The organism is Bacteroidota bacterium (assembly GCA_008933805.1).
Taxonomy (GTDB): Bacteria; Bacteroidota; Bacteroidia; order UBA8524; family UBA8524; genus SB11.
In genome coordinates this window covers 57,672-115,342 of the sequence record WBUH01000014.1, presented here as the reverse complement: position 1 = coordinate 115,342, position 57,671 = coordinate 57,672, and the positions used below count along the sequence as shown (strand labels likewise).

Sequence of the window (57,671 nt, the reverse complement as noted above, 5' to 3'; positions counted from 1 at the left end):
GCCTTTATATAAAGGTTGTTGATGGTTACATAATCTGCACCGTTAAAACGCAGCGTGTGCTGTGCTGTTGAGGTAGTGGATGTAAATTGTAGGATTTGTCCGCCACCGTTAATAGTGATTTTGTTGGATGCACTTGCACCGGGGATGGCGTTGGCCACTACTTGCTCGGTATAAGGACCGTTTAGTACAGTTACGTTTACACTGCCGTTTACTCCTGATGAGGACAACGCGTTGAAAAACGACTGGAAGGTGGTGTAATTGGTTGACGATGCTGCGGCATTTTTGTCAATCGTGTAGCTGCCGTTCAGCTGCCCATAAGCCTTTCCGCCCGATAGGGACATAAAAAGGCATAGAAAAAAACAGGCAATAAGGTGCCCGTAAACTAACTTGTAGAAGTTTACCATGTGTTAAATATTAATTAAGCCAATATCAAATTTCAAAAAAATAATCGACTTATTCACAAAATGTTGCCTGTAGAAACAAATTTTTTAGCATTGATAATCAATAACTTACAATTCGATTAAGTTGACGCAGAAAAACAGCATACTAAAGGGCAACTTTACACGTTGGCGAAAGGGCAAAAAAAAACACCCCGTGAAATCACGGGGTGTTTTTATAGAGTATAGTTAATTACTGCTAATTAGCGAGTAACTGAAACTTTTTTGTTAGCTACTTGACCGTTGCTTTCGATTTGTACAGTGTAGAAACCTGCAGCTACGTCAGTTAGATCAACTGAAAGTTTACCATTTACTACATCGCTACCAGAGAAAGTCCTGATAGTTTGACCAACCATGTTGGTGATAGTAATAGTAGCAGTTTCGTTGATAGCTACTGCAAAGTCAACATCAAACTTACCGCTGGTTGGGTTAGGATAGATATTGATACCGTTTTCAAAAGCTACATCAGCAATACCTGTAGTGTTTTCAACAACGTTTACAAGGCGCAAGTGAGGCTCAGATACGTTACCAGAACCATCTACAGCTTGGTAGATTACTTGGTACAAACCAACTTGCAACATGTTTACGTTAGAGCTGATTACTTCAAGTTTACAGTTGTTAGCAAATGGCAACTGGAAGTTTACAGGAGCGTAGTAGTTATCCCAAGTGCTTACACCTACTGAAGGATCGAAAGTCATCCAACGTTGAATGTTAACAGGAGTGCTTATTACCACTGGGCGAACGCGGTCAACAACTTTGATTGTACGAGTCCATACAGTTACGTTACCAGCACCATCAGTACCAGTGTAAACGATGTCATAAGTACCTAATTTAGAGATATCAAAGTTACCGGCGTTGCGGGTAATTTGTACAGTTGGGAAGTAGTTATCAGTACCGGTTACAGCTGGTTCAACGAAGTTAAGGTCGTTAACATCAGCAACCATGTATTGAGTACCTGAAAGTGAAGTAAGAACTGGCTTGATAACATCAGTAACTACATAAGTACGAGTTTTGTTGGTAGCAGTGTTACCTGAACCGTCTTTAGCAGTGTAAGTTACTTTGTAAGTACCGAATACATTTGAGTTAACTGAACCAGATACAACTTGTACAGGTAGAGTACCTTCGAATGCGTCAGTAGCAAAAGTGTTATCGTTGAAAGGAGTTCCAACTTGGATAGTCAAAGGATCGCCACCAGGAGTTTCAACAACTGGAGCTTTAGTATCTACAACGTTAACTGTACGAGTTTCAGTAGCAGTGTTACCGTAAGCATCAGTTACAGTGTATTCTACAGTGTAAGTACCAAGAGCATTAACGTTAACCATGTTGTTAGTAACAATTAGGTTGTCGATGTTTTTAGCACCAGGATTGTCAGTTGCAGTTGCACCTAGGTCAGTGTAAAGAGTACCAGCTTCGTGAGTAATAGTAGCACCACCATTGATAGTGATAACTGGTTTAGTCATATCAGCCAATACAAATACAAACCTTGTACGTTGAGCAGCAGGAATACCTGAACCGTCTTTTACATTGTAAGTTACAACGTAGATACCAGTTTGGTTAATATCAACTTGGTTGTTAGTAACGATTTTAGAAGTTAAGCTACCTTCCCTGTTATCCATTGCAGTTGCACCGGCATCAGTGTAAGTAGAACCAACTTCAACATATACTGAGTCAGAACCCAACATTGTGATAACTGGAGCTTGGTCGTCAAGTTTCAAGTTAACCATGTAGTCTTCAAATTCACCAGCATCGATAGGACCGCAAGGATCTAAAGGACGGCCAGCAAGAGCTACAGCAACACGCATACGTGAAAGACCAGGAGTTACAGCAGATACATCAGGAATAGTGATGGTAGTTGAAAGTACTTTGTTAGTTGAGTTAGTTTCAGAAGCTACAACTTCGCTAGCAGTAAAGTTACCGTCGCGGTCATAGTCAATCCATACTTTCCTGTCAGCAGGGTCAACGTTTTGAGTACGTTCTACTTCTAGAGCGTAAGGGCTACCTATAAATAGATCAGTTGGAGCTACAGATTTAGTGAAATCATCATAACCGTTGCTACCAATACCTGAAAGGTTTTCAAGGGTGTTGATTTTAACACGGTTGTTAGCCATACTTGCGAATGCGTTAGATACGCTAGGCTCGCAGTATTCAATTACACGGATGAAATCAGTTTTAGAACGAGTAGTAGTACCGTTATCGTTTTCAGCTTCGTACTTAACGGTGTAACGACCAGCAGCAGTGAATTTAACTTCAATGTCTTGATCAGTCAAAGTAGAACCGTTTAATAAGGTATAAGTTGAAGGAGTGATAGTCCACTCACCGCTACACCATGCTACTGATTTGTTGTGCAATTTAGTGCTACCGCCAACAGTAAGGATGTTATCATCAGCAGTAAACTCAACCACAGGGTTCATAGTAGTAGTACCAATGTGGAAAGTTTTGTAGGTAGTATCCCAGCCTTCGCAAGACTCAGCAACCATACGAACTACATAAGTTTTAGCTGAAGAGTAGATGAAAGTTGGGTTAGTGAAGTTACCGTTATCTGGGAAATCTTCGTAACCTGAAGGGTAAGCAATGTTAGGATCATAATCAAAAATCCATTGGTAGTCGCTGATATCGCGTGTACCGCTTGATTTGTTAGTGAAACGAACTTCAGTACCTGACAAGCACTCATAAATAGAGTCGTTACGAGTATTAACAACTTCAAAATCAGCAGTCAAAGGACCGTTGTTAAGAGTTTTAGTTTTCCATTTCAATTCAAAACCTTTACCAGAGTAGTAAGGATAGATGTTACGGAATTCAATAGTAGCATAACCTGATTTTGCAAGATAAATCTTGTTAGGATAGCTTGTTACGATACCTGCACCGGCAACGTCACCAATAGTAGCCAACAAAGTACCGTTGGTGTTTTTACCATCGTAAATGTTAACGTGACCATAGTAGTAGAATTGCATATCACCTTCAAACCACATTTCAATCTCTTCAGCATCACAAGCGTTGATGTTAAAGGTACAAGAAACAGCTTGAGCAGGATAGTTACCATCAGCACCACCTTGGTCATACAAAGTACCTTCTGCAAGGCTGCTAGCAGCATCTATACACATAAGGTTCTCAGTTTTACCTGAAGTAGCTGGGTATTCAATAACTACGTAAGAAGGTTTGCAAAGTTTAGTTGCACCGATGATGTTTTCAGCAGTTAAGCACACATCATATTTAGCAGTATCAGTAAAGAATACTGAAAGTTGTTTTTCGAATTCACTACCTGCAACTACAAACCAGAATTTGGTGCTTGCATCAGGAGTGATTTCCCATAGGAAGCTAGTAGGACCAGAAGTTGAGAAATCTTTGAAATCAACAATTTCATCAACTACATAATCTGTAGGTTCTTGTGGAATATAGTTACGGCTTGCCAAGAAGCGAACAGTAGGAGCTACTGTAGGATCAACAACTACTACGTTTTTAGTAACAGTAGCTGAACCACCGCAGTTGGTAGAAATCAAACGTACTTGGTAGTTACCGGCTGAAGGGAACGCGTAAGAGAAGTTAGTGTTGTTACCAACTACGTTACCCAAACCGCCAACTGAAGTTGACCATTTGTGGTTGATGTAACCTACTTTGTTAGCGTTAAGGAAATCAGCAGGTGAACCAGTGAAGATGGTATCAGGAATGAAGAAGTTTGCAGTAGGATTGTTAGCTGCTGCAATAGTTACTTCATAATCCATGGTTTCACCATAACCGTATGAGGTGTTGTTACAACCCATAGCAGCTGAAAACGCATAGTAGTAGTCAATCCTTACACGCATCCTTGTAGTACCGCTTTTTGCAGAACAAGGAATAGTGAAGTTGTTGGTTGCGCTACCTAATGGGTAAGCAATTTGACCAGTGATGGCAATTGCTTCGCTAGCTTCAAAGTTGTTGTTTTGGTTGTAATCAATCCAAGCACCAGCATAAGTAGGATAGCTGTTTGACGCAGTTGTCATTGTGATGCTGTAGTTAGCACCTGGAGAGAATGTTGTAGTTGGGCCTGAGTTCCAAAACCTGTAAGGACCAGTTGAAGGAGAAGAGCTTGTACAGTTGATCTTGTGATCAATTGTTCCCACCTTGATGCGCGAAAACGCAAAACCGTAGTTGTTGTAGCAACTTCCGTTAGCGCCCATATAGTTATGGACAGCGCCGCAATAGGGCGAGGGGTTGGTAACCTGGGCATTTGAACCTACCTGCACGCCTAGCACCATGGCTAGCAGCAGTAAGGCCCGGCTGATTAGGCCGCCCGTGAGTTTAGATTTGGTAAACATAATATTCATAGGTGTAAAAGTGATTAGTTTCTAATGTTAAGTAATGGTTTACAAACGGTATTATTTTGCTAATTTCTTAAAAAAAATATATCAAACAAACTTTTTGAAAAAATTTGACAATTTGTGACTGTGTGTTGACACTGCCCCATAAACTCTACATTCAAAGTAAAGTAAACAATTTGGTAACAACACTAATGCGATTGTAAGTTTTTGGTAATTATAGGGGTTGAATTTTTAAAAAGGCCTGTTTGTAACTGATTTCGGCTTGCAAAGCATGCAAAATATCACCCCCGATTATCACATCAAACGGTATAAGGCCCATTGTTTCATAGGCTGCATGTACATGGCTAAAGTTGATAATACCACAATAAAAGTTGCTGAGTTTTGCCTTTCCCAAGTACAATTCAGGGAAGAGAGCCATCTTAGCCGATATCTTATCCTCACCAATACCGGCAGCCAGGTTATCGTTTACATCCATCATTTCTAATGAGGGGTACATTTTGATTACCTTATCAGAAAACACTGTTTTGGATGCCCCTGTATCTATTAATGCAAAGAAGGTATCATTAAATACTCTGATCTCTGTAAAAATATGAAACCCATCACCCTCCAGTTGCTGGAAGGTGATGGGTAGCTTTATTGAACGTTTCAAAATGTTATACCTATATTATATATGTATATCTTTTTTGTAATGAAACCTTGCTTACAACCTTACGATTATAAAGCACCGATTTCTTTAAGTACTGCGTTCATGCTGCGCACGGCATCAGCGCTGGCAGCAAACTTAGCTTGCTCATCAGCAGTAAGTTTGTAATCTACAATACTTTCCCATCCGCTGCGGCCTACTACTGTAGGAACACCAATACAAATATCGCTTTGGCCGTATTCTCCTTCAAGGTAAACACAGTTAGGAAGTATGCGTTTTTGGTCGCGAACGATGCTCTCAACCAACAATGCTGCTGCGGCTCCGGGAGCATACCATGCTGAAGTACCTAACAATTTGGTAAGTGTAGCACCGCCAACCATAGTCTCAGCAGCTATTTTTTCTAATTCTTCTGCACTTAGGTATTCTGATACAGGGCGACCGTTGTACGAAGCCAAGCGGGTAAGAGGTATCATGGTGGTATCACCGTGGCCACCAATTACTGTAGCTTGTATATCAGCAGTTGAGCCGTTAAGACCCAACCCTAAGTATCCTTTAAAACGGGCACTATCCAAAATACCACCCATACCTATCACACGGTTTTTAGGCAAACCGGTAGCTTTCAATGCCAAATAGGTCATAGTATCCATTGGATTTGATACTACTATTATAATAGCATTGGGAGAGTGTTTCAATACGTTTTCAGAAACTGATTTTACAATGTTGGCGTTGGTGCCAATCAGTTCTTCACGGGTCATACCGGGTTTGCGGGGAATACCTGAGGTAATTACTACAACATCTGAACCTGCTGTTTTACTGTAATCGTTAGTAGTACCACTGATACGGGTTTTCATACCCAACAATGAGGTGGTTTGATAAATATCAAGCGCCTTACCTTCGGCAAAGCCTTCTTTTACGTCCAACAATACTACTTCATCAGCCAACTCGCGGTAGGCAATCACATCGGCAGCGGTAGCACCTACAGCCCCTGCCCCTATTACTGATACTTTTGTCATTCTGCGTTAACGTTTTATGTTTAAGGTTTTATGTTTTCAGTTATTGAGTACGTCCCTTATATTTCAAGCCGCGAATATCGGATTGATTTAGGTATGTTATTAATCCCGTTATCATCTTTCCCGTCTCTTCTGCTACGGCAAAGGTATTATCAAAAGTTTCTTTTGATATATGATTTCTGTCAAAGGCTCTGTATAGTTGAGACTTTACTTCCCCAAGCGAGCCTCTTGCTATACCTAAAAAATTTATAAACTCGTTCTTCCCCGCTCTTTCAAAACCTTCAGCGATATTATCCATAACAGAACCGCTTGCTCTATCAATTTGGTTCTTCAACGCATAATCTTTACTAAAACTATCTTCGTTTGTAAGTTTATAGATAATTACGCACAATTCTCTCGCCTTTACCCAAGCATTAATTTCTTCGATACGCGAAAAACTTGCCATTACAACTAACTTAAAACTTAACTCTTATAACCGAAAACTAAAACACCATTTCCGGCTCCTCACCCGTCATTACTAAGCGGCCTTCGGTTTTGGCTTTTATTTCTTCGTGACTCACACCCGGTGCGCGTTCAATCAACTTGAACCCTTCGGGAGTTACTTCAAACATACCCAAATCGCTCACCACTTTCTTCACACATCCCAACCCTGTAATGGGCAACGTACATTTGCTTAACAGTTTTGATTCGCCTTCCCTGTTGGTATGCTGCATGGCAACAATTATGTTTTTTGCCGAAGCTACTAAATCCATCGCTCCGCCCATACCTTTCACCATCTTACCGGGTATCTTCCAGTTGGCTATATCGCCGTTATCGGCAACTTCCATTGCGCCTAATACTGTTAAATCCACACGACCGGCACGTATCATCCCAAAACTCATCGCCGAATCAAAAAAGCTTGAACCGGGTATAGTGGTGATGGTTTGTTTGCCTGCGTTTATCAAATCAGGGTCTTCATCTCCTTCAAACGGAAAAGGCCCCATGCCCAGCAAGCCGTTTTCTGATTGCAGGGTTACTTTCATCCCTTGGGGAATATAATTTGCTACCAACGTAGGAATACCGATACCAAGATTCACATAGTATCCGTCTTTCAATTCCCTTGCTATACGTTGCGCTATTTGGTTTTTGTCTAACATATCAAAATTTGAATATTTGAAGATGTGCTTATTTAAAAATTAGTTTCCGTTTTTGGATGAGGAAATAATCTTCGATAAAATCTTCATTATTGTTTCTACTTGTTCTAACAATTCTTCTTTAAACGGATAACTGCCTGATTCTTTACAAAGCCTCAAAAAATAATCTGTTTCATCGGCTTCTTTGGCAGCTATCTTCATTTTATGTATAAAATCGGCCTTACTTTCTGCATTCTGAGCTTCACGAACATTTGCCCCTATGCTTGTACCCGATTTTAAAAGCTGGTTAGCAAATACAAATTTTCGCTCTGCTTCCAACTCCTCAGTGAACTTTACAATGTTAAGGGCAAAATCAAACGTAAGTTTCACTATCAGGTTTTCCTTATCGTTTTGCATTGCACTTCTTCATTTTCAAATTCCCAAATCTTCAAATTATCAAATTACCCCCGTTTCCTAACAGTCCTTTGTTCTATGCGTTTTTCGTAATCAGTGCCTTTGAAGATGCGGTTTACGTAAATGCCCGGAGTATGAATAAAGTTAGGGTCTAACTCACCCGGTTCTACCAATTCTTCAACTTCGGCTATGGTAATTTTACCCGCCATCGCCATCAATGGGTTAAAGTTACGGGCAGTATCTTTAAATATCAGGTTACCGTCGGTATCGCCCTTCCATGCTTTTACTATGGCAAAATCACTGTCAAAAGCATACTCCATCAAGTAGGTTTTACTGTTAAACTCGCGGGTTTCTTTGCCTATGGCTACCTCAGTACCCACACCGGCGGGAGTATAGATAGCAGGCATTCCGTAGCCTGCAGCCATACAACGGGTAGCCAAAGTACCTTGGGGCACCAGCTCCACCTCAAGTTCACCGCTTAGTAGCTGACGCTCGAACTCGGCGTTTTCGCCTACGTACGACGAAATCATCTTTTTGACTTGCTTGGTTTTCAGCATCAGTCCGATACCAAAATCATCTACGCCGGCATTGTTACTAATACAAGTAAGGTTTTTAGTGCCTTTGCGCACCAATGCGGCAATGCAATTTTCGGGAATACCGCACAGCCCGAAACCGCCCAGCATCAGCACGGCACCATCGTGTATATCTTTCACCGCCTCATCAGCGTTGGCTACTACTTTGTTCATACGTTTTTTGGAAATACGGGGGCGAAGTTAGTGGTTAATGTGCTAAACTGCCAATGGGAAGATGTACTGATTATAATTGCCTTTTAGAGACATAAGTTATATTTGTGCAGCATGAAGTATTGGCAAGCTAAAAAAACTGCATTTCCGCGCCTTTTTAAGAAGTTTGCCCTTCTTTCCATTGCATTTTCGATGTGGGTTTGGGCGTTCCTGATATTCCGAAACGATTATTTAGGCAGCAGGGTTAAAGACTTAGAAAAAGGCGTTAAGCGTTGCGATTATCAAATCGACACTTTACCCGGAAATTTATTGCAATCACTATACGACGGAATTAAAAACGACTTTTCAATTCGCTATGCTGAAAATGGTGTAATCCATACCGTTAAAAGGGGAAATAGCCCTGCTTTTTTAGAAAAACACCCAAAAGCAACACCCCTTGATGCTACTTCTAACGGCTATTTTTTGACTGCCCCCTTAAAATTATCTTTTACGGATACCGCTAGTACTACTGGCAGAGAATATATACCGGGAATTTCGTTCGAAAAAAAACCAAAAAATCCTTATAAAATGCAGGCACAGCTTATGCTTCCTAAAGACACCCTAACATTTGTGTACCAAAGCATTTTCCATAAAAATAAAGGCTTTTATAAAAGTGAGAGGGAGTTTAGAGAAGCCATTAAAAGCCAAGAGTACGCGCAGCAAGTTTACGAATGGCTGGTATTGCAGCAACCTCGATTTATTAACAGCACAACGGCAGAGTGGTTATTGGCTCTTGCAGGCCATAAACCTCAAAAACAAAGTAAAGAAATTGATTTTACCGAACTATTTTACAACTATGTTGTAGTGCTGGATTCCGGATATGCAACACAATTTTCGTATTCTGAGTTTTTACGAAATATTAATAATACCGAGTTTATCCAGCAACTATACCGCGATGTTTATAATGCTGATAACAATTTTTTTGGTTTTTTTAATACTGCCGAAGAGTTACAAGCTACCCTCTTGAAAAACAAAGTTGAGGAAGAAACAAAGCGCTATCTGATGCGCAAAATTACTAAGCCTGTTGTATTTAAAAATAGCCGAAAACCCTTTAATGATAGTGTTCCTGTGTTTGAGTTTGTTCCGTTTGAACGGTTTAAGGAATTACTAACCCTGCCTGATTATAAAGATAAATTATACGCAGTTTTTAGCCAACGTTATGACCTTGCAAGCAAGCGTGAGTTTGAATATAACTTAAGCGCTGGCGCAAGATATGAAAAAGATGCAGTGGCAATGTATCCTGTAATACGCAAGCAGAAAGAGGATTTTATTCTTGAAATTGCTGAAACAAATAAGGCAAAACTACGACGCAAAAAAATGTTGGGCATTGTAGGGTATAGCTATCTAATCATACTGGTAGGCTTTTTGTTGCGCGATGTAATTATGTTTTACCTCTTACAAGTTGGCAAAGACGAATAAATAAAATCTCTTTAATTATTTATTAAATCAGCTACAATTTTTGCCGAAGAAAGCACCAACGGGATGCCGCCGCCGGGATGAACGCTGCCCCCCACAAAGTACAACCCTTTGATTTGTTTTGAGAAGTTGGGATGGCGGTAAAATGCAGCCATACGTGTGTTGCTGCTGTTGCCGTATAACGAACCGAGATAGCTTTGGGTAATGCTTTCAATCCCGCGAGGGTCGAGTATTTTTTCGGCCACAATGTGTTGTGAAATATCGGTTTTTAATACCCTGTTTATTTTATCAATAATATGCTGCCGTGCTACGGCAATTAATTCGTCCCAGTTTTGACCGTCGATGTGCGGGGTGTTAATCATCACAAACCAGTTTTCACAGCCTTGCGGGGCATCGTCGGGTTTGTATTTGCTTGTAATGTTTATGTACACTGTAGGGTCGTGGTACACTAATTTTTTGGTGAAAAGAAAATCAAATTCAGCCTCGTAGTTTTCACTGAATAAAATATTGTGCAAATCGAGCTTGGGGAATTGCTTATTAATGCCCCAATAGAAAATAAGTGCCGAGGATGAACGCGGCTGGTTAATTATCTTTTTGGGCACTTTAGCATCGGGTAACAGGTGTTTGTAGGTGAAATAAACATCGCAATTACTGATAACGGCATTATAGTCGACGGTCAACGGTCTACTGTCAACAGACTGTTGACTGTTGACTGTGGATTGTGGACTAATTATAATCCCTTTAACCCTAGCACCACTATGCACTATCCTCTCCACCTTGGTATTTAGATGAATTTTAACGCCTGTTTTATTGCACAGGTACAACAACGCCTCTGTAATGCCGTGTATACCTTTGTTGGGGAAATATGCGCCGATACCATACTCCAAATGTGGAATAATGTTTAGTGTGGCCGGTGCTTGGTATGGGTTTGAACCGTTGTAGGTTGCATACCGTTTAAACAATCGGCGGGTGCGGCTATCTTTGAAATACCCGTCAATAACATCCGCCATGGTTGAGAATACACCAATTTTGTGCAGGTTAGCATATCCCGTAAGCGCATCTTTTGAGAAATAAGTACTCAGTTTGTGCAATGATTGCTCTAAAAACAGTCCTTTAGTAATCTCGTATATTTTTTTTGACTGATTTAAGAACGTTATAATGCTTTCTGCATTGTCGCTCGTCTTTTCTCCAATCTCTACAGCAAATTGTTGAGGCTGTGCATGGGCAGTTAATTCTGTACCATCTTCAAAAAAGTAATTGCAGATACTATTTAAACGTGTGTAGGGGAAATTTTGGGTAATATCTTCACCACAAAGGGTAAATAATTCCTCAATATACTGGGGCATGGTGAATAAGGAGGGGCCTGCATCGAACCGATATCCGTTTATTTCAAACGAGGTAGCTTTGCCGCCTGCATACGGATTGGCTTCAAACACTTCTACATCATGTCCGGCTTTTGCCAATCGTATAGCCACTGCTAAACCGCCCAAACCTGCACCAATTACGGCTACCTTCATATCCCTAAGGGTTCGGTTTCTGCTGTAGTTTCTTCGGGTTCTTCTGCTCGCACAAAACGTTTTTGCAGTCGTTCATAAATGGCCACGTTCATCAACAGCAGCAGCATTTTATATAGCGTATCCTCTATGGGTATTGTACCTAAGCGGATGCCTGTATTTTCGATGTCGTTGTATATTACCACGGGCTTTGCAGTCAGTATTCCGTTGATAATAAAAAAGGGAATTAAACACACCAAGTAGGCCATAAAAAACCTGCCCAACCATTGTGCACGGTTCACCACCAACAGCTGCATTAAATAAGCTCCCAGTAAAATAATAGTACTGGCGGTGTATAACCTTCCGTAATTAAAATACAGTGCCACTGCAAGACCAAGGATTAGAATAATCGTTAGCGGCTTGGCTATGTTTTTAAAGTAATCTTTGGGAATGTATGCTATCAAGCATTCGTACACAAATACACACGAGTAAGGCACAGTGAAGAAAAACAGTATTTCTTCGATAGGTAACCCAAAAAATTTTGTGCCTAAAATGTAATTATCGTTAAAACTCCAAACCCGCCAATCGGTAAAAAAATAATCCCAAATAAGAAAGAAAACCGCAACGCTGACAAGTGCGGGAAACAGGTATTTCCACTTTTTATAAAAAGCTACCTTTTTATCAAACGAGAGCAAAAACGGAAAGATAAATGCCCCAATATTTAACAACAGGTATAACGATTTCATCGGGCTATTGCATTATTGGTTAGCTTCAAGTTTTCTAAACTCAGCCAAACACTCCATATACTCTGATTTTTTGAAATAGATGGGCTTAATCTGTCCCAACCATTTCACTTTAGTACCTATACCTTCAGGAAAACTCACTCCTTCGCTAATGTCTAATCCCAGTTTCTCCCATATCACATAATCCCCTTGTGTTTTTGCTTGCGCCACAATGGTTGTGCAACTCAAGTCAAGGTCTTCGGGGCACATTAATACGGGGGCGAGGGTTGTTTTGCCTTCCTTGGGAAGTATCCTGTCAAGTACCATTTTGTATTCGTCTTCATCAGCAAATACAGGCAGTATTGTTGGTATTAATCCCAAATATTCTTCTTCGGGATAAAACTCATCGATATACACATCCAGTGTTTCATCATTAATGGTAATGGCCAAGTGTTCGTGGGCTGCAAAAATGGTTTTGCGCATCTCGGCTTTTATGGTACTGGTGGTATATTTCATAAACAGGAGTAGCTAAAGTTTGCTCAAAGTTAGGCAATCATTTTTTAGTTATCCGGCCTCTCTTATTGCAAACCTTTACAACCTGTTGAATTTAAACTTAATGTATGAAGTTGCAAACAGCATCAGCTTTTCAGAGTTGTTTACCCGCACACGACTTTCAAGAATGCTTTTGGGCTCCAGTTTGTTTATTTTATTCAACAAACGGTAAAAATAGATGTAGGCAATATACACCCCAAAACGACTACTGATAGGCAATTTACGAATGCCTTGCAGAGCTTCGTTAAAATCGTTTTCGATGTCCAACTCTATCTGCTGTTTTGTGTTCTTATCAAAGCTGCCGTAAAAATCAACGTTGGGGAAATAGATGCGGCCGCGCTCGTTAAAATCCGATTTTAAATCGCGTAAGAAATTGATTTTTTGGAAGGCTGCGCCCAATTTACGGGCAGGTTCCACAAGGCTCTCGTACTTTTGGTTATTGCCTTCACAAAACACTTTCAGGCACATTAAACCCACTACTTCTGCGCTGCCGTATATGTATTTGTTAAAGCTCTCGTGCTGGTAACTGCGATAGTTCAAATCCATTTCCATACTGTCCAAAAAAGCATCTACCAATTCCATATCAATCCCAAACTCGTGGTAGGTTTTCTGAAACGCTTGCAAAACAGGGTTGTAACTCACCTTGTTTTGAATGGCTTCGTATGTATCGCGTCTGAAATTTGCCAGCAATTGAGGCTTATCGTATTCGTGAAAAGTATCTACAATCTCATCTGCATAGCGCACAAAGGCATATACGTTGCGGATGGGTGCCTGCAATTTTTTTCCTAAGGCCAATATGCCCAAACTGAACGAGGTGCTGTATGCCGAGGTAATTTCTTTGGCACAACGCTCGCAAGCTTCGTTAAAAAGCAGCATATCGGTGTTGTTGGTGGTTTTGGTTAGCATACCGTTTAGTTTTTAAAGGTTAATAGGATATTCTTTTTGTATTTGTTCGGCTACTACCTGCCCCGATATGAGGGAAGGCGGTACACCCGGACCCGGCACTGTAAGCTGGCCGGTATAGTACAGGTTGGTAAGGTTTTTATTTTTTAACGATGGTTTTAATATCGCTGTTTGGCGCAATGTATTGGCTAGGCCGTAAGCATTGCCTTTAAATGCATGGTAATCGGCAATAAAATCGCGGTGGGCGTAGCTGCGTTTCACAACCACATGTGAGCGGATAGGCTGCCCCAAACGCTTCTCCAATCGCTCCATCACCATGTCATAATATCGCTCACGTGTTTCTTCGGTATCTTCTAAGCCTGTGGCTACAGGTATCAATATCATCACGTTTTCGCAATCTTTTGGTGCTACACTGTCGTCGGTTTTTGAGGTAACTGACACATAAAACAACGGCTTATCAGGCCATTGAGGATGGTCGTAAATATCCTCAGCATGGCCTGCAAAATCCTCATCAAAAAACAGAGTATGGTGCAATAAACCGTCTATCTTTTTATCTATGCCTAAATAAAATATCAGGCTGCTTGGGGCCATTGTTCTTTCGTCCCAATACTTTTGGCTATAGTTACCGTGACCGTTTAACAAGGCTTTGTCTACGTGGTGGTAATCGGCTCCCGCAACAATTATATCGGCAAAATAATCCCCGTTTGGGGTACTTACTTTTTCTACCTTATTGTTGAGCGTTTTTATTTGGGTTACTTCGTTGTTGAACTTAAAATCAACCCCCAACTCTTTGGCAAGGCTTACCATACCTTCAATTATTTTGTACATGCCACCCATAGGGTACCAAGTGCCCAACTCAATATCAGCATAGTTCATCAGGCTGTATAAGGCAGGTGTTTTTGAAGGTTTTGCCCCCAGAAACAGTACGGGAAACTCTAATAGCTGGCGTATCTCAGGATTTTTGAAATAACTGCCAATATGGCTTTGCATGGAGTTGAATACGTCCAGCTTAAGCATACCTTTCAGCAGGCTTAAATCCATAAACTCAGCCAACGAGCGGCCGGGTTTGTACACCAAACGGTTGATGCCTACATCGTATTTATAAGCCGCCTCGTGTAAAAACTTTTTTAAGTTTTCAGCGGCACCGGGTTCTTTACGTTCAAGTAATTGACCCAACTCATCTGCCCCTGCGGGAATATCCCAGTATTCTTTTTTAAAATATACCCTGTACGATGGTTTTAAACGGGTAAGAGTATAGTAATCTGAGGGTGTTTTGCCAAAATGGGCGAAAAATTTATCAAACACATCGGGCATCCAATACCAGCTGGGTCCCATATCAAAGGTAAACCCGTCTTTTTCCCACACTCGGCATCGTCCGCCTGCTTCGCCGTTTTTCTCAAGCACGGTAACTTTGTACCCGTCTTTGGCTAAAAAACATGCGGCGGCCAATCCTGCAAAACCTGACCCTATTACTACAACTTGTTTGCCCATTGATGATGTGTGTGTTGTTTAAAGCTATTCTGCCGTCATGCCGTATGCTTGGCCGTATGCCCATAATTTTTTGCGCAGCAACCTGCGGGCAACAAAAATGCGGGTCTTAACAGTTCCAATCGGAATATTCAGTATCTCAGCAATCTCGTGGTATTTAAAGCCTTTGTAATTCATGGTAAAGGTTTTTCTGAGGTCGTAGGGCAATGTTTCAATTGCTTCCATCATATCCTTCATCATAAACTTACTTTCGGCCCTGTTATCTACTGCATGATTTGGAGAGTCAAGATAATAGGTATTATCCGTAGTATCAATAAACGTATTACGTTTCATCAACCTGCGGTAGTTGTTGATGAAGCTGTTTTTCATAATGGTATACAACCAACCTTTAAGGTTAGTACCTTCTGAAAACTTATTGTGGTATGTAAATGCCTTTAACATGGTTTCCTGCAAAAGGTCATTAGCATCTTCAACGTTGCGGGTAAGCTGGTAAGCGTAGTTACGCAAGGGATGCGACTCACTTTGAACCATCAGGCTAAATTCAAGTTTTGTCATATTGTTTAATGTTTACATGAAAAACTTAAACAAAGTTAGTGCGTTATAAATTATAAAGCAACTTTTTGTTTAATAAAGTTGTCAAAAAGATAAACAAAAAGCATGCCTCAATGAATCGAACACATACTTTGGCTATGTATTATTGTACGAAATACAGGGGTGTTTGGATTTTGATTTTCACCCTGAAAGGGTCTATCTGGCAGCGATTGCTAAATATTTCAGTAATTTGTATGCAAAAAGCGTGCTATTTGGTAAATTGTATGACAGTAAACTTTTAGCACGGTATTTGTAATCCCGTTACGCCAAAGACCTTGTTTATATTTTTTTTAATACCATTGAACAAAACTGCCTTACGGTGGTTTACATAAAATACCAATGATAGTTTCCGTTTATCGTAAAGGGCATTTTAATGCCGCCCACCGTTTACATGTGCCCGAATGGAGTGATGAAAGGAATAAGGAAGTTTTTGGCCTGTGCAACAACCCTAACTATCACGGACACAACTACGACCTGACTGTGAAAGTTACGGGCGAGGTTGACCCCGTTACAGGGTATGTGATTGACCTGAAAATATTAAAGGATATTATTTATGAGGAGGTTGAAAACCGGTTTGACCACCGCAACCTGAATCTTGATACTGAAGAATTTAAACACTTGAACCCGACCGCTGAGAACATAGCCGTAGTAATATGGAATAAATTGAGGCTTAGGTTAGATAAAAAACTAGAATTAACTGTAACATTGTATGAAACCGAACGAAATTATGTTGAATACTCCGGCCAATAATGGCGAAGGCATAGATATAATTGGCGACGACCATATTACTACATCACACAAAACCCCCTTGCGTGACGATGCTTTTGAGATGGACAATGAGCTGAAAATGGAGTTGATTGAAAAGCATTTTACCGAAATTATGCACGTTTTGGGGCTTGATTTGACCGATGACAGCTTGAAGGGCACCCCTAAGCGTGTAGCTAAAATGTTTGTGCAAGAAATTTTTAGCGGACTTGACCCAAAAAATAAGCCTGCCATTACCCTGTTTGAAAACCGCTATAAATACAAGCAAATGCTTGTTGAAAAGGATATCTCGGTTTTTAGTTATTGTGAACATCATTTTGTGCCTATTGTAGGCAAAGCCCACGTGGCATATATACCCAACGGCAATGTGGTAGGACTAAGCAAAATAAACCGCATTGTGCAGTATTTTGCTAAACGCCCGCAAGTGCAAGAGCGTATGACTAAGCAAATTGCCAACGAACTTCGCGAAGCTTTGCATACGGATGATGTGGCGGTTGTTATTGAGGCCGTGCACTATTGTGTGGCATCACGCGGGGTGCAGGATACCGGAAGCTCTACCATCACTGCTGAATACTGCGGCCGTTTTAACGACCCTTCTACCAGACAGGAGTTTTTAAAGTATCTAGGCAAGTAATACTACTGCCTAACGGCTGTACAACTGCCAACATGGCAAACCTGCTGCTTAGCATTATATTTGCAAAGCGTAGCATAGCTTACGCACCCTTTAATGAAAAACTTTTTTGAACTGCTTAAGTACGGCAAGGCCTACAAACGTTTTGCCTATCTTAATATTTTCTTCAACCTGCTGGGCATTGTCTTCGGGCTGTTCTCGCTTGCCAGCGTGATGCCCTTTTTGGACATCATCTTTAAACCCGAAACCACCGCATTAATAGAACCACAAGCCGGAAGCGATTTTGGTAGCGTAAAAGCTACTTTGATGTATGAAATAGCCCGTATTGTACAAGGAAACCCTAAGGAAGCGCTAATTTATATCTGCGTGGTAATTGTAGTGTTTACCATTCTTAAAAACGTATGTGTGTATCTGGCATTGGTAAACCTTATTTCGTTTCGCCAAAACACTGTGCGCGATTTGCGCGACCGTTTGTATAAGAAAGTACTTCGTTTGCCCCTCTCCCATTTTTCAGACGAACGTAAGGGTGACCTAATCTCACGCATGAGCGGTGATGTAACCGTGATTGAAGCCAATCTGAATGCCTCGTTGGATGCGGTGTTTAAACAACCGTTTAATATATTGGTAAGCCTTATCATGCTTATATACATAAGCCCGATGCTTACGCTTATTGTATTTATTATGCTGCCGCTTGCTGCGTTATTAATTGTTAAAATAGGCAAGGCAGTAAAAGCCCAAACCACCCGCCAACAAAACAAACTGGGCGAGTTAATCAGTAATTTTGAGGAAACACTGGGCGGAATGCGCATTATAAAGGCATTTACCCGCGAACCGTTTTTCCTTCGCCGTTTTTTAAAGCAAAGCCAACTACTTAACCGTATATCCATCGGTATTGCACGTCGTAGTGATATTGCATCACCCCTTACCGAAACAATGGGTATTACCATTGCCGCCATTATCCTGTTTATCGGGGGCAGTTTTGTTCTTAACAAAGACATGGGACTGGACGGCTCGGCGTTTATATTCTACATTGTGCTGTTTGGTATGCTTATAGCTCCTTCAAAATCGTTTTCATCTGCCTTTTACAGCATTCAAAAAGGACTGGCTGCCAAAGGCCGCTTGGAAGAGATTTTTACTTTGGACGAGAAGATTACAGAGAAAAAAGATGCCAAAACCGTTGGCGGATTTAATACCTCAATTATTTATAACAACGTGTCGTTTGCATACGACAAAGAGCCTGTTTTGAGTGATATTTCGCTGGAAATTAAAAAAGGCGAAATGATAGCTTTAGTTGGGCCCTCCGGCGGCGGTAAAAGTACCTTGGCTGATTTGCTGCCCCGTTTCTACGATGTAACAAACGGAAGTATCACCATCGATGGGACGGATATCAGGGATTACAAGATTGCTTCGCTTCGCGGGTCAATGGGTGTGGTTACCCAAGAGTCTATCCTGTTTAATGATACCGTGTATAACAATATTGCGTTTGGCAATTACGATGTTACTGCCGAGGATATTGAAAATGCAGCCCGTGTAGCCAATGCGCATGAGTTTATTGTGGATTTGGAACGCGGCTATCAAACCAATATCGGCGAGCGAGGCAGCAAACTAAGCGGCGGTCAGCGTCAGCGCATAGCCATTGCCCGTGCGGTACTTAAAAACCCTGATATTCTAATTCTTGATGAGGCCACCAGTGCCCTTGATACTACCAGCGAAAAGTTGGTGCAGGAGGCATTGAATAACTTGATGAAAAACCGCACCAGCGTTGTTATTGCCCACCGACTTAGCACCATACAAACCGCTGATAAAATTGTGGTAATACAAAAGGGGCGTATTGTGCAAACAGGCACCCATAACGAGCTATTGAACCGCGAAGGTTTGTACCGCGAATTGTACGAACTGCAAAAACTTGGGGTGAACTAAGTAGAAGAAAAGTAGTCGTTGGTCTGAAGCTAAAAACCTACAACCTTTTTTAGCTATTTTGCGTTACGAATATATTATGCAAAATGTGGCGCGAAATATTGCAATAATTTGTTTGCTGCTGGCGGCTTATTCAGGCTTGCAGGCACAGCATCGGTTGTTGCCCTATCGCTTTTATTTTTCGATGAGCCCAACGGTAAGTACCGGAGCCACTTTTGAAGGCGGAGGCACTGTTGCTGCCACACCCAACATTACCGGAACACATTATTTATACCCGCTGTTTTCGTTTTTATGGGGCAGACCCAACCCACAATATACCCCGTTGCAAAATTTTGCCCGTAAGTTTAATTACTCCCTGTTTTTTGAGTTATCACTCAACCGCCAGCACTCCGTAAGCACCGGGTTTGAGATTGGCGCGCGCGGTTACCGTATACACAGCGACCAAAGCGATGATTTTATCGTGATGTACCGCAACCTAAACATCCCGCTGTTTTATACCTATACCTCCCGAATGGGTAACTATTGGAAATGGCGTGTGAATGCGGGTGGGGCTATTAATCGGGCTACATCAGTGCCTAAACTTACGTTTGAGGTAATTGAGATTAAAAAACACCCCGTTGTTTATCCTACGCTGTTTGTGGGCACTGAGATTGCATACCTGCATTCTAAAGGCCCTTTTACCTACGGGGTTGAGTATCATCAAGGGTTTACAAACGTAATCGATCACCGCTACTACGCTTTGGATTACGTAAAAGGGTTAAAAATCCTCTCAAACGGTTCGCACTTCAGGTTGAACATAAAATGGTTTTTTGCTTCGGGTACTTTTAAGGTGAAGGAAAGAAAACCAAAAGAAGTAGAGTATAAAGTTACGCCCGACCCTTTGGGCAGTATTATTTACCGCACCAAAAAACCACCGGTACAAAAGAAGGTACAGAATACTAAAATACACCTGTGTGTACGTGACGACCAAACCATTGACGGGGATAGTGTGACTTTGGAGCTTAATGGTTTGATTTTGGCTCGCACTGTTTCTTTGGACAAGAATGAACGTTGCTATGAGGTGGAGCTAAATGCCACAGGAACCAATGAACTGGTAATTCATGCGCTTAACTTAGGCCGTATACCTCCCAATACGTATGAAGTGATTTACTACGACGGAGAATACCGCGAGGTGCTGAACCTTAAATCGGATATGACCAACAGCAGCGTCATAAACTTTGAAGTTGACCCTAATTTGAAAAGGGATTAGTTAAAATTTTAACTGTCTAATATGCTGCCGCTAAGGCTCTAAGCCGCAAAGTGGTTTTTGCGTCCTTCACACTAAATCTCATAAAACAATAAACCCCGCCTTGTAGGGCAGGGTTTATAATTATTTGTATCGTCATCCCGAACTTGTTTCGGGATCTCATAGGTATTACAATGAGGTACTGAAACAAGTTCAGCATGACGCTAATTATTAAAGACCGAAAGCGGCTTTAACTTTATCTACGTAGTCAAGTTTTTCCCAAGTAAACAATTCCACTTCCAATTCTTTTTTGGCACCATCAGGTGTGTAGAATGTTTTGGTTACCACTTCGTTTTTGCGGCCCATGTGTCCGTATGCAGCACTTTCGCTGTAAATAGGAGTACGCAATTTCAAACGTTGTTCAATAGCATAAGGACGTAGGTCGAAGATTTGCTCCACTTTGCGAGCCAATTCGCCATCACCCATGTTCACTTTTGAAGTTCCGTAAGTGTTAATGTACAAACCGCAAGGTTTAGCAACACCAATAGCATAAGAAACCTGTACCAAAACTTCGTCGCAAACACCTGCAGCAACCAAGTTCTTAGCAATGTGACGGGTAGCGTAAGCAGCACTACGGTCAACTTTTGAAGGATCTTTACCGCTAAATGCACCACCACCGTGAGCACCTTTACCACCGTAAGTATCTACGATGATTTTACGGCCTGTAAGACCTGTATCTCCGTGAGGACCGCCAATTACAAACTTACCGGTTGGGTTAATGTGGTAAGTAATATTTCCGGTAAACAACGCTTGCAATTCAGGCTTCAAAGAAGCTTTTACACGCGGGATAAGGATGTTCACCATATCATCGTATATCTTTTTAGCCATCTCTTCGTCAGTACCAAACTCATCGTGTTGTGTGCTGATTACAATAGCATCTATACGGGTAGGAACATTATCGTCGCTGTATTCAATAGTTACCTGGCTTTTTGCATCAGGGCGCAAGTAGGTAATATCTTTGTTCTCGCGGCGCAGCGCAGCCAATTCAATCAATAATTTGTGAGCCAAATCCAACGCCAAAGGCATATAGTTTTCAGTTTCGCGGGTTGCGTAACCAAACATCATACCTTGGTCGCCTGCACCTTGTGCATTTGCACGGGCTTCAAAATCTTGCGAAGCAGCACGGTCAACACCACGGTTAATATCATCACTTTGGTCGTGTATAGCACTCAACACGCCGCAGCTGTTAGCCTCAAACATGTACTCGCTTTTGGTATAACCGATTTTAGCAATTACCGAACGGGCGATTTTTTGCACGTCTAAGTAAGTGTTGGTTTTTACCTCACCGGCAAGTACCACCTGTCCAGTAGTAACAAGAGTTTCGCAAGCAACCTTACTGTTAGGGTCAAAAGCAAGGAAGTTATCTATAAGTGCGTCCGAAATTTGGTCGGCTACTTTGTCGGGGTGCCCTTCAGACACTGATTCAGAGGTGAACAGGTATGGCATAGTATTCTTTCAGTTAAATTTTTAAAGGCGCGAAAATAAGGATTTTAAACATAAGGTGGTGATACCTTAAAAATGAAATATATTTTGCACCGCATATATGTTTCTAAATGCAACTCGTTATAGATAAAATGCGGTTTATTACCCTCCTGATTCCGCTGATTTTGTTTGGCTGCAAACAAAAGCAAGCAGATAGAACGCGGGTTGCAGATAGCGTACCCATTGCTGAAAATGTAGATAGTAAAGAAGACAAGTGTAGCCGTTTATACGACAGCCTTAGATTTCTTGCGGATACTCCTGTTTGGAACGATGAAATAGATTTATATAAAACCCTCTATACCAAAACTGAAATACGGGTGGGAAAATCTAACATAACCTATACTCAAATAGCATTTAATACAGGCGATAAGGCTTGGGACAAACAACTAAATGCCAAAATCAACAAAATGGTTGTGAATTATGTAAGGGAAATGGACCTTGACACAACCAAGTTAACCGAAGAAGGTTATGAGTTTCAATTTGATGTTATTCCGCATTTTGTAACCAACAAATGGGTTACTATTGAGCATTTCGGAAGAGGCAACTTAGGCGGCATGCAGCCTTATAACCAAGGCAGCTATAAACACTTTATAAAATCGGCTAATGGTAAAATAAGAGAAGTGCCGCAACCTGAAATTTTTATTTATGATAAGGATTCAAGCGTGACGAACCGCTACTATGATATGATTTTGAAAGGGCTGGACACAGATATAAACTGTGATACTTTTTTTACTATGGCCGGATGCACTGATACAATATATCCCTGCATAGTTTTTGATATGTTTTATAGAGTTAAACTGGAGCACTTTATCACCAATGATTGGTACAGAACATTTTATCTAATACCTACAATAACAGGGCTAAAGACAAAAAATGATTATTATGGTCATAGCCCCTCATTCCCATCAGGGTATATTGCCGATATAATCATTCCCTACAAAAGCCTGAAAAGTATTGTAAAACCACAATACCTTGCTCTTTGGCAAAAAAATAATTAATCCTTCACCGGATTTACCGTGTACCCTGCTTTGCGCAACAGGTTTATCACTCCGTAATCACCGGCAAGGTGGGCAGCTCCCACAGCAAACAAAGTGCTTTTTTCGGCGGTCATTGCTTTTATTTTAGGTATCCAGTTTTCGTTGCGGTTTTTAAGAAATATGTCCCAGTATTCTGTCAATGCACCAAAATTACTGCGGGCAAATATCATTACCTTGTCCATCTCTTTGTTTTTGTAAATTGATACCATTTCGCCAAACAACTGCTTTTCTTTCGTCCATTCACGTACCGAACGTAGCAGTTCTTTGGCTTGTATCGCATAGGGTATTGTATCAAATAAACTCACCTGAAACTGGATGGTTTCCAACTCTTTTACTTCTTTGTTGTTGCTGCGTGCCAGTTGCGTAAGTTCGGTTTCGTACGATTTAATATCCATACAGCCTAATTGCAATGGCATCATGGCAATAATTGAGAAAAAAGGGCTAAACGACGACAGTTGCTCAATGTCGGTTCCCAAACTATCTACAAAAAAGTTGTTCAACTCATTGTACTCCGCTTCGGTGTAAAAGTCTTGCAGGGTCTTGCCTTTCATGGCCATTGCCTGCATCAGTACCATCACATTCATCGGGTTATCGGCATCCACTACCTCAAGCACCAACTGTTCGCTTTTGTTCATCTTTGCCCTCAAGCTATCGCTTATTGTAAAATCATCCGCGCACATCATGTGCATGGTGCCGTACAAATAGCTTTTTTGCTTCAGCCCGTTGCCGCTTATTTCCCACAGCCAAGTATCATTTTTTGAGTCTTTTTGCTTTTTGTTAGATGATTTCTCGCGTTGTGCATTAGCAGTGCTAACAAAAAACAGCAACGTAATTGCCAGTATAATTTTTGAAAACAGTTTCATTTAAAAGAGGTTATTTTTCAAATATAGCAGCTATGCTAAGTTGCTGAATGCACAATTCATCCACACACCCCTGCCCTAAAAAATACTGAGTTGGGCTTCTTTTAGCTTAAAACTCTTGCGGTGGTGGGGAGTAGGGCCGTTGGCAATAAGCAGCTTGCGGTGGGCAAGGGTTGCATAGCCTTTGTTCTGTGCCCAGTTAAACTCAGGATATTCGGCAGCAAGTTTCACCATGCACTCGTCGCGGTGGGTTTTAGCCAATATGGATGCCGCCGCAATGTTCATGTACAAACCGTCGCCTTTAATTACTGTTTGGTGGGGAATGTTCTGATAGCTTTTAAAACGGTTACCATCAACCGCAATCATACCCGGTTGGGGCGTTAGTTGCGCCAATGCTTTGTGCATGGCCTTTATAGAGGCGTTAAGGATATTTATTTCGTCAATCTCTTCAACACTGCAAATGCCCACTGCCCAAGCCAGTGCCTCTTGCTCAATAATAGGGCGCAGGCTATCGCGCTGTGCTTCGGTAAGTTGTTTAGAGTCGGTCAGTAATTTGTTTTTAAACTTTGGCGGAAGAATAACGGCTGCCGCATACACCGGACCTGCAAGGCATCCGCGCCCTGCCTCGTCGCAACCCGCTTCGGGTACCTCAGTTTGCAAGCTTAGTTTTAGTGCCATTGTTTACTACTTGTTCAATGCTTTGCCACAGCAAAGTAGCGGTTTTTTCCCAAGTAAACACCTCGCTGCGCTCAATCGCTTTTTGGGTGAGGTTGTGCCGTAATTCGGCGTTGCTTGCCATTTGCTGCAAGGCATCGGCTATACTTTGCACAGAAAAAGGGTCGACCAACAACCCTGCATCCCCTGCTACTTCAGGCATTGAAGATGTGTTTGAGGTGATAACCGGCACGTGGCATTTAAACGCCTCGGTAATGGGTAAGCCAAACCCTTCAAAAAAGGCTACATACACCATGCTAATGCCGGCGGCAATGGTAGCAGACAGGTCTTCATCGCTAAGGCGGCCGGTAAAAACCACGTCGTTCTTAAACTTCATGGCCTCAAAAACCGTGTCCATTTCCTCGGTTTGCCATGCCTTGCGTCCTACTATTACCAACTGGGTGTTTGGGGTATCGGTTTGCTTAAACGCATCAAACGCCTTTAGCAAATTGCTGATATTTTTGCGGGGCTGCAACGCGCCTACAAACACAAAATAGGGTTTGCCGCCCGTTGTTTTTTGGCGTACTTGGATTTTTTGTTCCTCGCTTAACGGAAAAAACTTGTTACTGACTCCGTTGTACACCGCATCAATTTTTTCGGGGGTTATGCCGTATTGTTTGGCAATGTCTTGTTTCGAATATTCTGAAACTGTGGCTATGCGGGCTGCTTTTTTGGCAAACTTGGGGAAGTAATGGTTGTAATAGTTGCGAACCAACTTACCTATATCATCAGGGCGGTGAATAAAGGCCAAATCGTGCATTACAGGTATTTGAGGTACGCGGGTGCGCAGGCTTAAATATCCATCGGGCGATAAAAATACATCGGGTTTGTATTTTTTAAGTACGAGGGGGATGCTCCACTCAAACCACAAGTACCACAAAACAGGGTGCCTTGCAGGCGGGGGGATAACTACCGGAATTATGTTTTTGGCAAACACAAATTCAGGGTCGTACTTCCTATCGAAAATGAAAATAAAAGTATGTTCAGGATGTTGTTTTACAAGCAGTTTAACGGTTTCGTAGGTAAAACGGCCTATCCCTTCCAGCTTGTTTTTTAAAAGAAACCGTGTATTGATGGCTATTACCACGTTGCTTGTGTTTATTGCCACTCAGCAGCGGCTTCTGAAAGTTCTTCAATCAGGGTTTTGTCTTTCTCTACCGCATTGCCTATCACTACTACATCGGCTCCGGCATTCCAAGCGGCTACGGCTTGCTTGCTGCTGCGTATGCCCCCGCCAACTATTATAGGCAGGTTTACGGTTTTCTTAACCCTGCTGATTATTTCTTCGCTAATCGGGGTTGCGGCACCACTGCCTGCATCCATGTATATCAACTTCAAGCCTAATAATTCCCCTGCAAGTGCGGTTGCCATAGCAATATCGGGTTTATCGGCAGGAATGGGGATGGTGTTGCTTATGTATTGTACGCTGGTGATTTTTCCGCCGTCAATCAGCATATAGCCTGTGGGTATTACCTCAAGACCTGATTGCTTAATAAACGGAGCGCTTTCAACGTGTTTGCCGATTAGTAAATCGGGGTTACGGCCTGATATCAGCGAAAGTAACAACAGCGCATCGGCCTGCTCGGTTAATTGCATGGTGCTGCCGGGAAACAATAATACGGGTATATCGGTGTGCTGCTTAATGGCGGCCACACAACGTCCGGTATTGCCTTCGGTTACCAAGCTGCCGCCCACAAAAATGTAATCTACTTGTGTGCGGTTGCAAATATCAATGGTTTTGGCAAGCCCCTGCTCAAAATCAGGGTCTATCAGCACGGCCAGTTGTTTCACCCCTTTTTGGGTTTTGTGTTGTAGTTGGCTTAAAATACGGGCTTGCATAGCGGCTATTTGGGCTGCAAGATAGGGTATTTTTTTAAACCCGTTGTTCGGATTGGTGTGTTAGGCTCGTTACAAGTTCTCTATACTACTAAGTATCGCATCAAACCTACCCATCGTTATCGGCTTCACAATGTAATCCGTAACGTCTGATATTTCCTTGGCGCGGTTCATATCCATTTCTGATACCGAAGAGCTTACAACGTAAATGATGATTTTTTTGGGAAGCCTGGGTTTAAGGTTGGCAAACTCATCTAAAAATTCCCAGCCATCCATGTAAGGCATATTTAAATCCAGAAAAATTACATCGGGTAATTCATCGGCAAGCGCAATGTTCTTACTCAAATGTTCGTATGCCTCCTCACCGTCAGAAAACACCAGTACTTTTTTAATCCTTCTGGTCGATTCGATGGTTTTCGTCATCGCATACTGTTGTATTCTGTCGTCGTCAACAACACTAATTATATTAGGCTTCATGTTCGTATACGTGGTAATTATTAAATACTATTTTAAAGGTGGTGCCCTTATCTACTTCGCTTTCAACAGAAATACTGCCGCCGGTTGATTGTATTTGGTTGCGGGTCATAAAAAGACCCAAGCCTTTACCCGGCCTTTGCCTGTGAAACGTTTTATGCAGTTTAAATACTTTGTCTTTGTGCCTTGCCAAATCAATACCCAAGCCGTTGTCGCTAATGCTAAGGGTTTTGGCCTTGCCTTCATAGCCCGTGGTGATTATAATTTCGGGTTTACGCGAAGGTGAGTAGTATTTAAGAGAATTGCTGATAAGGTTGAGCAATATGCTATTGAAATACAGTTTGGGAAAATGCACGGTTTCCCAAGCATCGGTATTTACAGTTAATTGTGCGTCCAGTTCTTTTATGCTGCCGTCGAGCATATTTTTAACTCCCGCTACAGCTGTTGTTACACTTACTTCTTCAAACACCAGCTCCTCATTGTTTATCACTTTAACGGCGTCTACCAATTCTTCCAGCAGGTTGTTTAGTGAGGATGTAACCTCTTTTATGTTCTCTATTATTTTGTTTTTCTCTTCCTGGTCTTCGGTTTTACTGATAAAATGAAGTAACGCATTAAGGCTTGAAACAGGGCTACGCAAGTTGTGCGACACTATTTGGTTGTACTCTTGCAATTGCTGCTTTTGGGTAGTAAGCTGATTAATCAATGCTTTTTGTTGCAGTTGTTGCTCTACTTCTTGGGTTATGTCCTGAAATACCCCAAATAATCTGGGGGTTTTGCCCTCTTGATGTTCAGGTTTACCAATGGCACGTACCCAAAGCTCGTTGCCTTTAGCAGTAATAAACGGTAGTTTTAAGTCGTATGGAATGCCTTTTTCAATTGCGTCTTGTACAGCTTTAGTTATTATCGGCCGCGCTTCGGGGGCATAAAAATTAATTGCTTCCTCCAGCTTGGGTATTTTGCCTTGTTCAAGCTCGTGTATTTCATACGTCATACGGCTCCAATGCAGCGTTTCAGTCTCTATTTCTAGTTCCCAAGCACCGATACGAGCCATTTTACCCGCCTCAAAAAGCATGGCTTCTTTTTGCCGTATTCTATCCAGATATTCTTTCAACTGAGAAATGTCACGCGCGATTGAAAGCATAAATACAACATCACCCGCTTCGTTCTTTATGGGCCTTCCTTTAACTTCAAACCAAGAGTATTTTTGATTTTTCTTTTTGAACCTGAATTCGGTGATGGTTTCTTCCTGATTACCTAACAACAATGGAAATGTGTTTTTTTCAATTGCCATTACATCTTCAGGATGAAAAAAGTCGTATGGATTGTGGCTTTTAAACTCGGTGGAGGTATACCCTGTTATCCGTTCGCAATTAGAGCTCACATACAAAGTTTTCCCATTGACTTTGTGCAGACTTACAAAGTCGTTGGTATGCAATAGACTCAGTGCTTTAAACTCTTCTTCGGTCATGATAACCGTGCTTTACCAAATATACTTAATTTTTATGATTAATGCCTGATTATCTACAGTATCATTTGACCAATTGTGAAATAGATACCCAAGCCCAATAAATCGTTGGTGGTGGTTATAAACGGACCGGTGGCAAGTGCGGGGTCGATTTTGGCTTTATCCAGTAAAAGGGGAACTACCATGCCCAAAATTGATGCGAATATGATAACGGAAAGTAATGCCGTACCAACGGTGAGGCTAAGACTTTGAGGACTGCCGATAATAAAGTTATACCCCAATATCACCAATGAGCAGATAAGACCATTAATAAGGGCCACCATAAACTCTTTACCCAATTTAGGCATAATGTCTTTGGTGCCCATGGTGTTGTTGGCTAGGCCTTGCACAACGATAGCCGACGATTGTACCCCAGCATTACCGCCCATGGCCGCTACAAGGGGCATAAAGAAGGCCATTTGGGGATGTATCACCAACTCGCCTTCGTATAAACCTACTACACGGCTGCTGGCAATACCACCCAGCAAACCTATCAATAGCCAAGGTAAACGCGCGCGGCTAAGTATCCATACCTTATCGGTAAGCTCAACGTCCTCGCTGATACCTGACATCAACTGATAATCTTTGTCGGCTTCTTCTTTAATAAAGTCAACTACGTCGTCAATGGTAATACGTCCCATCAACCTGCCCAGCGCATCCACAACGGGTAATACTACCAAGCCGTATTTGTTCATTATTTGTGCTACCTGCTCACCCGGAGTGTGCGTGGTAACCTCCTGTATATCGGGGTTGTATATGCTGCCTACTTTTTCGTGGGCAGGAGAAAGCATAATGCTTTTAAGCGATACGATACCTTTTAAACGGTTTTTGCTGTCTATCACATACACAGAGTACACCACCTCTACGTTTTCGGCTTGTTTACGTATCTCTTCCACACACTCGGCAAGTGTCCAATCGATATTTACTTTTATCAATTCCTTTGCCATCAAACCACCCGCCGTATCTTCTTTGTACCGCAACAGCGAGGTAACGTTACGGGCTTGCTCATCATCGGTAAGCAAGGCAATAATCTCCTCGGCCATGTCGGCAGGCAGGTCGTTCAGCAAATCCGCTGCGTCGTCAGAGTCCATGTAATCCACAAACTCCTTGGCAATATGGTCGGGGGTGTACAGCTTTAACAGTTTCACCCTCAAGTCTTCATCCAAAGAACTAAGCGTGCTTACTGCATCTTCTTTCGAAAGCAGCTCAAGCACCTCTTGCATCTCTTCGGTGGTGAGGGTAAAAAATAATTCGGCAATATCTTCGGGGTACAGCTCATTAAGCAGCAAGCGCAGCTTATCCATATCGCCTTGGGCGAGGTAGGTTTTTATATCTGCCTTGAGGCCTTTGGTGAGCAATTCAGACATTGTGTGTGCTGTACTTTATGCCCTGCGGTGTTCTTGCACCAATCGGGTGAGGGTAATAAATTCCTGAACGTTTAGTTCTTCTGGCCGCAATTTAGCAAAATCAGTGTTGACAAACACCTCATCGGGCAGGTTAAATTTCTTTAAACTGTTTCGCATGGTTTTGCGGCGTTGGTTAAAGGCTGTTTTTATTACGTCTTTAAACAGGCTTTCGTCGCACTCTAACTGCTGCCGTTGGTTGCGTACAATGCGCACCACGCCTGATTTTACTTTTGGCGGAGGATTGAAAACGTGTTCGTGTACGGTAAATAAATATTCGGTATCGTAATAGGTTTGCAACAATACCGATAAGATGCCGTAGGCTTTGGTGCGAGGTTTTGCATTAAAACGTTCGGCCACTTCTTTTTGAAACATCCCCACCAGCTCGGGTATTTGGTGGCGGTTATCCAGCATTTTAAATATTATCTGGCTGCTGATGTTGTAAGGGAAATTACCTGCCAGCGCAAACGGTTCGGTAAGGTATTTTTGCAGGTGGATTTTTAAAAAATCTTCTTCCAATAACCTGCCTTGCAGTTGCGGATAGTGTTGTTTTAAATACGCCACCGATTCTGTGTCAATCTCAATACACCACGTTTCAAAGCGGGTATCTTGCAATAAGAATTGGGTAAGCACGCCCATACCGGGGCCAACTTCAAGCACCTGTTTGTACCCTTCTCCACTAAGGCTTTGGGCTATGTTGCGGGCAATATTTTCGTCTTTTAAAAAATGTTGCCCAAGATGTTTTTTGGGGGCTACCGTCATGCTTTTATCCTCTCCGGGCTATCACCACCCCGTTACTGTTGTTGTAAACTAAACGCGGTTATTATTTTTCGTTGTACACCACGTGCAATAGTGTTTCTCCTACTGCCTGCAAGGTGTTTTTATTTACAACGTCCATATCGTCGTTGTGGGTATGCCAAAAATCGCCAAACCCACCGCTGGGTTTCACGTGTATAATATCGATACAGGGTATTCCTGTAGCGCGGTTTACGTAATAATGGTCGTCAATAATTCCACCGTATTCAGTGTACAAAAAGTGGTTATAATGGTTAAGACCGCCTGCTGCATCCCATACTTTGCGCAACACATCGGGGGCGGTTTGTTTTGAATATCCTTCTAACAAGAAAGTAGCGTTGGGCGCGCCCACCATATCCAACAATATACCGTAGTTGGCTTTGTATCCGGCTTTGTGCAGGTTTTTACCCCAATATTGCGAGCCTAAACAGTACGAGTTCTCAACTTCTGATTTGCCCCAATCTTCGGCATCAAAAAAGATAATATCAACGCCCCAAGTAGGTTTTTTAATACTTAGTTGGCGGGCTACTTCTAACAATACCCCTACCCCGCTGCCGCCATCGTTGGCACCCAAAATGGGTTTGTTTTGGTCTTTGGTATCTTCATCCGCCCACGGACGGGTATCCCAGTGTGCAAACAACAAAATGCGGTTAGTTGCCGTAGGGTTAAACTCGCCAATAATATTTTTAATGGTGATGTTGGTTTTATCCGCCGTAACCGCCTGCCCTTGTTGCAGGATAACGTTATCGGCATACTTTTTCAGTTCGCTGTACAGGTATTGGGCGCACTTGGCATGGGCAGCCGTGCCGGGCACACGCGGACCAAAATCTACCTGCTTTTGCACAAACATAAGGGCTGTATCGCCGCTAAATGCAGGGGCAGCCACCGGTTGTGCGGGAGTAGTTTTGGTGGTTGTATCGGTACCATTGCCTTTTTTTCCGTTTGTATCAGATTTACACGCGGCAAAAACAAGTGTAGCGACTGTTATGTATACCAGTGGTTTCATGTTAGCGGTAACGTTTCAAGTGTGATATGTTGTACAAATAATCTGCAGGTTGGCTCAAAAAAACCCCATTAATTTTCAACACTAAACGTAGTGCCTTCTTTGCCGTCTTTTAGTTGCACGCCTGCTTCTTTCAATCGGTCGCGAATAATATCGCTGGTAGCAAAATCTTTCTTATCTCTTGCTTCTTTGCGCAGGGTAATAATCAATTGCATCAAATCCTCTACCAAGCCGTCGCTTCCTTTTTCTTCTTCTTTCAAGCCCAATACATCTACCAAAAACGTATCAAACAATTGCTTTAGCAAGGTCTTGTCTGCTTCGGTTATGGATTGGCCTGCAACATTCGCAACAGAATTAATGATGTTCACACCCTCAAACAAAATAGAAATTACAGATGGGGTATGAAGGTCTTGATTCATTGCTTCGTAACATTTCATCAGAAGAGCGTTGATATTGCTATTACCTCCAGTCTCAAATGTTGAGACTTCATGAGTTCTCAGACCGTCTATTAGCTTATATGCACTGAATAAACGAACAAGCCCTTTCTCGGCGGCTTGTAACGCTTCGTTGCTAAAATCTAAAGTGCTTCGGTAGTGAGCCTGCAACACAAAAAATTTCAGCGTCATGGGGCTGTACGGTTTTTCAAGCAAATGGTTGGTGCCGTCGTACAAATCCATCATGTTGATGCCATTGCCCAACGATTTAGCCATCTTTTGGCCGTTTACCGTAATCATGTTGTGGTGCAACCAGTATTTTGCAGGCTGCTTGTGGTGGCAAGCGGTGCTTTGGGCTATTTCGCTCTCGTGGTGGGGGAATAGTAAATCCATCCCGCCGCCGTGTATATCAAACTCTTGCCCTAAATATTTATTACTCATGGCCGAGCACTCGATGTGCCAACCGGGGAAACCAACGCTCCACGGTGAATCCCAGCGCATAATGTGCTCAGGGGCGGCCTTTTTCCAAAGGGCAAAATCATTGGGGTTACGTTTCTCGTCCTGTCCTTCCAACTCGCGAGCGGCATTGCCGGCACCTGCTATCAGGTCTTCCAAAACACGTCCGCTGAGTTTACCATAGTCGTAGGTTTCGGCGTATTTTATTACATCAAAATACACCGACCCGTTTGACTCATACGCCAAGCCTTGCTCCATAATCTTAGCAATCATGGCTATTTGCTCGGGTATATGCCCCGATGCCAGTGGCTCGATACTGGGGGGTATAATATTCAAACGGCCTATGGCCTCGCGGTAACTGTTGGTATATAACTGGGCTATTTCCATAGGCTCCAGCTTCTCAAGGCGTGCCTTTTTGGCAATTTTATCCTCGCCTTCGTCGCCATCATCCACCAAGTGACCCACATCGGTAACGTTGCGCACGTAGCGCACTTTGTAGCCCCTGTGTATCAAGTAGCGATGCAGTACATCAAAGGTGATAGGACCGCGTGAGTGCCCCAAATGCGGAGGGCCATACACGGTAGGACCACACACATACAATCCAACAAAAGGGCCATTAATAGGTTCAAACTCTTCGAGCCGGCGAGTGTAGGTGTTGTATAATTTTAGTGGTTCCATTTGTTGCAAAAATAGGAGTTTTAGTGGTGAATTGCTTCTTAAACCCTTGTAAAATCCTCGTCATGTTCAATGAGGCTTAATAGGTTGCAAGTACTCACGGTTATTATGATGACTTTGTTTTGTGGGACTGCGTCAAAAACAAGTTATACAATGATTTTGAGGGGATAGGTTTCAACCTATCGCTTTTGAGATTACCCCATGTGAAGGACTTAAGTCCTTCACATGGGGTAATTGTAACAGATGAGGGTTTCAACCCTTTACTTTTAAAACAACCCCATTTTTAAATTTCTGAACGATGGCGCGTGGGGGGAGCGGAAACAAATAAAAAGCAGTGCCGGCTTGTACTTTTCTCTTAATCTGATTGTCCCCAACCCTGCTGATTTTCAAACACCTGCTTGCATTTGATTAAAATCATATTGCTTGTTTGGGTAAAATGTTGTAATTTTCTAACAATTTCACTTAAACTACCACTAAGGCTATGGCAATATTCGGTTCACTACTTTCTTGGTATTTCCGCCGCCGGATGCAGCAGGTTGAGTATGCTATGACCCATGCCGCCGAAGTACAGCACCAAACGTTTAAAAGCCTTATTGAGCAGGCACAAAACACTGCTTGGGGGCGCTTGTATGATTACAAAAGCATCCACACCCCCGAAGAGTATGCCCGCCGTGTTCCTGTGAGCACTTACGAGGAGCTGAAGCCCTTTATTGAACGCACGATGAGAGGCGAACAAAATGTGCTTTGGCCCAGTGAAATACGATGGTTTGCCAAATCATCGGGTACTACGAATGATAAAAGCAAGTTTATCCCTGTGAGTTACGAAGCACTTGAGGATTGCCATTTTCAGGGCGGTAGGGATGTGCTTACGGTGTATTGCCATAACCACCCCGAAACGAAAATTTTTGCGGGCAAGGGCTTGGTAATCGGTGGTAGCCACAAGGTAAACAACTATAATGATAGCAGCAATTTTGGCGACCTTAGTGCAGTGATAATGGCCAATTTGCCCTTTTGGGTGAATTTTTTGAGAACGCCTGATTTGTCAATCGCACTGATGGATGAGTGGGAAGAGAAGATTGAAAAATTGGCCTTAGCAACGGTTAACGAAGATGTAACAAATATTTCGGGCGTGCCCACATGGACGGTGGTGTTGATGAACCGTTTGTTTGAAATGACTGGCCGAAAGGATATGACGGAGATTTGGCCTAATCTTGAACTATACATACACGGCGGGGTGAGCTTTGTGCCTTACCGCGAGCAGTTTAAAAAACTGATACCGTCGTCGAGTATGAACTACTTGGAGACTTACAATGCCTCGGAAGGTTTCTTTGGTTTACAGGCAGAGAGCGGCAGGGATGATATGCTGCTAATGACCAACTACGGCATTTACTACGAGTTTATTAAGCAAGAAGAATTATATACTACTGATAACCCCAAAACCTATACATTGGCCGAGGTGGAAGCAGGGCAAAACTATGCCATGCTAATCAGTACCAATGCCGGCTTATGGAGATATTTGGTGGGCGATACGGTTAGGTTTACTTCGGTAAATCCTTACCGTTTTAAAATATCAGGCCGCACCAAATTGTTTATTAATGCCTTTGGTGAGGAGTTGATGATTGACAATGCCGAGATGGCAATGGCTGAGGCTTGCAGGCATACCAACGCGGTATTGCGTGATTATACTGCCGCCCCTATTTACTTTACAGAAGAAGACGGCCAAAGTGCCGGCCACGAGTGGCTGGTGGAGTTTGAAAAAGCCCCCGAAAACCCTCAGGAGTTTAAGGCCATTTTAGACAATACGTTGAAGACGTTGAACTCTGACTACGAAGCAAAACGATACAAGGATATTGCTTTGAAACCCCCAAAAGTACATTTAATGGAACCGGGAGTTTTTCATAACTGGCTAAAAACAAAAGGCAAGCTGGGCGGTCAGCATAAAGTACCCCGCCTAAGCAACGACCGCAAAATTGTTGACGAAATTTTAGCCCTGCAAAACGTATAATTTTTTTGTGGCGGGTCTTACTCATCGTTTAAACAGGACATGAAGTCCTGTTCTTTTGGGTGTGTTGCCCCCGAATGGTTTAAAACCCTTCGAGGACACAATCTCAAATAGCGACGGGTTTATACCCGTTGACAAAATATCCTTTCGACAAACATCTATTATTTCCTACCACGGTCGTTTCCAACTCCCCTGTAAATTGTATATACTCGCTTAACCATTTTTTGTGAGTACTACACCGCATATACAACGTGCCGAACTTTTAATGGAGTTGAGGCGATACGATGCTGCCCTTAAAGAATTACTGGAGGCATTGAAGCACGACCCTGAAGATGTTACGGTGTTTGAAAACCTGGCATGGTGCTTTTACAGGCAAAAGCAATACGGCATTGCCGAAGAATGGGCAGCTAAAGTGGTTGCCGCAAGTCCTGACAGTTATAGCGGGTATTATTATTTATCCATTTGTGCGGGTTCGCAAGGGCAGTTAGACAAGGCCAAAAAGTACATTAACCAAGCCTTGGGATGTAACCCCTATTGGTCGGGGTTGTACGGTTACAAAGCCGAACTGTTTATTGCCGAGGAAGAGTGGGAAAAGGCTGAGGAGGAAGCCCGTAGAGGACTTGCCATAAACCCCGATGATAAGGTTTGCCAGAAAAACCTGACGGCTGCTCTCACCAAGTTACGGTCAAAAAGTAAATTGGAAGAAAGCCTTAAAATAGCCTTGGAGCGAAGCCCCGATGATGCAGGTATGCACCTTTCGGCCGGGTGGAGCTTATTGGAAACCGGAAAAATAAAGGCAGCCCGCGAACACTTTGAGGTAGCTCTTACTAAAAACCCTGAAGAACTGCTTGCCAAAGAGGGACTGCTGGAGGCCATAAAGGCAAAGAACCTTTTGTACCGCCTGTTACTTAAAATAGATTTTGCCGTAGCTGCTCGTCCATACAATGAAAGGCGTTGGTTTCTGGTACTTTTTACTTTAACCCTCGTTTGTTTTGGAGTAATTGCCACTATGGACAGTATGTGGTGGCTACTGTTGCTGATTCCGCTGTCACTTACCCTGCAAGTATCTTGGTTGGTAAAAGAAACTGCCTCGTTAGGAGTATTTCTGTTCAACAAAAAATATAAAGATTTATACACGCCCCGTTGGCCTACCATGTACTACTTGGCCAACCAAGGCGTATCGCTGGCTTTTTTCGTTTTCACGGTTAATTTTTTACGCGATACGGCAGATTACAGCGGGCCATTACCGTTTATTGCAGCGGTAATACTATTTTTAACCATTGTTTGGCGCAAACATTATTTGCACTTGCAAACTACCACCAACAATAATGTAAAGTACTTGTCAATAGGGCTTTCGTCAGTAGCAGGACTGCTTTTGCTTTTTTATCTTATAACAGGTGCTTCTGAAACCCTCGGTGTCTTAGTTTTTGTAGGAGTGATATACGGTTGGATGATTGATAAAATTTATACTTGGAAGATATTTAATTAATGGAAGTACAACGACATATTGAACGGGCAAGGCATTTGCTAAACATTAACCGCCCTGCCGATGCGATAAAAGAAATAAATGCCGGATTGGTGCTTGAACCCCAAAATACCGAGCTTTTATCCATTGCCTCAAGCTGTTATTATGAGACCGGAGAATATGAACGTTCGCTGGCCTTTGCCCGCCAATGGCTGAATGCCGAGCCTGATAATCCTTTGGTGCATTACATAATGGCCATTAATTATGAGCGTACAGAAAAGATGGACAAGGCCAAAAGCCATATCCAACAAGCGTTGGCATACGACCCAACGGATGCCGACTATTGGAGTGCCTTGGCATCGTTTTATATGCCTGAAAGGGATTGGAATAAGATGCTTGAGTATGCTGAGAAAGGTCTTGAGTGCGACCCTGAACATCCGCAAAGCCTTAACTACCGAAACCTTGCTCTTACCAAATTAGGCCGTGCCGATGAATTGAAAGTAGGCATTGAAGAATCATTGGCGGCCAACCCTGATGATGCACATACCCACGCTACCGTGGGCTGGACAAAACTTGAAATAAGGAAGTATAAAGAAGCCCGTTTTCATTTTGCTGAGGCATTACGTTTGCAGCCCCACAACGATTGGGCGCGAAGCGGCATGGTTGAAGCCTTAAAGGCCAAAAACGTGTTTTACCGCCTGTTTTTAATGTACTTTTTTTGGATTGCCAAGTACCAACAGCAATCTCAATATGCTATAATAATTGGCATATACATTGGCACAAAAGTGCTAAGAACTGCAGCCAAAGCTGTACCCATATTATACATCCCATACGGCATACTAATGTTTGCCGCTTACCTTACTTGGATTATTGAGCCGTTGTTCAACTTATTTGTACTGATAGACCGCTATGGACGTTACCTGCTAAACCGTCGTGAAAAAACGGGCGCACTATTGGTGGGATGTGGAGTAGCACTGGCCATCGCACTTGGGTTAACTTATTTGTACAATACGAACGACTTACTACTATTCCCTGCCCTCTTCTTTGCCACCATTGTAATTCCCGTTGCGTCGTTCTACGGATTGGACGAAACCAGCCGTAACTTAAAAACCATCGGTATTTATACTATTGTGCTGGCGGTATTGGGCATTGTTTCAGTACTGCTGTTAGTTTCTAAAAACGACACAGGCCTTATCACAGGAACGTTGTACTTATTGGGTATGTGGACGTTTGGCTGGGTAGCTAATTATTTAAATACACGGTAGTATGGCAAGAAGGGGAAGCAGACTTTCACGCGGTAAAGCTTTATTTCAACTAAGCAGATACAAAGAAGCAATCGTTGAATTTGAATTGGGTCTGAGTGAAGATGAACCCAAAGCTATACTGTATTTGATGATTGGCTATTGCTACCTTGATTTACAAAATCAAAGACAGGCCATTGTGTATGCTGAAAAAAGCCTGGCCGAAGGCCAAGAAGGATATTTACCCTTTTTTTTGCTTGCATCAGCATACGAAGGGGCTAAAGATTACCACAAAGCCCGGCTTTATATACTAAAGGCCATAGCAATAGACCCCGAGGTTGCTGATATGTACTCGCTGCTTGCCGATATTTACGTGAAAGGACAAAATATTGATAAGGCGGTTGAAAGTGCTATGAGCGGATTAGCGCTAAACCCCAGCCATATTAGATGTAACGGAATTTTGCTGACTGCTGCTGTTTTAAAACGTAACCGTATTGAATTTGAGGGGCTTGCTAAAAAATTGTTGGCCCTTGATCCAAATAATGATTATGTACACGCACTGATTGGGTGGGGAAAGATGAGGTTTAACAATTACGAAGGTTCATTAGAGCATTACCGCGAATCGTTGCGCATCAACCCTATGCGACAAGACAGCGTGAAAAAGATGGAAGCGATTGAAACAATACGGGTGCTTAATGGTGATAAGCCCTATACAAGTGAGGATTATGTGTTTACAGTTCTCGCCTTTATTACAATTGTAGCGTTTGCGCGTATAGCTTTAGATGTTATTTTTTACCTGCACGGCGATTAGGCAAACAGATTGGATAACTAAACCAAAAAAAAATTGTTAGAAAGAGAGTTTATTGCTAAAGGCAACGCCTTGCTAGAGTTGGGAAGGTACGAGCAAGCTTTGGAGCAGTTTAGAAAAGCTGTTACCTCAGATATTGACCCTGCCTTGGCGTATCAACAAATGGCTTTCTGTTATTTAAGACTACAAAACCTTAAAAAAGCGGTTTTATGTGCCAATCAAGCATTAGCCCACAACCCAAACTGTGATTATGCCTTTTATGTGAAAGCAAATGTTAAAGTATTAAATAACCTTGCTTTTGCTGCCCGTCAAGATATTCTTAAAGCCATAGAGTTGAACCCCAATGTAGGGTTCTATTACGGTACGCTTGCTGATACCTATTTTATAGTAAAGCTTTGGACATTAGCCATTGAAAGTGCTAAAACAGGATTAGAGTTAGACCCTCTGGATGTGGGTTGTTGGGGGATATTAATAGGTGCTTATCATAAAACCAATGATGTAGAAAATTTTGAAGATGCTGAGAAAGCAGCACTTGAATTGCTCCCAAACAACGAACTCTTACACGAAATTATAGGCCTTGCTTACTATAACAGGGCAAACATTAAAAAGGCAAAAGAACACGCACAGATTTTATTACAAATAAACCCTTCTACAAAAAGCCCGTTGCCCCGTGCACCTGAAATACGGCTTATAAAACAAGAAAATCCTGCTTATAAGGAAGAAATAGATCCAGATGTAACCAAAAGTGAAGTAAGCCTGATACTAAAAATAGCTATTATAGTAATCGGTATGATTATATATGTAAATCAATGTAACTAATCAGGCAAACAGGTTGTATTTTAAAATACACCAAATAGCCCTGAAACCATCGCGCCAGCCAATTTTTTTGCCCTCTTCATACGTACGTCCGTAATAAGAAATACCCACTTCGTAAATGCGTATTTTGGGTATGCGTGCAATTTTTGCGGTTACTTCCGGCTCAAAACCAAAACGTTTTTCTTTCAACTCAAGCCCCTGCACCACCTCGCGTTTAAAAACCTTGTAGCAGGTTTCCATATCGCTTAAGTTAAGGTTGGTAAACATATTGCTCAAAAATGTAAGAAACTTGTTCCCTATCGTGTGCCAAAAGAACAAGATACGGTGTGGTCTGCCTCCCATAAAACGGCTGCCGTACACTACATCGGCAAAACCATCGGTAATGGGGCGAATTAAAATCGGATATTCCTGTGGGTTGTATTCAAGGTCGGCATCCTGTATCAGCACAATATCACCCGTAGCTTGTTTAATACCGGTGTGCAATGCCGCTCCCTTCCCCATATTTATCGCATGGCTGTAAAACACAATGGGTAAATCGGGGTTGCTTTTCATGTAACGTTCTACCGCCTCTACAGTATCATCCTTACTGCAATCATTCACCACTATCACCTCTTTTTGCATACCGCCTTCCAGCTGCACAGCCTTCACCTTATCCAGTATAAGGTGTATGGTTTTCCCCTCGTTATAGGCAGGTATTACTATCGAAAGTTTATTGAACATCCGTTAAAATTTTGTGCAAAGAAAACAAATTAACGGTAAATGGACTGCCTTTAGCACATTACTATAGCTGTCAATACGGTTTTTTCTTACTTTTGTTTACCACACAGTATGAAAACTATTTTTACCACCGTATTAATTTGCATTACACTTTGCAGTGTTGCCCAAACCGGCAAACAACCCGCTAAAAGCAAAACGCCCACACCAATAGAGACCCATAAAAAGATTTATGAAATGGCCGTACAAAACGCAGATGCGTCTGTGGCTATAAACAGTCTTTACTACATTGTGGCCGAAGAAGGAAAAACCAGTTTGTACAGGGATACACTGGCCTTGCTGTATTTTAATATGGCATCGTATGTACAATGCGAGCTGGTGGCCGCCGGTATTGTGAAAGATTTTGCCGATTCGATTGAAAAAGGTCAGAAGCTATCGGTGTTAGAGGCTTTAGCTCTTTCGCAAAGCTCTTTAGGAAAGGTAAAAGAGGCTATCCAATCGTTTGAAAAGTTGTTGAGCAAAACCAACGAAATGTATCACGGGTATCGCCTTGCCGAAATGCAATACACCTACCAACGTGTGGGCGAAGCTATGCAAACAGTACTTGCGGCTGAAAGATTGCAAAACAGCATGAAGGGTAAAGTGAGCATTGATTTGGGCAATAAACAAACACAGGCGGTTTCTCTTGAGGCTGCACTTCAAAACCTTAAAGGGTATATTTTGCTGAAAGAATACCCCGACCAAAAAGCGGCTGCAATTACTGCCTTTAAAAAGGCTCTTGAAATACAACCTGATTTTGTGCTGGCTAAAAATAACCTTGATTATGCGGAGGGGAAATCTCCGACTGAACAACAAGCGCCATCACAAACACCTCCTCCTGCTCCTCCAAATAAATAACCCCGCATTGCAAACGCAACACGGGGTACAATGGAAGGGTTTGTGGAGTATTTTTATTCTTTAACTAGTTTTACGGTTTGGTTGCCTGCGTGCAGCAAATACAACCCTTGAGGAATACCGCTAAGGTCCATTTTTATGGTATTGGCTTGCCCTGTAAGCAAATCAACCTCAGTAGTTCTCAAAACTTTTCCTGTTAAATCGGTAAGAGTAAGTGTAGTTTCTACATCAACAACGGTGCTTATTTCAACAAATAATTCTGTAGCAGCAGGGTTAGGGTAAGCATTCATGTTCAGCTTGCTGCTTGCTACCTGCTTAATTCCTGTTGCATTTTTCTCAAATACCAAACGGTCGGTTGGGTTAGCGCTCCAATCAATGCCATTGTTAGCACCTGTGTGTATGTACGAAGTATCATATGCGCCACCCGCAGTTACATAATTCAACAAAATACTATCATCGTTGTTCCAGCGGTTCATCGCCAATGAAAACGTTTTAGAAACTATGGTTTGTAACTTGTTTTGACCGTTGTAATAGTGTTTGTAATACATAAACGGGTTAGCGGGGGAAGTTGCATTCTGCTTAATAAACGTTGTATATACATCTACATTACCTGTATTCGTGTAGGTATATTCATCATAAAAGTTTTCCATTATATCACCTTGAGCGTTTTGGAAACCATATATGCGGCGCTTTAGTTTACCTCCGGCAAAATACTCTTGTTGAGCCACCATAGTTGTGTCCCAAGAATTATCAACCATTTTACCCCAGCCCAATTCCTTGATGCAATTACCGTTGTTGTCGTACTCATACTCGCGAGACGATACTGCTTCAGCAGTGTTTACATCCACCAATGAATCCTTAACACGTTGCCCTAAATTATTGTACTTAATAAATGAGTGCGTTGAGGGAAAGAAAGTTCCTCCGCTCTTAAATGCCACCTCAACCTCGCTCAGCCTGTTTTGGTCATACGTGTATATGTAGCGAACGGTGTACGTATCAAATGCTGATTGCACATCAAAAATCATCTCAATCACCTTGTTATTGGCATCTTTTTGATATTGGTAGTTGGTTTGATACTCTGTTTCCCAGCTACTTGAGCCATCTACCCAATATTTAGTATCAATTTCGGTAAAGTCTCCATCGGCGTTTTTCAGGTTTTTAGTCTTTTCATAATCTTCCCAAGCCGACGCGGTAGTGTTAAATGTTTGCTGCAACCAGCCTTTTGATGATACACGCAGTACATCGTAATACGTATAGGGCGATCTTACCACAGCGGGAATGGCCGAAGTACCGTACCTTAAATTGTTCTGTCCCATTGATGGGATAACCGTACCCAATAGCAAAAGGGCACACCAATAGCGTAAAAAAACTGTTTTCATGTTTGTTTGATTTAAATGTAAGTCCATTATCAAACGTCAATTGCTGCATTAACGTTGGACATGATTAAAAAAATTACAAAGCACCCTTTTCATTTCCAACTCACGTTAATCGTGCTAACTTTGTTGCAACAACTCTAGTTACAGTTTCGCTATGTCTGAAGAAAAAAAACTCTTCCTGCTTGATGGGATGGCCCTTATATACCGTGCATTTTTTGCATTTAGCCAAAACCCCCGTATTACTTCATACGGACTAAATACAAATGCACCTTACGGTTTCACTAATACCCTGCTTGATTTGATAAGAAGGGAAAAGCCTTCGCACGTGGCAGTTGTTTTTGACACCAGCGAACCTACTGAACGACACATTGAGTTTAGCGATTATAAAGCCCACCGTGAGGAAATGCCCGAAGACCTTTCGCGCTCTATTCCGTATATCTTTAAGCTGATAGAAGGCTTTAATATTCCTGTAATCACAGTGCCCGGTTTTGAAGCGGATGATATTATAGGCACCCTTGCCAAAAAGGCTGAGATAGAAGGCTATAAAGTGTTTATGATGACGCCTGATAAGGATTTTGGGCAGTTGGTGAGTGAGAATATCTTTATATACAAACCTGCGCGACAAGGCGGTGATTTTGAAATAATGGGCGTGCCCGAAGTATTGCAAAAATGGGAAATTACCGATGTGAAACAGGTGATTGACATTTTGGGGCTAATGGGTGATGCCGTTGATAATATACCCGGTGTACCCGGTGTAGGCGAAAAGACTGCTAAAAAACTGGTGCAGGAATTTGGCAGCGTAGAAAACCTACTGGCCAATACTGATAAACTAAAAGGCAAACAAAAAGAAAATGTAGAGGCTCATGCCGATATGGCCCGCTTATCAAAAAAGCTGGCTACCATTATTTTGGACGTGCCTATTGAGCTGGATGAGAAAGCATTTTTGGTAGAAGACCCTGATAAAGAGAAACTGGAAGAGCTGTTTAAGGAGTTAGAGTTCCGTACGTTGGGTAAACGTTTGTTTGGCGACGCTGCTGCTGCGGCACCTGCTAAGGAAACCAACGGGCAGCAAAGCCTGTTCGGAGGCGGACAAGAAAACCCGCAAACTGCCGCTGAGCCTGAGGATGAAACCCCTATTACATTTAAAACAGCCGCTACTACCCCACACCATTACGAGTTGTGCGATACTGCTGAAAAGCGTGCAGCATTGATAAAAACGCTAACTGCTTCAACAGAGGTTTGTTTTGATACCGAAACTACCTCGTTGGATGCGATTGATGCCGAGTTGGTGGGTATGTCGTTCTCAATAAAACAGCACGAAGCTTTTTATGTACCTGTTTCAACCAAGCGCGATGAGGCGCAAGCAATTGTAAACGAGTTTAAAGCCATTTTTGAGGATGAGAAAATTACCAAAATAGGCCAGAACATAAAGTACGATTACCTGGTATTGCAAAACTACGGTATACAAGTGCGCGGCACTTTGTTTGATACCATGCTTGCACACTATGTAATTGAGCCTGACGGCAGGCACAACATGGATATATTGGCCGAAAACTACCTGCACTACGCGCCTATTTCTATTGAAACGCTGATTGGCAAGAAAGGTAAAAACCAATTGAGCATGCGTGATGTGGAGGTAGAGAAGATAGCAGAATATGCCGCCGAAGATGCTGATATAACTTACCGACTTAAACAAGCCCTTTCGCCACAGTTGGATGAAAAAGAGGTGCGCAATGTGCTTGAAGATATTGAAGCTCCGTTGATACCCGTATTAGCCGGAATGGAGCGCGAAGGTGTGCGCATTGATAAAGGAATGCTGGCCGAATACTCAAAAGAGTTGCAAGGTGAAATTGCACTGCTTGAGAACAGGATTTACGAAATGGCAGGGGTAAAATTCAACATTGCATCGCCAAAGCAATTGGGCGAAGTATTGTTTGAAAAGCTACAGCTTGACCCTAAAGCTAAAAAAACCAAAACAGGCCAGTACAAAACCGATGAGGAGGTATTGACTTACCTTGCCAATCAACACGAGATTGCAAGGGTGATTATGGATTTCCGCCAATCACAAAAGTTGAAATCAACGTATGTGGATGCCTTGCCTTTATTGATAAACAAACACACAGGCAGGGTGCATACCAGCTTTAACCAAGCGGTAGCTGCTACAGGCCGCCTAAGCAGTACCGACCCTAACCTGCAAAATATACCCATACGTACTGAGCGTGGTCGCGAGGTACGCAAAGCCTTTATTCCCCGTGATGAAAACCACGTTTTAGTAAGTGCCGATTACTCGCAGGTTGAATTGCGCATTGTTGCCGCAATTAGCAAAGAGGAAGGTATGATTGAGGATTTTAAACGCGGGTTAGACATTCACACCGCTACGGCAGCAAAAGTATTTGGCGTTCCGTTTGAAGGAGTGGATAAGGAGATGCGCCGCAAAGCCAAAATGGTAAACTTCGGTATCATATACGGTATATCAGCTTTCGGTTTATCGCAACGTTTGGATATTCCCCGCAAAGAAGCCGCAGAGATTATCGAAAACTACTTTAAGCAATACCCTGGTTTGAAGCAGTATATGAACGATTCTATCGACCTTGCACGCCATCACGGATATGTGCAAACCATCATGGGTCGTCGTCGTTATTTGCGTGATATAAACTCAGCCAACCACACCGTGCGCAGCTTTGCCGAGCGAAACGCCATCAACGCACCCATACAGGGCAGTGCTGCCGATGTGATAAAAATGGCGATGATAAAAATACACCAACGCTTGATTGATGAAAAACTGCAATCAAAAATGGTGTTGCAGGTGCATGATGAATTGCTGTTTGATGTGTATAAACCTGAACTGGAAACTATAAAACCGATTATTAAGGAGGAAATGGAAGGTGCAGTGAAGCTGGAAGTTCCTTTAGATGTTGAAGTAGGTTCAGGATTAAACTGGCTGGAAGCGCATTAAAAGGATATTCTAGCCCAATACAACCTTTAGCTTGTCGATTTTGAAATGTGTTTTTGCGCTTTCAATCAATCGGTTGGCATCAAAATTTTCTAACATCTCTGCTTCAACATTTAATATTTGGGCTATATAGTTCAATCTTTCTTTTGTTAAAGCGGTTTTCCCATTTTCAATTTTCGAGTAGGTGTTTTGGCCGATATTTAGCTCTTGTGCCATATACTCTTGCGAGTATTCACGCAGCAGTCGTAACATTCTTATGTTTTTATGCAATGCCATAAAAGCTCTTTAATAGTTAGGTAATGTTTTGGAGATAAATATAGTACAAATTCATTAAAAGACTAATAAGTCTTTAATAAAGTCTGAAATACAACAAATCATTGTGGTATGTCCCAGTATCGCGATGATGAAGTTTTAGATGCAGTAGTTAAAGGCCTAAAAAAGCTACGGACAGAGTTACGCATTACGATGGAAGATGTATATAACGATACAGGATTAAATATTTCAAGAATAGAGGGAGGAAAAGCAAACATAACCATAAGTACGCTCAGAAAATTATGTAATTACTATCAATTACCTCTATATAAATTTTTCAAAGACTATTGCGATAACGCCCTTTAATCAAGAGTGATAATTTATCACTAAAAGTAGTAAAATATCTCTTTTAGAAGATTTATTTTTGATTTAAATTTATTGTCATGAATTCAATTGCTAAACTATCCCTATTACTTACTGCATTATTTATCGCCGCGGTGGCCTGCAAACGCAGCACTGATTTTTCACCTGAAAATAAACCTGCACAGTTTACTAAGAAAAGCGGTGGCTACCCGCCACAGTTTACCACTGAAAGAGAGGTTGACAATCATTTGAAGTGGATCGCTCGCGGACTGGCACATTGGGCTAAACCCCAAGCATTGGTCAGAGGGATTGACTCAGTTACCACCATCCCTTCTAACGATAGCAGCGAAAATCCTATCAGCTATCTTGAAACGCTGTACTCGTTTGGAACTGCCCTGAAAGACAGTGTCGACAGTACGTTTGCCGTGCACGATTACGATGCTGACGGGCTGGCCTCTTTTGAGTACGATGGTGAAACGTATTATACCCGTTTGTACATACCTAACCAATATTATAACCTTAACAAACCTTTTGTAGTGGTGGCTGATGAGATAGAAAAAGACAGCATCCCCCAAGATACAGTAGTGGCTTATAAGATAAAGGCAGGGGGCGGGATTGATAGTATGTTGATAACTGAGGAGAACAGTGAAGATTATTATATATGGGTGGTGAATTTTTACTCGCTAAAGGATTTTGACCAATGGGAGGCCAAGCAGGGAGATAGCCTGATACGCAAAAGTGGCAGAGTTTTGTTATGTGATAATGACGGGGTGTGTGAACCGGGCGAGAAATACAACCCCAACTGTGCCGATTGTTACCCGCTACCACCCCAAAAATACAAGTTAGTAATTACACAAATGGAGCTATTTAGGGATAACTGCCCCAAAGGGGAACGTTGGATAAACGGAGAGTATGAATTTAGAGTAACTTATGGCCTATATGATGGCTCGGGTACAGTAAACAATCCTGGTGATATAAATGATTACGTATATGCACATACAATAAAAAATGTATCTCGTAAAGATGTGTGTAGAGAAAGGTGCACATGGGGAGGGTCATGGGGAGGTAGTAATTGCCCCTCTCGCATTCATGATGTAGAATATGTTATCTATGATGAAATACAACCTTCAGACAGTAACTGCCAAATGCCCTTTATTTTTTATGAAAGGGACGATCATCGAATGCGAGAATATATATCCAATAAATATGTATTGGCACCACAATTTATGGCAGGATCACTCTCACCGCACCCCAACTATAGTTCTCGAAACGCAGCTTATATTGCCACCACAATAAACGTGTACGCACTTTGGCAAGCCAATAACCACAATGGTAGTTTTATTTGGGTTGGAAACAATGAAGCAAAAGTAAAAATAGAACTGAAAAAGCTATAACTTGTAATATGCTAAGAAATATAAGCATATTTTTCATATTTGCTTGTACCATACAAGCAGTTTTTGCTGATGACACGTTGCGAAAATTTAACATTAGAGCAAACTACTCTGCTAACTATCAATTTTTTACCTTGAATGGTGCTGAAAATGCCACTTTATTGTTTTTAGCAGATAAAATGACCACTACTAACGGCTTCTTTGAGAAGGGTGCATTCAAACCTACGCTGTTGCAGCAAGTAAGCCTTTCAGCAGCAATTTTCAAAAACAAAACGTGGTATGTTGGTTTAAAAGGGTATTGGGGTCAAAATGAAGTCTCTAGCAACGGCTATATAGCCAACCTTACTGATAATACAATTGAACAATACAAGTGTCGATCTTGGTTCAAAATATGGTATATGGGTTATTATGTTCAAAAAGAGTTCCGAATAAAAAAACGAGGTACTATCTCCCCATATATTGGCTTTTTCCCTAATACCTCTTTTTATATGGAAACCAGCATTACAAAAAAAGCTACGGACATTGAAACAGGAAGGCTTGTAACTGACCTTAATATGCGCGGAGGCTCACAAGGTTTTGGAAGCAGGCGGGAAGGGATATTAATGCTGTTTGATAACCCCCAGATAGGGGTTGATTTTTCGCTAAAATTGTTACCATACATTTTACTTACAGCATCCTATTCATACTTATGGTACAATTCGGTTATAAATGACCTTTATAGTTCAGAAAGCCGCTACATTATCCCTTTTGAAAACTCTCAAACAAGACCACCCCTTAAATTAAGAGGTATACAAAAAGAGTTTTTTAGTTCAGGCATTTCTCTAGGTTTAGCCTTTCAATTATATAAATAATTTGTCTATTTTTATAGTCTGAAACCGTTTGCTATATTGTTTATATCGTTGATTTTCTGCTAAATGAATATTTCAAGTTTTGGTATTCTGGTCTTACCTCGTTAACAAATAAAAACTCTATTTAAACAATACAAAGCTATGTCGTTGTTTTCAAAGGTGATTCTTGAGCCTGTGAATGTAGGTTTAAATCTTTGGTTTTACCTCTTCTTGTGAAAATCAAACCAGTTGTAGCAGCCGCGTGCCAATAGTTCTTTTACTATATCGGCCAGGTCGCTGCGTCCCCAGCCCATAATACCGGTGCTAAAATCGGCCCACTTATTCTTGTTTTTGTACAGTTCCAAACGGCCGTTACCGTTTTTAAGGCCAAACAGGCTCCTTTTCCTTTCAGAAGGCTTTCTGAACTTGTAACGCACCTTGCTGGCATCAGAAGTTGCGGTGTATTTGAAGAAGATAAACCTGCGTCCTTTTAGTATTACTTTGTTGCCCTCAATACTAAGCTCTTCCGCTTCGTTGCGAAACATATAATACCCTAGCGAAACAACAGCGATAACTGCTTCTATTATCAAAAACTCGCTGAGATTGAATGTATTCAGAAAAAAGAAAGCCACTAAAGCTAGTGACGATAAGATAAATATCATCCTCACTACCTGTATTAGCAGGTATGCGACGGCGTTACCGCCTGAATTTTTCAATTTGAAAGAGACCCCCATTAGCCCGTTTTATATAAAACGTGTTACGTAAACTGCAATAATAATGATAACAAAAAGAAGTGCAAAGAGACTCTCTCTAAACCACCCCATTTTTGTCTTGATAAAATAATAGGAAACAAAAGGTGATAATGGTAATGCCACAAAAGTAAATGCCTGTCCTACAGGCGCTTTACTGAGCACAACAGCGCTCAAAGCACTTAACAGCATATAGAACAACATTTGCTGTGATTTACGCGCTCTTATGGTGTTTTTCATATAATTATCCCTTAATCCTGCGATGCTGAACAGCAAAACCAATGCCGCAATTCCAAGAATTGCAGCATGATAAGGATTTATCATCAGTCGTTGTAAATCAAACGCAAACACATTTGTGGAAAAAAATATGGTATACACTTCCCATTGACCTGCTAAAAAGTAACCGATGCCCAAAAAGTACAGCGGAATTATAAAGCCTGTAACATACAGCATGAAGGTTTTGAAGGTAAGGTATGCCGATGCTATAAGTGCCAGTAAAATGGCAGGAACAAAAAGAATGGTATCAGGAGTGAGGCAAAAGGCCATTCCGGTGAAGAACCCCATATCTAAGAACGGGGTTGTGCGGGGTTGTCGTCCGTCAAGCGATAAATACCTGTAAACTATCAGCAAAATAAACAACGAGGCAAGGAAATGCGGAGTAAGAATACTTTGCTCTTGAAACAAGTGGCTGAAGTAAAAAAAGAAAAGTACGGGCAGGTAGGTTTGCTTAAACAATACCTCGTGCTCATTTACCAAATAGTTGTAGAAGAAACCAACCGCTAAGCTGATTACAAATACAATTGCCAATGAAATATACAGCCCTGTAGAGGACGTATGAAGCCCATCGAGCCAGCCCGACAGTAATGGAGATGTATTGTATACCTGTGGCTGAGGAGGACTCCAAAACCATTGCAACACCATAATTATGGCAGCAAACAGCAGTACCCACAACAGGTTTGATACGAGCTTATTTCTGAAAAGATTTAACAAGGGCGGTTTAGTTGACCAAAAGTTTCAAAAATGCAAATTTACGGTCTTTGGCAGCAGGAAATAAAACGGTTGCTGCATCTAATTGTTGCCCTTCGCGTGGAACCACCGCTATACTTGAGTTTGAGTTCTTAAAAAGTAATTTACTATCACTAACTCCCTTGTTGGTTAGCGTGTATTGGGTAATTTCAGAATTACCTCTGTTTTCGTCGTTATAAAATATTAAAACCCTGTCTCGCAACGGCAATGTGTAAAAAGAGGAGTAATAACCCAAGTCCAAAGATGATGTCTGACTTTTATTAATCACCTTTCCCCATTCAACTTCCCCTTTTTTGGTTATTGAAAGTACAGCTACCTTCCCAAAATTATATACATCACGGCTACCCACCTGCATCATGCCGTTTACAGTAAAGGTATAGGTTTGGGTGGTGGTAAAGTATTCTTCGGCCATCAGTATATAGCCGCTATCGCTGTGGGGTATAATGTTGCGTATGTACAAATCCCTAAGCTCCTCGCCTTGCTGTGCCGCATAGTTGCCAATAAACGATGATACAAAATCTTGTGGGTAGGGTATAAAGCTATGGTATAACGGCAAATGCGTACCCATATCTAAACCAAAATCAAGCAAGCCTTTGCTGTAGCCCACGTCTTCTAATGAGTAGAAGCCGCTTGCAATTGCTTTGTTGCTTAAATAATCAAGGGTTAGGTGGGGTCTGCTAAGGTAAGTATCGCTATTGTTCAGGTAAAAATCAGTCAGTTCGTTTTTAGCGGCATCGTAGGCAAACAAGTAATAGCCAAATCGTTCAAAATCCTTCTTACGCTTGTCTTCATTCTCTACCCTAAAAATAAAATAGGCATTTCCGTTATTAGCCACCTGGCTTTCAAGTGGGTTAAAATTGCCATATCTAAAGGGCAATACTATTTTTTTGCGGTGCAATTCTTGAAACGAGTTAGCATCAAGCACCACAATTTCTATCACGGTTTTCTTCTCAGGGTCAATCTCTGTATGAAAGCACAACACCTTTGTTTGGTCGGCAGAAGGAGTCACCACAAAATCGCCTTCGTCTGAATAGTCTCTTTGAGGTGTATTGGTAATTACCACCTCTTCTCCCACGGGTTCGGCATCAAGTCCGTGTTTTTGGCCAATTAACTCAACGCCGTTAATTTTTCGGTTAAAGCGGCTCTTAAACACCCTTAGTCCGTCAGTATTTATTATAGCGTTTACCAATGAGGCCTTTTTCAATCCAGCTAGTTGTTTGCTATATACCAAGCCCAAATTGTCTTTGTATAACTGCACATATACTTTACGGTCGAAATAGCGGGTTTTGCTGCGCAATACGTAAATGCCTGTTGCATTTTGGCCTACCACTTTGGTAAATGCCGTACGGTTACGGAATTTTTCAGGGTTAGACCATTCAGCATCTTGCCCGCTGACTTGCAAAACGGTACAAAACAGAATAAAAAGGCAATATGTTTTGAGCAGAAGTTTCACTGTGATTTACCAACAATGGTAACGAATTTTTTGCTGATAAAGTTTCATAGATACGGGTGTAAAGCAAACTTTTTTAATAGCGATGCAATGCCCATTAGCTACAAAGGCACGAAAACGCAAAACAGTGTTTGCATCTTCGTGCCTTTGCACTAGCTTGGTTATAAAGCCTTGTGTTACTTAAAACTTCTCAATCTTAATCCTCGCAATGTTTCCGTTATCGGCTACTTCTACAAAGTAAATACCGGCGGCTTCTTTGCTTAGGTCAAGCTCAACAGTGTTGCCATTAACATGAACTTTTTGAGTAACGGTTTGACCTGTTAGCGTGGTTACTTTAACTGTTGCATCCAGCATGGGCTGGTTGGTTTGCACTGTAAACTTACCTTTAGTTGGGTTAGGGTAAAGAGCAATACCGTTTGCAAAAGATACAGGCTCTATGCCCACGTTGGTAATGCTGATACATGTTGAAGTATCGGTGCATCCGCCTTGTGTTACCTCAACGGCATAATCGCCATTGGCAGTTACTGTAAGCGATTGGCTGGTTTCGCCTGAAATTACTGAATAACTGTTATCACAATCTAACCATCTATAGGTTGCACCCGTTGCAGCAGCAGTTAAAACAAAGCCGCTTTGGCTAATGCCGGGGTTAACAGTATTTACAGTTAGGTTAACAGATATTAAACTATCACAACCAATGCCGTTGGGTATGGTATCAATAAAGCTGGCCGATGAAGTAAATACCTTACCACTTGGGCTGGTGTATATATCACAAACGGTAGGTGAAATGCTGCTAAAGCTGCTGTAATTTACAGTAAGGTCTATTGAGATTACACTATCACAACCTACACTATTGGGTATGGTGTCTAAGTACTTGCCTGTAATCGCAAGCAGTTTGCCACTAGGTGCTGTATACAGGTTACAAACGGCAGGAGATATTGAACTTGTGGTAGAATAATTTACTGTAAGATTAATGGTTACCACGCTATCGCAACCAATACCATTGGTAATGGTATCCATGTAAATACCCGAAGTAGTCCAAGTATATTTACCGCTTGGGCCCATGTAACTGTTACAAGCCGTAACCCCTATACTGTCTTTTGTGCTATTGTTTATCGTAAGGGTAATTACCAATATACTGTCACAACCCCAGAAACCTTTTAAAGTATCCTGATAAACACCTGAAGCAGTCCAAGTGTGTTTACCGCTTGGGCTTAGGTAACTGTCGCAAGCAGTTGCAAATGCGATGTTGGATGAAGAGCTATGAATGGTAAGCGTTACGTTTATTACACTATCGCAACCATTGCTGTTGGTTAGCGTATCTAAGTAGTTGCCCGACCCTGACCAAGTGTACTTTCCGCTCGGGCTGATATAACTATCACAAGCCGATGGGGAGATACTGCCATAAGTGGTGCCGTTAATTTTTAAATTGATGGTTATAATACTATCACAGCCCCCGCTATTGGGTATGGTATCCATATAGGTGCCCGATGATGAAAATACTTTACCGCTTGGGCTGGTATAGGTATAACACGATGTCGGAGAAATTGTACTGGTAGTAGCTTTCTTTATCGTTAGATTAATGGTAATAATACTATCACAGCCTATTGCATTGGGTATGGTATCTTTATAGGTACCTGATGTAGTATAGGTTTTATTATCAGGGCTAAGATAGCTTTCGCAAGCACTTACGGTTAAGGTTGATGTTGAGTTTTTCTTTATGGTAAGATTAGTAATTAAAATACTATCGCAGTTATAGTAGTTAGGACTGATAGTATCGTAATAAATACCTGTGGTAGTATAGGTTTTACCTGTAGGTGAAATGTGGCTCCCGCATTTTGATACACCAATAGAGTCGTAGGTGTTTCCCAAATAACGCAGTTTTGCAACTTCAGTGGCTGAAAGTGCGCGCCTGTAGAATCGGAACTCATCCATCAACGAGCCTGAAGGAAGGCTGTTGCTGCTTGAATAACCACCTACTTTAAAAGGACCGGAGCCGCTTAATGAAAATCCTGTTTGGTTTACGGTATTCACCAACGTTCCGTTAAGGTATGCAAATATTTTACCTGCTGTTGAGTCGTAAACAAACGTTGTAACTGCCGGAGAGGTAGATGCACCACCCACTACCTGCACATCGGTTAACGGTCCGCGTAAAATCCAGTTACCGGCACCGGCAACACCGCCTGTGAAGCACCTGAAAGAACCTGCATTTACATCTCCAAAAATGTAGTATGTAGTGGTTGTTGACGGAATATTGTTTGTCCAGAAAGAAATAGTCCATGAACCGCTCACACTTGTAGTCCATCCTGTATTCACATAATCATTGGTGCTGGTTGCCCCGGTTCCCACTAAGGCCTTACCGTTACACGTTCCTGTTGAGCCCTGAGAAATTGAGCCAACCAAAGAAGCTGTACTTGTTCCGGATGGCGGACTGCTGGCAAGGTTGGGCACAGTAGTACCTGAACCGTTAAACTTGTAATATAAAATTTCAGGAGTTCCCTGTGCCTGCACATAATGCATCACAGACAACAGAAAAAAAAGGCATAATGCCTTTAATAGTAAAAGGTTTTTCATAAGCGCTTATAGGTTAGGTTTGTTATTGTAAATTTAACAAAAATTTCTATCGCAGCTATTTGAAAAACAAAAGATTTGTCAGCTAAATGTAATCTGATTAAGACTACAGGGAGAATAACGGGGTTTTCCTAATAATAACCGAGGGTTTTCCGGTTAAAATTTGTTCTTCCACATCATACTTTCCACAGGCTTCACAGTACGTTTGTTGTACTTAGCCGAATTTTTACTGTCGTAGCTGGTTTCAATTTCACCGCTAATTTCAAAGTAAATTAACTGGCCAATAGGCATACCGCGATAAATGCGCACCGGCTGGGCTACAGATATTTCAAGCGTCCATGTATTGCAAAAACCTACATCGCCCTTGCCTGCTGTGGCATGAATGTCTATCCCTAAACGTCCTGTGCTGCTTTTGCCTTCTAAAAATGGAATATGGGCATGGGTTTCAGTGTACTCTTCGGTTACACCTAAGTATAAAATATCAGGGTATAATACATACCCTTCCATGGGTATTTCAAAAATGTCGATTTTGTTGTGCTCTTTAGCGTCCAACACACGGTCTTTGTAGGTAGCAAGGTAACGTCCCAAATGCACATCGTACGAGTTGCTGCCTAAGCAATCTTTACGGAAAGGCTCAATTAAAATGGTGCCTTTTTCAATCTCGGCCAGTATTTTTTTATCTGAAAGTATCATTTCGTAGCTATTAGCAGTTGGCTTATTTGCCTTTGATAAGAGCTAAAAAGTTAGTAGCCGCTAACCAAAGGCACTCTTTTGACGAAGAGGGGGACAAAAATAGCACAAACCACTATAGACTAATTAGCTAATTACCCACAACATAGCAGTTTTATCGTCGCTGGCAGTTATAAGCCTGTTATCATCTGCCCACAGCACTTTGTTTACCGATGTGGTATGCCCGTCGTTCTTCGGCTTATCAATCACCTTCAGCAATTCAAACGTATTTGCATCCCATATTTTGAGGGTTTTGTCAAGACTTACGGTAGCAAATAAACTGCCTGCGGGGTTGTATTTAATGGCGTTTATGTGATACCAATGGGCATTAATGGTTTGCAACGGGGCATAGCCGTTATCAGCCGCCCAAACTTTCAGTACTGCATCGCGGCCGCCTGAAAGCAGGTATTTACCGTCGGGCGAATAATCCAACGCAAATACTGAGTTGCTGTGCGCCTCTATCTCATGTACTAAAACAAATGTATTGGTATCAAAAACACGGATGCTGTTATCGCTATACCCAACAGCCATCTCGGGTTTTGCAGGGTTTACGGCTATTACACGGGCACTTTTCGTGCTATGCTTTAATTGGGCAGCGAGCAAAAAAGTATTATCCCATACTTTTACAGCTCCGTCACCGCCCGCTGTAACTATTTGTTTGGTTTGGGGCAAAAGGATAATATCAAAAATGCCTGCTGTGTGGGCTTCAATGTTTCTTACTTCTCTGCGTTGCCCCATATCTACCACGTGTAAGTTTCCTGCACGGGTCCCGCACACCAATTGTTGTGCTTCGGCAATCACCACAAAAGAATATACAGGAGCATCTACCTGCACCAGCAGTTGTCCGTCGCCGGGAGCTTGGTGGCCCCACTCAACCACCCATCCGTCTGCTCCCCCTGTAACAAATGTGCCTTGGGAAAAACCTTCTCCCAGCCCATAAATACAGTCTTTATGGCCGGTGTAGGTATGTGCTTTGTGTACAGTAAGCGAAGTCATATCTTCCTATTCTCACATTTCAAACTTACTTTTGAAACGTGCCTATAGTGCTGCAAAAATACCTGAATGATACCACCGAAATGGCGGTGTGGAAAATTACAGAGAGCGTTGAAGAATTGCGCAAGCTGCTTTGGATGTTTGCACACGAGGAATTTAAGTTTGAAAGCCGCAACCTGCATTGGTTAGCCAGCAGGGTGGTATTACAGGAATTGCTGAAAACAGAAAGCTCCCAGCCTTTACTGCTTTTGAAAATGCCTAACGGCAGGCCTTATATTGAAGGGTTGGATTGCCGCATCAGTCTTAGCCATTCAGGCATTTATGCTGCCGCCATTAAAAGCACCACGGGTAGTGTGGGTATTGATATTGAAGAGACGACTGAACGGATTAAAAAAATCGCCCGTAAGTTTATTAACGATTACGAATGGCAATATCTTGAAGGGGAAAACGACCTTGAAACGATGTATTTGTTGTGGGCAGGTAAGGAAGCTATTTTTAAATGGTACGGCGATGGCGGAGTGGATTTTAAGCACCACATGAAAATATTGCTGCCTCTTGCAAACGGTGCTCACTCTGTGGATGCCATACTATCAAAAAACGGGGAGCAAAAGCTAACACTACACACCACTTTGATGGACGATGATTATCGCCTTTGCTGGGTGTTTTAGTCATGCTGAACTTGTTTCAACATCGCATTACCATCCACGATAATTACTTATGATATCCCGAGACAAGTTCGGGATGACGGGATAGCTCCTCCTCCTGTATCCTCCTCTAAGAGGAGGACATTAGGATGTCAGCTTATTTCACAGTTTCTTCAAGTATAGATACTCGTGCGATTTTCAATTTCCCCCGCTTGCGGGGCAGAGGGTGGAAAGCGTAGCACACGTAGTCATGCTGAACTTGTTTCAACATTGCATTACCATTCACAATAATTACTTAGGAGATCCCGAAACAAGTTCGGGGTGACGGGGTGTGGGAGGGTTATCTACCTATTCGGGCAGCAGTTTCCCGTTTTGCCAGTTCTCTTTTTTAAGTACTGAGCCGTCTTCGTCAAAATATAACCAAAGGCCGTTTTTACCCATGTAGCTCATAGTTCCACGCGCTTGTATTTTACCGTTTGGGTAATACTCCTGGCGTATGCCGTTCATCTCACCGTTTACAAACTCCTGTTCGTACTCAAGTGCTCCATTGGTTTTATAATAGCTCCACATACCGCTGGCTTTGCCGTTTTCATACAGCCCTTTAATACTCAACAAACCCGTTTCTGCATATTGCTTCCAAAGACCTGTTTTAATTCCGTATTCGTAGCTGCCATCTTGCTTGCGTTTCCCGTCAGGATAAAACTCTTCAAATCGTCCATTCAGTTTGCCGTTGGCATAAAATCCGCGTTCGTGTAAACTGCCTGTAGGGTAATAACTGATAAAAGAATCCTGCTCCATATCAGCTATATAGGTAAGGCGTGTATAAAGGGTGTGCGGTTCTTCATGGTAAATTGTCCAAACGCCTTGCTTTGCTCCCTTCACATACTCCCCTTCTGATAATAGTACCGCCTTTGCAGTAGGGTAAAACACCTGCCATTTGCCGTGCCTTAAGTCGCTTTTTATAGGGCCGGTTTCTTTTACCAAATTACCGGGAGCGTCGTAATAATGTGCCCAAATACCATCTTTTTTACCATTTGCATACGTCCCTTTTGATGCGAGATGGTTCGTTTCATTATCATAATATACCTTCCACTCTCCTACCTGCACCCCTTTGTAAAAAGTGCCTTCTTCGGCTTTTTTCCCGCTCACGTGATAGCTTTTATAAGGTCCGTCGGCAATGTTGTTTACATACACCACTTCTTCTATCAAGTTTTTACTGGCAGGGTCGTAGCGCTTCCAAGCACCTTGCTGTATCCCCCCCTCATATTTGCCCTCTTG

Annotated in this window: 52 protein-coding genes (2 of these 52 cut by a window edge); 17 read left to right on the top strand and 35 right to left on the bottom strand. The window is 42.0% G+C overall.

Translation table 11 applies throughout. From position 1 onward, the window contains the following. The 8 genes from F9K23_14075 to F9K23_14040 form a co-directional block, all read right to left on the bottom strand. On the bottom strand, positions 1-404 hold part of the coding region annotated (locus F9K23_14075; protein KAB2914550.1) for a right-handed parallel beta-helix repeat-containing protein (this coding region is incomplete at its 3' end). The annotated region extends 1,883 nt beyond the left edge of the window; 404 of 2,287 annotated nt are visible. Positions 405-640: 236 nt separating this feature from the next. Beyond that, complete coding sequence (locus F9K23_14070; protein ID KAB2914549.1) at positions 641-4,738, bottom strand: DUF5011 domain-containing protein; 4,098 nt, start codon at positions 4,736-4,738, stop codon at positions 641-643. Between the two features lie 208 nt (positions 4,739-4,946). Next, on the bottom strand, positions 4,947-5,381 hold the full coding sequence (locus tag F9K23_14065) for a hypothetical protein (GenBank protein ID KAB2914548.1): 435 nt from the start codon (positions 5,379-5,381) through the stop codon (positions 4,947-4,949). A 65-nt stretch (positions 5,382-5,446) separates the two neighbouring features. Then, the gene (gene mdh, locus F9K23_14060; protein ID KAB2914547.1) at positions 5,447-6,388 is read right to left on the bottom strand and encodes a malate dehydrogenase; all 942 of its coding nucleotides are present in this window, start codon (positions 6,386-6,388) and stop codon (positions 5,447-5,449) included. Between the two features lie 40 nt (positions 6,389-6,428). After that, positions 6,429-6,830 carry a four helix bundle protein gene (locus F9K23_14055; GenBank protein ID KAB2914546.1) on the bottom strand — a complete coding sequence of 134 codons (402 nt, stop codon included), beginning with the start codon at positions 6,828-6,830 and terminating at the stop codon, positions 6,429-6,431. A gap of 37 nt (positions 6,831-6,867) precedes the next feature. After that, positions 6,868-7,521, bottom strand: coding sequence for a CoA transferase subunit B (locus F9K23_14050; GenBank protein ID KAB2914545.1), 654 nt, complete (start codon positions 7,519-7,521; stop codon positions 6,868-6,870). Between the two features lie 39 nt (positions 7,522-7,560). Beyond that, positions 7,561-7,914 carry a four helix bundle protein gene (locus tag F9K23_14045; protein ID KAB2914544.1) on the bottom strand — a complete coding sequence of 118 codons (354 nt, stop codon included), beginning with the start codon at positions 7,912-7,914 and terminating at the stop codon, positions 7,561-7,563. Positions 7,915-7,958: 44 nt separating this feature from the next. Beyond that, positions 7,959-8,657: a CoA transferase subunit A gene (locus F9K23_14040; GenBank protein ID KAB2914543.1), complete on the bottom strand. Its 699-nt coding sequence runs from the start codon at positions 8,655-8,657 to the stop codon at positions 7,959-7,961. Positions 8,658-8,768: 111 nt separating this feature from the next. On the opposite strand from F9K23_14040, the gene F9K23_14035 reads away from it, so the two are divergent. After that, positions 8,769-10,112 carry a hypothetical protein gene (locus tag F9K23_14035; GenBank protein KAB2914542.1) on the top strand — a complete coding sequence of 448 codons (1,344 nt, stop codon included), beginning with the start codon at positions 8,769-8,771 and terminating at the stop codon, positions 10,110-10,112. Between the two features lie 11 nt (positions 10,113-10,123). On the opposite strand, the gene crtI (F9K23_14030) is transcribed toward F9K23_14035, so the two are convergent. The 6 genes from crtI (F9K23_14030) to F9K23_14005 all read right to left on the bottom strand — a co-directional run bounded on the left by crtI (F9K23_14030) (position 10,124) and on the right by F9K23_14005 (position 15,822). Continuing rightward, positions 10,124-11,626, bottom strand: a complete 1,503-nt coding sequence (crtI, locus tag F9K23_14030) for a phytoene desaturase (protein KAB2914541.1) — start codon at positions 11,624-11,626, stop codon at positions 10,124-10,126. Beyond that, positions 11,623-12,348, bottom strand: coding sequence for a lycopene cyclase domain-containing protein (locus tag F9K23_14025; GenBank protein KAB2914540.1), 726 nt, complete (start codon positions 12,346-12,348; stop codon positions 11,623-11,625). Before F9K23_14025 ends, crtI (F9K23_14030) begins: the two co-directional genes overlap by 4 nt. A 12-nt stretch (positions 12,349-12,360) precedes the next feature. After that, positions 12,361-12,840, bottom strand: a complete 480-nt coding sequence (locus tag F9K23_14020; protein ID KAB2914539.1) for a hypothetical protein — start codon at positions 12,838-12,840, stop codon at positions 12,361-12,363. Between the two features lie 75 nt (positions 12,841-12,915). After that, positions 12,916-13,752, bottom strand: a complete 837-nt coding sequence (locus tag F9K23_14015) for a phytoene/squalene synthase family protein (GenBank protein ID KAB2914551.1) — start codon at positions 13,750-13,752, stop codon at positions 12,916-12,918. Positions 13,753-13,794: 42 nt separating this feature from the next. Further along, complete coding sequence (gene crtI / locus F9K23_14010) at positions 13,795-15,270, bottom strand: phytoene desaturase (protein KAB2914538.1); 1,476 nt, start codon at positions 15,268-15,270, stop codon at positions 13,795-13,797. Positions 15,271-15,294: 24 nt separating this feature from the next. Then, positions 15,295-15,822 carry a sigma-70 family RNA polymerase sigma factor gene (locus tag F9K23_14005; protein KAB2914537.1) on the bottom strand — a complete coding sequence of 176 codons (528 nt, stop codon included), beginning with the start codon at positions 15,820-15,822 and terminating at the stop codon, positions 15,295-15,297. A 375-nt stretch (positions 15,823-16,197) separates the two neighbouring features. Between F9K23_14005 and F9K23_14000 the strand changes: the two genes are divergently transcribed. From F9K23_14000 to F9K23_13985, 4 genes are all read left to right on the top strand, one after another. After that, positions 16,198-16,608 (top strand): 6-carboxytetrahydropterin synthase, encoded by a 411-nt coding sequence (locus F9K23_14000; GenBank protein ID KAB2914536.1) that lies wholly within the window; start codon positions 16,198-16,200, stop codon positions 16,606-16,608. After that, positions 16,568-17,257: a GTP cyclohydrolase I FolE gene (gene folE / locus F9K23_13995; GenBank protein KAB2914535.1), complete on the top strand. Its 690-nt coding sequence runs from the start codon at positions 16,568-16,570 to the stop codon at positions 17,255-17,257. The genes F9K23_14000 and folE overlap by 41 nt, the downstream gene beginning before the upstream one ends. Positions 17,258-17,350: 93 nt before the next feature. Beyond that, positions 17,351-19,174 carry an ABC transporter ATP-binding protein gene (locus F9K23_13990; GenBank protein ID KAB2914534.1) on the top strand — a complete coding sequence of 608 codons (1,824 nt, stop codon included), beginning with the start codon at positions 17,351-17,353 and terminating at the stop codon, positions 19,172-19,174. An 85-nt stretch (positions 19,175-19,259) separates the two neighbouring features. Further along, positions 19,260-20,420 carry a hypothetical protein gene (locus F9K23_13985; protein ID KAB2914533.1) on the top strand — a complete coding sequence of 387 codons (1,161 nt, stop codon included), beginning with the start codon at positions 19,260-19,262 and terminating at the stop codon, positions 20,418-20,420. Between the two features lie 207 nt (positions 20,421-20,627). On the opposite strand, the gene F9K23_13980 is transcribed toward F9K23_13985, so the two are convergent. Beyond that, the gene (locus F9K23_13980) at positions 20,628-21,902 is read right to left on the bottom strand and encodes a methionine adenosyltransferase (GenBank protein ID KAB2914532.1); all 1,275 of its coding nucleotides are present in this window, start codon (positions 21,900-21,902) and stop codon (positions 20,628-20,630) included. A 128-nt stretch (positions 21,903-22,030) separates the two neighbouring features. On the opposite strand from F9K23_13980, the gene F9K23_13975 reads away from it, so the two are divergent. Further along, a complete protein-coding gene (locus F9K23_13975) occupies positions 22,031-22,936 on the top strand; it encodes a hypothetical protein (GenBank protein KAB2914531.1) in 906 nt (301 codons plus the stop codon). Here F9K23_13975 and F9K23_13970 read toward each other — a convergent pair. From F9K23_13970 to F9K23_13925, 10 genes are all read right to left on the bottom strand, one after another. Next, entirely contained in the window at positions 22,933-23,838 is a 906-nt protein-coding gene (locus tag F9K23_13970; GenBank protein KAB2914530.1) for a TraB/GumN family protein, read from the bottom strand. The genes F9K23_13975 and F9K23_13970 overlap by 4 nt on opposite strands. A 75-nt stretch (positions 23,839-23,913) precedes the next feature. After that, entirely contained in the window at positions 23,914-24,513 is a 600-nt protein-coding gene (locus F9K23_13965) for a ribonuclease HII (protein KAB2914529.1), read from the bottom strand. Then, a complete protein-coding gene (locus F9K23_13960) occupies positions 24,485-25,657 on the bottom strand; it encodes a glycosyltransferase family 4 protein (protein KAB2914528.1) in 1,173 nt (390 codons plus the stop codon). The genes F9K23_13965 and F9K23_13960 overlap by 29 nt, the downstream gene beginning before the upstream one ends. Next, positions 25,648-26,388: a geranylgeranylglyceryl/heptaprenylglyceryl phosphate synthase gene (locus F9K23_13955; GenBank protein KAB2914527.1), complete on the bottom strand. Its 741-nt coding sequence runs from the start codon at positions 26,386-26,388 to the stop codon at positions 25,648-25,650. The genes F9K23_13960 and F9K23_13955 overlap by 10 nt, the downstream gene beginning before the upstream one ends. A gap of 69 nt (positions 26,389-26,457) precedes the next feature. After that, entirely contained in the window at positions 26,458-26,862 is a 405-nt protein-coding gene (locus F9K23_13950) for a response regulator (protein ID KAB2914526.1), read from the bottom strand. Further along, positions 26,852-28,330, bottom strand: coding sequence for a PAS domain-containing protein (locus tag F9K23_13945; protein KAB2914525.1), 1,479 nt, complete (start codon positions 28,328-28,330; stop codon positions 26,852-26,854). Before F9K23_13945 ends, F9K23_13950 begins: the two co-directional genes overlap by 11 nt. A gap of 53 nt (positions 28,331-28,383) precedes the next feature. Further along, the gene (gene mgtE, locus F9K23_13940; protein ID KAB2914524.1) at positions 28,384-29,733 is read right to left on the bottom strand and encodes a magnesium transporter; all 1,350 of its coding nucleotides are present in this window, start codon (positions 29,731-29,733) and stop codon (positions 28,384-28,386) included. Between the two features lie 15 nt (positions 29,734-29,748). Next, positions 29,749-30,531, bottom strand: coding sequence for a 16S rRNA (adenine(1518)-N(6)/adenine(1519)-N(6))-dimethyltransferase RsmA (gene rsmA, locus F9K23_13935; GenBank protein ID KAB2914523.1), 783 nt, complete (start codon positions 30,529-30,531; stop codon positions 29,749-29,751). 61 nt (positions 30,532-30,592) lie between these two features. Continuing rightward, the gene (locus tag F9K23_13930; protein ID KAB2914522.1) at positions 30,593-31,570 is read right to left on the bottom strand and encodes a M28 family peptidase; all 978 of its coding nucleotides are present in this window, start codon (positions 31,568-31,570) and stop codon (positions 30,593-30,595) included. Positions 31,571-31,638: 68 nt separating this feature from the next. Continuing rightward, positions 31,639-33,135 (bottom strand): cysteine--tRNA ligase, encoded by a 1,497-nt coding sequence (locus F9K23_13925; GenBank protein ID KAB2914521.1) that lies wholly within the window; start codon positions 33,133-33,135, stop codon positions 31,639-31,641. A gap of 478 nt (positions 33,136-33,613) precedes the next feature. Here F9K23_13925 and F9K23_13920 point away from each other — a divergent pair, with 478 nt between their 5' ends. From F9K23_13920 to F9K23_13900, 5 genes are all read left to right on the top strand, one after another. After that, positions 33,614-35,137, top strand: a complete 1,524-nt coding sequence (locus F9K23_13920) for a GH3 auxin-responsive promoter family protein (GenBank protein ID KAB2914520.1) — start codon at positions 33,614-33,616, stop codon at positions 35,135-35,137. A 223-nt stretch (positions 35,138-35,360) separates the two neighbouring features. Continuing rightward, positions 35,361-36,623, top strand: a complete 1,263-nt coding sequence (locus F9K23_13915; GenBank protein ID KAB2914519.1) for a tetratricopeptide repeat protein — start codon at positions 35,361-35,363, stop codon at positions 36,621-36,623. Beyond that, a complete protein-coding gene (locus F9K23_13910; GenBank protein ID KAB2914518.1) occupies positions 36,623-37,864 on the top strand; it encodes a tetratricopeptide repeat protein in 1,242 nt (413 codons plus the stop codon). The genes F9K23_13915 and F9K23_13910 overlap by 1 nt, the downstream gene beginning before the upstream one ends. 1 nt (position 37,865) lies before the next feature. After that, complete coding sequence (locus F9K23_13905) at positions 37,866-38,651, top strand: hypothetical protein (GenBank protein KAB2914517.1); 786 nt, start codon at positions 37,866-37,868, stop codon at positions 38,649-38,651. Positions 38,652-38,684: 33 nt separating this feature from the next. Continuing rightward, entirely contained in the window at positions 38,685-39,467 is a 783-nt protein-coding gene (locus F9K23_13900) for a tetratricopeptide repeat protein (protein ID KAB2914516.1), read from the top strand. Here the strand turns inward: F9K23_13900 and F9K23_13895 are convergent, their stop codons facing one another. Next, positions 39,468-40,184, bottom strand: a complete 717-nt coding sequence (locus tag F9K23_13895; protein KAB2914515.1) for a glycosyltransferase family 2 protein — start codon at positions 40,182-40,184, stop codon at positions 39,468-39,470. Between the two features lie 108 nt (positions 40,185-40,292). Between F9K23_13895 and F9K23_13890 the strand changes: the two genes are divergently transcribed. Then, complete coding sequence (locus F9K23_13890; protein KAB2914514.1) at positions 40,293-41,075, top strand: hypothetical protein; 783 nt, start codon at positions 40,293-40,295, stop codon at positions 41,073-41,075. A 53-nt stretch (positions 41,076-41,128) separates the two neighbouring features. Here the strand turns inward: F9K23_13890 and F9K23_13885 are convergent, their stop codons facing one another. Continuing rightward, a complete protein-coding gene (locus F9K23_13885; protein KAB2914513.1) occupies positions 41,129-42,478 on the bottom strand; it encodes a T9SS type A sorting domain-containing protein in 1,350 nt (449 codons plus the stop codon). Positions 42,479-42,602: 124 nt separating this feature from the next. Here F9K23_13885 and polA point away from each other — a divergent pair, with 124 nt between their 5' ends. Continuing rightward, positions 42,603-45,404: a DNA polymerase I gene (polA, locus tag F9K23_13880; GenBank protein KAB2914512.1), complete on the top strand. Its 2,802-nt coding sequence runs from the start codon at positions 42,603-42,605 to the stop codon at positions 45,402-45,404. Positions 45,405-45,413: 9 nt separating this feature from the next. On the opposite strand, the gene F9K23_13875 is transcribed toward polA, so the two are convergent. Continuing rightward, entirely contained in the window at positions 45,414-45,677 is a 264-nt protein-coding gene (locus tag F9K23_13875; protein KAB2914511.1) for a helix-turn-helix transcriptional regulator, read from the bottom strand. A 108-nt stretch (positions 45,678-45,785) separates the two neighbouring features. On the opposite strand from F9K23_13875, the gene F9K23_13870 reads away from it, so the two are divergent. The 3 genes from F9K23_13870 to F9K23_13860 all read left to right on the top strand — a co-directional run bounded on the left by F9K23_13870 (position 45,786) and on the right by F9K23_13860 (position 48,258). Then, a complete protein-coding gene (locus F9K23_13870; protein ID KAB2914510.1) occupies positions 45,786-46,019 on the top strand; it encodes a helix-turn-helix transcriptional regulator in 234 nt (77 codons plus the stop codon). 77 nt (positions 46,020-46,096) lie between these two features. Next, positions 46,097-47,410: a hypothetical protein gene (locus tag F9K23_13865; GenBank protein KAB2914509.1), complete on the top strand. Its 1,314-nt coding sequence runs from the start codon at positions 46,097-46,099 to the stop codon at positions 47,408-47,410. Positions 47,411-47,418: 8 nt separating this feature from the next. Continuing rightward, positions 47,419-48,258 (top strand): hypothetical protein, encoded by an 840-nt coding sequence (locus F9K23_13860; GenBank protein KAB2914508.1) that lies wholly within the window; start codon positions 47,419-47,421, stop codon positions 48,256-48,258. A gap of 197 nt (positions 48,259-48,455) precedes the next feature. Here the strand turns inward: F9K23_13860 and F9K23_13855 are convergent, their stop codons facing one another. The 6 genes from F9K23_13855 to F9K23_13830 all read right to left on the bottom strand — a co-directional run bounded on the left by F9K23_13855 (position 48,456) and on the right by F9K23_13830 (position 55,752). Continuing rightward, positions 48,456-48,896: a hypothetical protein gene (locus tag F9K23_13855; protein ID KAB2914507.1), complete on the bottom strand. Its 441-nt coding sequence runs from the start codon at positions 48,894-48,896 to the stop codon at positions 48,456-48,458. An 81-nt stretch (positions 48,897-48,977) separates the two neighbouring features. Continuing rightward, entirely contained in the window at positions 48,978-49,973 is a 996-nt protein-coding gene (locus F9K23_13850) for a hypothetical protein (protein KAB2914506.1), read from the bottom strand. 7 nt (positions 49,974-49,980) lie between these two features. Beyond that, the gene (locus F9K23_13845) at positions 49,981-51,462 is read right to left on the bottom strand and encodes a hypothetical protein (GenBank protein KAB2914505.1); all 1,482 of its coding nucleotides are present in this window, start codon (positions 51,460-51,462) and stop codon (positions 49,981-49,983) included. A gap of 177 nt (positions 51,463-51,639) precedes the next feature. Beyond that, positions 51,640-54,030 (bottom strand): T9SS type A sorting domain-containing protein, encoded by a 2,391-nt coding sequence (locus F9K23_13840; GenBank protein ID KAB2914504.1) that lies wholly within the window; start codon positions 54,028-54,030, stop codon positions 51,640-51,642. 153 nt (positions 54,031-54,183) lie between these two features. Continuing rightward, positions 54,184-54,720 carry a dCTP deaminase gene (locus F9K23_13835; protein KAB2914503.1) on the bottom strand — a complete coding sequence of 179 codons (537 nt, stop codon included), beginning with the start codon at positions 54,718-54,720 and terminating at the stop codon, positions 54,184-54,186. A 123-nt stretch (positions 54,721-54,843) separates the two neighbouring features. Then, a complete protein-coding gene (locus tag F9K23_13830; GenBank protein KAB2914502.1) occupies positions 54,844-55,752 on the bottom strand; it encodes a WD40 repeat domain-containing protein in 909 nt (302 codons plus the stop codon). A 38-nt stretch (positions 55,753-55,790) separates the two neighbouring features. Between F9K23_13830 and F9K23_13825 the strand changes: the two genes are divergently transcribed. After that, on the top strand, positions 55,791-56,417 hold the full coding sequence (locus F9K23_13825; GenBank protein ID KAB2914501.1) for a 4'-phosphopantetheinyl transferase superfamily protein: 627 nt from the start codon (positions 55,791-55,793) through the stop codon (positions 56,415-56,417). Between the two features lie 324 nt (positions 56,418-56,741). Here the strand turns inward: F9K23_13825 and F9K23_13820 are convergent, their stop codons facing one another. Further along, on the bottom strand, positions 56,742-57,671 hold the 3' portion of the coding sequence (locus tag F9K23_13820; protein KAB2914500.1) for a hypothetical protein. Its footprint extends 183 nt past the window's final position; 930 of the gene's 1,113 nt are visible here — the last part of the coding sequence; its start codon lies beyond the right edge, outside the window; the stop codon is at positions 56,742-56,744.

What these genes read in the sequence shown, in the direction of transcription:
- F9K23_13835 (KAB2914503.1), bottom strand. Translation starts at nt 54,720, where the DNA reads ATGATACTTTCAGATAAAAAAATACTGGCCGAGATTGAAAAAGGCACC.
- F9K23_13945 (KAB2914525.1), bottom strand. Translation starts at nt 28,330, where the DNA reads ATGACCGAAGAAGAGTTTAAAGCACTGAGTCTATTGCATACCAACGAC.
- F9K23_13990 (KAB2914534.1), top strand. Translation starts at nt 17,351, where the DNA reads ATGAAAAACTTTTTTGAACTGCTTAAGTACGGCAAGGCCTACAAACGT.
- polA (KAB2914512.1), top strand. Translation starts at nt 42,603, where the DNA reads ATGTCTGAAGAAAAAAAACTCTTCCTGCTTGATGGGATGGCCCTTATA.
- F9K23_13865 (KAB2914509.1), top strand. Translation starts at nt 46,097, where the DNA reads ATGAATTCAATTGCTAAACTATCCCTATTACTTACTGCATTATTTATC.
- mdh (KAB2914547.1), bottom strand. Translation starts at nt 6,388, where the DNA reads ATGACAAAAGTATCAGTAATAGGGGCAGGGGCTGTAGGTGCTACCGCT.
- F9K23_13925 (KAB2914521.1), bottom strand. Translation starts at nt 33,135, where the DNA reads ATGGAACCACTAAAATTATACAACACCTACACTCGCCGGCTCGAAGAG.
- F9K23_14050 (KAB2914545.1), bottom strand. Translation starts at nt 7,521, where the DNA reads ATGTTAGACAAAAACCAAATAGCGCAACGTATAGCAAGGGAATTGAAA.
- F9K23_14035 (KAB2914542.1), top strand. Translation starts at nt 8,769, where the DNA reads ATGAAGTATTGGCAAGCTAAAAAAACTGCATTTCCGCGCCTTTTTAAG.
- F9K23_13970 (KAB2914530.1), bottom strand. Translation starts at nt 23,838, where the DNA reads ATGAAACTGTTTTCAAAAATTATACTGGCAATTACGTTGCTGTTTTTT.
- F9K23_14040 (KAB2914543.1), bottom strand. Translation starts at nt 8,657, where the DNA reads ATGAACAAAGTAGTAGCCAACGCTGATGAGGCGGTGAAAGATATACAC.
- F9K23_13895 (KAB2914515.1), bottom strand. Translation starts at nt 40,184, where the DNA reads ATGTTCAATAAACTTTCGATAGTAATACCTGCCTATAACGAGGGGAAA.
- F9K23_13855 (KAB2914507.1), bottom strand. Translation starts at nt 48,896, where the DNA reads ATGATATTTATCTTATCGTCACTAGCTTTAGTGGCTTTCTTTTTTCTG.
- F9K23_13930 (KAB2914522.1), bottom strand. Translation starts at nt 31,570, where the DNA reads ATGAAACCACTGGTATACATAACAGTCGCTACACTTGTTTTTGCCGCG.
- F9K23_13860 (KAB2914508.1), top strand. Translation starts at nt 47,419, where the DNA reads ATGCTAAGAAATATAAGCATATTTTTCATATTTGCTTGTACCATACAA.
- F9K23_13905 (KAB2914517.1), top strand. Translation starts at nt 37,866, where the DNA reads ATGGCAAGAAGGGGAAGCAGACTTTCACGCGGTAAAGCTTTATTTCAA.
- F9K23_14005 (KAB2914537.1), bottom strand. Translation starts at nt 15,822, where the DNA reads ATGACAAAACTTGAATTTAGCCTGATGGTTCAAAGTGAGTCGCATCCC.
- F9K23_13840 (KAB2914504.1), bottom strand. Translation starts at nt 54,030, where the DNA reads ATGAAAAACCTTTTACTATTAAAGGCATTATGCCTTTTTTTTCTGTTG.
- crtI (KAB2914541.1), bottom strand. Translation starts at nt 11,626, where the DNA reads ATGAAGGTAGCCGTAATTGGTGCAGGTTTGGGCGGTTTAGCAGTGGCT.
- F9K23_13965 (KAB2914529.1), bottom strand. Translation starts at nt 24,513, where the DNA reads ATGGCACTAAAACTAAGCTTGCAAACTGAGGTACCCGAAGCGGGTTGC.
- mgtE (KAB2914524.1), bottom strand. Translation starts at nt 29,733, where the DNA reads ATGTCTGAATTGCTCACCAAAGGCCTCAAGGCAGATATAAAAACCTAC.
- F9K23_13890 (KAB2914514.1), top strand. Translation starts at nt 40,293, where the DNA reads ATGAAAACTATTTTTACCACCGTATTAATTTGCATTACACTTTGCAGT.
- F9K23_14020 (KAB2914539.1), bottom strand. Translation starts at nt 12,840, where the DNA reads ATGAAATATACCACCAGTACCATAAAAGCCGAGATGCGCAAAACCATT.
- F9K23_14045 (KAB2914544.1), bottom strand. Translation starts at nt 7,914, where the DNA reads ATGCAAAACGATAAGGAAAACCTGATAGTGAAACTTACGTTTGATTTT.
- rsmA (KAB2914523.1), bottom strand. Translation starts at nt 30,531, where the DNA reads ATGACGGTAGCCCCCAAAAAACATCTTGGGCAACATTTTTTAAAAGAC.
- F9K23_14015 (KAB2914551.1), bottom strand. Translation starts at nt 13,752, where the DNA reads ATGCTGCTTTTTAACGAAGCTTGCGAGCGTTGTGCCAAAGAAATTACC.
- F9K23_13920 (KAB2914520.1), top strand. Translation starts at nt 33,614, where the DNA reads ATGGCAATATTCGGTTCACTACTTTCTTGGTATTTCCGCCGCCGGATG.
- F9K23_14000 (KAB2914536.1), top strand. Translation starts at nt 16,198, where the DNA reads ATGATAGTTTCCGTTTATCGTAAAGGGCATTTTAATGCCGCCCACCGT.
- F9K23_14070 (KAB2914549.1), bottom strand. Translation starts at nt 4,738, where the DNA reads ATGAATATTATGTTTACCAAATCTAAACTCACGGGCGGCCTAATCAGC.
- F9K23_14025 (KAB2914540.1), bottom strand. Translation starts at nt 12,348, where the DNA reads ATGAAATCGTTATACCTGTTGTTAAATATTGGGGCATTTATCTTTCCG.
- F9K23_13875 (KAB2914511.1), bottom strand. Translation starts at nt 45,677, where the DNA reads ATGGCATTGCATAAAAACATAAGAATGTTACGACTGCTGCGTGAATAC.
- F9K23_13870 (KAB2914510.1), top strand. Translation starts at nt 45,786, where the DNA reads ATGTCCCAGTATCGCGATGATGAAGTTTTAGATGCAGTAGTTAAAGGC.
- F9K23_14055 (KAB2914546.1), bottom strand. Translation starts at nt 6,830, where the DNA reads ATGGCAAGTTTTTCGCGTATCGAAGAAATTAATGCTTGGGTAAAGGCG.
- F9K23_13830 (KAB2914502.1), bottom strand. Translation starts at nt 55,752, where the DNA reads ATGACTTCGCTTACTGTACACAAAGCACATACCTACACCGGCCATAAA.
- F9K23_13980 (KAB2914532.1), bottom strand. Translation starts at nt 21,902, where the DNA reads ATGCCATACCTGTTCACCTCTGAATCAGTGTCTGAAGGGCACCCCGAC.
- F9K23_13950 (KAB2914526.1), bottom strand. Translation starts at nt 26,862, where the DNA reads ATGAAGCCTAATATAATTAGTGTTGTTGACGACGACAGAATACAACAG.
- F9K23_13910 (KAB2914518.1), top strand. Translation starts at nt 36,623, where the DNA reads ATGGAAGTACAACGACATATTGAACGGGCAAGGCATTTGCTAAACATT.
- folE (KAB2914535.1), top strand. Translation starts at nt 16,568, where the DNA reads ATGAAACCGAACGAAATTATGTTGAATACTCCGGCCAATAATGGCGAA.
- F9K23_13955 (KAB2914527.1), bottom strand. Translation starts at nt 26,388, where the DNA reads ATGCAAGCCCGTATTTTAAGCCAACTACAACACAAAACCCAAAAAGGG.
- crtI (KAB2914538.1), bottom strand. Translation starts at nt 15,270, where the DNA reads ATGGGCAAACAAGTTGTAGTAATAGGGTCAGGTTTTGCAGGATTGGCC.
- F9K23_13975 (KAB2914531.1), top strand. Translation starts at nt 22,031, where the DNA reads ATGCGGTTTATTACCCTCCTGATTCCGCTGATTTTGTTTGGCTGCAAA.
- F9K23_13885 (KAB2914513.1), bottom strand. Translation starts at nt 42,478, where the DNA reads ATGGACTTACATTTAAATCAAACAAACATGAAAACAGTTTTTTTACGC.